Source organism: Marinomonas lutimaris, from assembly GCF_019426345.1.
Taxonomy (GTDB): Bacteria; Pseudomonadota; Gammaproteobacteria; order Pseudomonadales; family Marinomonadaceae; genus Marinomonas; species Marinomonas lutimaris.
On record NZ_JAHLLW010000015.1, the window covers coordinates 1 to 57,671 of the forward strand.

Consider the following 57,671-nt stretch of genomic DNA (forward strand, 5'->3'; position numbering starts at 1 on the left):
CAAGCTTCTACTTACATTTTGTCAGAGTCTGGATGGAGAGGATTTACGACAAACGCGATTGCTGAGCGGGCAGGCGTGAACATTAGTTCGTTGTACCAATTCTTTCCCAATAAAGAATCAATCGTTGCAGAATTGCAAAAACGGCATTCTGACGATATGCGCACAGACTTGTTGGATACCCTTAGTAATTTGGCAGTAGGGCTTACTTTTAGGGAAGTGCTTACGGAGATTATCGACGTGCTTGTTAAAAAGCACCAAATGGAGCCAGAGGTTCACAAAGTCCTTAATAAAGAAATTCCGTTTACGGTGAGATCCGTTTTAGACGAAGCAACCGAATTGCGTGACCAGCTTTTATTTATCCTAGAACCTCACATGGTGGATGTGCCAGATCCGAAACTGTCGATTTATATTATTGGTGTATCTATTGATGCGGTGATAAATGAAGTGATATCCAGTCGACCTCATATGCTCGGTGAAGCAGCCCTAACAACGGAGTTAGTGACTTTATTGGAGCGTTTTTTGGTTCGACCTGTTTAGTTGTAAGCTTGAACTGTAATTGTTTTAGAGAAGGGAGAGGTGGTAGATTTATTCAAGGAGTGATGGATTGAAGTCAAGGTTCTGATGACCCTGACTTCAATGTAATGTACTTTACGCGATAGCTTGAACCACTAGAGTCGCAAGAATCAGCATGAAGGCGCCGCCAATTCGAGAAGATATCTGTGCGAACGGCATCAATTCCATACGTTTACTTGCTGCAAGAACCGCTACGTCGCCTGTACCACCCATGTTAGCCATGCAAAGACCGCCAGTGATAGCCGCTTCGATAGGGTAGAAGCCCATCAACCAGCCAATCAAGCCAGCGCCAAACACTGCGCCAAGTACTGTGATTAAAACTAATAAGAAGTACATAGGAGACAAAGCGTCTAGAATTTGGTTTAGATCGGTATAAGCAACACCGATACCAACCAACAATGCCGGCGTTAGGTTGCCTACAACAAATTTATACCAAGAGAACGCCGCTTGTTCTAATGCTTTTGGCATGATGCCAGACACTTTGATGATCGCAATAGATAGGATCATTAGAGCGTATGTGTGCATGCTGATGTAATTTGATAGCAAAGTGCCAAGGAAATACATGCTTACCGCAAGTAAAGCGCCAATACCTAATGTTGTGATATTGAGAGAGGATGCTGTTTGATCTTCTTCCTCTATTGTTTTTTGACCACGAATTAGCTGGCCATTACCTGTAAGACTAGGTGCTACTTGACCAAGCTTGTGTAGCAAGCCCGCCATAACAATGGCAATAGCGTTACCAATAGCTAGTGCTGGAACCATTTGAGACATTAAAGATTCAGCACTCATGCCTGTTTTCCCAGACATGATTTCAACTAGAGGTACAGCACCTGCACCCATGCCACCGCCCATAATAGGTAGAGCGATCAGCATAACGGAATCGTAGAAGCTTTTGCTAACCAGCATGCCAATTAGACCTGTGAAGATACAAGCAAAGAAAGCCGATCCTAAAATGACAGGAATGTACTTCAACGCTGCTTTTTTAAGGGTCTGAGTATCCATACCGAATATAGAGCCGGTCACTAAACTGGCAACATAAAAAGATAAAAAGCCGCCACTTTTCATGAATGTCGTGACATTACTTTCTGCGCTAGAAGGGAATAGGCCGCTGTGAAATAGGTAAGCAGAACCAAAAATAACCACGATGGCACCGCCACCAAAAAATTGGTTGATAATCGGTGTTCTGTCCCCAATGTAATTAAGAATAAAGCCAACAATAACCATAATCCCTATGGCACCTATCATTCCGCCGGGCATCATGCCTGCAAAGGTGGCTAATAAAATAGTGATAGCGGCAATAGCTAATATGATTTTACTGGTGCGTTGATCTCGCACCGTCATTACATCATTAGTGATCATTGTAGACTCTCTTTTTTTCTGCTTGTTTTGATTATTCGCCGCAGTCTACCAACCTTCGTTCTAAGCGGAAGTTACTTTTCCTTTAATGAAACTAAAAAGCAGTTTTGAAACTTTTGTAAGGGTTTTTTTGGTGGGATTTTGCACAATTGCGAGTTTGTTTTGTCATGATCTGATTTACTGTACATCGTCAAAACACCGTTTTTTAACTATGAAAAAACGGTGTGGCGCATCAGAAAAGTATGTATTGGATAAGGTATTAGTGGATATTATTTTTTGGGCTGTACGATTGAATCCATGCTGTCATTTTATCTGCAGCCATCGGTTTGGCAATAAAGTACCCTTGACCCCGTAGGCAGCCCATGTCAATAAGTGCTTGCACGTGTTCAAGAGACTCAACCCCCTCAGCAATTAGGTGGTAGTTAAACGCTTTACTGAGCGCAACAACACAAGCGACGATAGAGCGATCCTCTTGGTTTGATAAAATGTTCTGAACGAAACTTTTATCGATTTTTAACGTGTTTAGTGGAAGTTGTTTTAAATAGCTAAGTGACGCATAACCTGTCCCGAAATCATCTAGTGCTACATGAACCCCTAATTCACAGCAAGCTTTTACCACTTCAACTGCATTGTTAATATCACAAATTGAAACAGTTTCTAGCACTTCAAGTTCTAATAAACTGGGATTGGTATTGGGAATATTTTTTAATAATTGACCCAGGCGTTGAGCGAAGCCTTTGCTAAGTAAGTGGGCTGGGGCAATATTGACGCTGACAACTAAGTCATTTTTTTGCCATAAGACGTGTTGTCTAAGAGCTTCTTGTAAAACCCATTCACCGATTAAAATTCCTGTATTTGGATGCTCCAATACCTCTGAAAACTCACCCGGATAGAGAAAGCCCATAGTAGGATGGTTCCAACGAATGAGAGCTTCAACTCCTATTAACTTATGATTCAGCATGTCTACTTGAGGTTGATAATGAAGAACAAATTCATTTCGCAAAATACCTCTTTCAGCTGCCTGCAACATTGTTCGCCGAGCATACTGGCGTCGCTCTTCTTCAGGATCAAAAAATATAATATTATTTCTTCCCATATTTTTTGCTTGATACATGGTTTGATCAGCTCTGCGTAAAATAGTATCTGCATCTAGGCTATCGTTGGATACTAGAGCTACACCAATACTTGCTGATACTTGAACTTGGCAGTCAAATTCAGCTAATTCGATGGGAGTGTTGACTAATTCAATAAGGCGGTTGAGAAAACCGTCACATTCTTCTCTACAGTTAACATCACGAAGTAATAAAACAAACTCATCACCACCGATTCGGGCTAAAGTATCGCTTTTTCGAAGTATCTGCTTTAGCCGATTTGCAATGGTAACTAGTACATAGTCGCCTGTATCGTGACCATAATTGTCATTTACAGGTTTAAAATTATCTAAATCAAGAAAGGCGACAGCTGCGGCATTTTGATTGAGGATAACTTGCTGTAACTTTTCGAGTAGCAAAGGGCGGCTTGCCAATCCTGTTAAGTTGTCATAATGAGCCATATCGTGCAGTTTTTTTTCTAACTCGGCCCGATGGATAGAGCTAATAATAGCGCGTATGAGCTGAGGGCTTTGTAATTGGCTCTTTAGCAGATAATCACTGGCACCAAGTCGCATTGCTTCAGCGGCGACTTCTTCATCGCCTAAGCCTGTTACCATGATCACTGCGCAGTGGCTATCCATTTTGGTGCGTATATTATTGAGTAGAGTAAGCCCAGAATTTAGCCCTAAGCGATAGTCAACAATAACGCAGTCGTAGTCATTGTTACTGAGGAAATTCATAGAGTCCTCAACCGATGATGCTTCTGAAATATTGGTTTCTATATCGGATTTAGACAGCATTCTACGCAGGCGTTCGCGATCGACATCATCATCGTCGACAATTAAGAGTTTTAGAACGTGACCTTCATTGGTTTCTAATACTTCCATGATTTCTCCAGACCTAGCGATTGGGCTCAACAGCATTTCTATAGGCATCCATTAAAGCGGCAAGTTTTGCAAATTGTGGTCCCACAGCAGACTTGACCATATAGCCTGCTACATTATTGTCGTAAGCTCGCGAACGATCATTGTCATCATTCGAGGTAGTAAGGATAAAGATGACAGTATCTTGTAGGCTTGGGTCGTCACGTACATACTCTAAAAACTCAAAACCATTCATGACAGGCATATTCAAATCCAGTAACACCACATAAGGCGTTGTCAACGCTCTGCTTGGGTGCCTGTTTTCAAGAATTTCAATAGCAACCTTGCCATGCTCTGCAAAAACAAGGTTTATATCTGGCGCTACTTTTCTTAGGCTGCGTGTTATTGATTCTGCTGCTACATCATCATCTTCAACGATGAGTACACTTAATTCTTTAATCATGAGTGTCTTTCCTTTTAGATATGAGTATCTTTCCTTAAAAATCTAGGCCACCAGACATGGAAAGTGACGCCTCGTTGATGCTTATTTGCTTCAACACTTATACGTCCTCCATGTGTTTCTACCAAACGCCGACTGACTGATAAACCAATTCCTGTGCCGCTGCGCTCATTAGATGTCACAGTTTGAAATAGGCGAAAAATACGTGTGAATGCGGCTTCTGGAATACCAGGTCCATCATCACAAATCGTAAAATGACAAAGGTTGTTTTCAGCAACACAGCCAATGGCAATGGAGCCAGTATCTTGGTCATGATGCTTTATAGCGTTACTAATAAGGTTGCGCATGACGGTTTCGAGAGGTGTCCATACCGAAGTGAAATGTTCAAGTTGGATGTCACGGGATATTGTTATACCTTTTGGGACTTCCAAGAGTTCGAATATATTGTCGAATAGAGTATTTACATTAATATCTTGTGTGTTGGACTCTACTTTTCCTGCTCTAGCATAAGCTAATAAATTATCTATTAGCTGCTCCATGCGCTGAATACGAACGCTGATACGCTCAAGGTTTCGTGTCACATCTGGCAAGGGATCTTCACCAATATCTTCTTTAACCCATTCTAATAAATCTGCAATGCCTCTTAGTGGAGAGCGTAAGTCATGAGAGGCAACGTAAGTAAACTCTTCTAAATTGGTGTTGGTTTCACGTAGCTCCTGTTCTAAACGTTTGCGCTTGGTAATGTCCAATAAAGAAACAAGCACCATTTCGCTGTCTTCTTCGTCTTCAAATGGGCTTAGCCCTATTTCAACAGGAAATTCCCGTCCGTCCTTATGTAAGGCGGTAAGATCTCGACCCACGCCCATCATTCTTGGTGTTGGGCTTTTGTGAAAAGTATGACGTAAATGGTTGTGATGTTTGCGATAGCGTTGTGGCAGAAGCATATCCATCGACTGATTTATTAATTCCTCAGAGGTATAGCCAAAGGACTGGCACAGTGCACTATTTGTTAAATGTATAATGCCGTCAGCATCAATGACCAGTACACCATGAGGCGCATCTTGAATTGAGCGTTGGAACATATTACTTGCTCGTTGTCTTGTCGTGAGGTCAATCAAGGTTGCCAAGACAAAAGTTTGATCTCCCTGTTCTATTGGGTTTAAGCCAATTTCAATTGGAATATGTTTTCCGTCTTTTTTGCGTGCATAGAGAGCCTGTCCAACTCCCATTTGGCGTTTACGAGGTTGACTGAAGAATTGCATCATGAGCTTTTTGTGGTTTGCTTGAAACTCGATAGGGAGTAAAAAATCAATATCTTCCCCTAATAGCTCTTCTGATGAATAACCTAATATTTCGGAAAGTGTTTCATTGATAAATAAGATTTTAGCGTCAGTACTGACCACCATAGCGCCCATAGGTAAGCAGGTAACTAATTGCTGTAAAAAAGCATTTTCTGCCAACTGTTTGTTCTGTATCGGGTTATTGTTATTAGTGGCTTCATTATGATCCATCATGCATTCCAATTGTAAAGAAGACTCTATATATAGATAGACTAGGAATGAAAGAACAGCAATTAACCTAATCATTAGATTTGTTAAAAATAGTATCTATTACAATATGATGGCGTGAAAAATAAAGTGTAATTTTGGTTGTGTTTTTTGGAAACGCTAGTAGATGCAAGTTTGTCTGATTTTGCGGTATGCATCTCTTGGTAAGGTATGAGCAAGTCCTTCAGTCCTAGCTTCTAGACTATGCCTTTCGGGGCTCTCAGAGTAAACGTCACTTATCGTTGCTATATTTCGAAAGGCACCTTTTACGAGATACTTTCTTTACTTGAATATACTGTAATATAGCAAAATTACATCAAACCTAAATTGAGTAACATTTGTTAAAAAAAGTGATGAAAAAGTTACAAAAAAACATGTTGAGTGATCGTAAATAGAGTTTTTGCCAATTGAATACTGCATTAATAAACGCTAGCATGCTTTCGTTTTATGAAATGTTGTTTCTTCGTTTTTTAAATGAAGATGAGTTGCGTTTTGCCAGTAATGTTTTAAAGATTTAAGTCCTAAATCTTATTGGTTAATAGTAGTGGTTTATTAAATGGAGTTATGAAAAATTAATGAAAAACATTAAGTTAAGTGTATTGCTTTTTTCTAGCTATGGATTGATTGTTTTAGGCTTAATCATGATCGTTGTGTTGTCTTTCACTCGAATGAACAACATTAATAATCAGTCGACAGTCATTTCTGAAGACTGGTTGCCATCAGTGCGTTTAGTTGAGCGTATTAACACTCAGACTGCAGATTTGCGTAATGCTGAAGCGGTTCATATTATTTCTCATATGCAAGAAGAGCAGGCGAAAGCTGAGAAAGAGATTGAAGACTTGAAGTCTAAAATTGCTAAGTCTATTGATAGCTATAGAGCGATGTCTTCTAGCCAAGAAGAAACGTCATTATTAAAGCAGTTTGAGCAAGAATACAAAAACTATTTAGGTATTCAAAATCAATTACTTAATTTATCAAGACAGAATGAAGATGAGGCTGCTCGATCTTTATTTATGTCGCAGTCTTTAATGAAATATAATCAGTACTCGGATGTATTGTTAAAACTTTCTGAAGTGAATACGGAAGGCGCCAACCTAGCAAGTAAGAATGGCGACATGGTTTATCAAGAGTCTATTTCTATTCTTGCTATCTCTGCAGCCGTTATTGTAGTGATGGTCTGTATTGTGGCTTTCTATATAACACGAACATTAACTCAGCAGGTCGGGTACATTCAAAATGCCATGACGCGTTTGTCAGGTGGTGATTTAAGTTTTCGTTTAGATAATGTCTCTCGCAGCGAATTAGGTATGTTAGCGAGTCACTTCAATACAACAATCGAACAACTATCTACAACTGTTAACGATATTCAAGATGCGGCGACTCAGTTGGCTTCTACATCAGAAGAGCTTAGTACTGTTACGGAAAAATCGACTCAAGACATGCACCAGCAAAACGAGCAGTTAGAGTTGGCTGTTTCTGCGGTAACTGAAATGACATCAGCTGTTGAAGATGTGGCGCGTAATGCGGTCTCTACTTCGAAAGACTCTGATATTGCTGATGAGCGCGCTGAACTAGGTCGAGATCAGGTTCAGCAAACCATAAAAACTATTCAGTCTTTACTGACAGAATTAAAAACTACGACTCAAGGTGTGAATGATTTAGCAGCGCAAGTTAGCAGTATTGGCTCAGTATTGGATGTCATTCGTGGTATCGCAGATCAAACGAACTTGCTGGCATTAAACGCGGCGATTGAGGCGGCTCGTGCTGGTGAAACTGGTCGAGGTTTTGCGGTTGTTGCAGACGAGGTGCGTGCCTTGGCTCATCGTACTCAAGAGTCGACAAAAGACATTGAGAAAATGATTCAGTCAGTACAAAGTGGAACAGATGTTGCGGTAAGCTCAATGCAACGTAGCCATGACAAGGCCAATGCGACATTGGATATTGCTAACTTGTCAGGTGATGCACTAAAAGCTATTGCCGAGTCTGTTTCTCGTATCAATGATCAGAATATTGCCATTGCCAGCTCGGCAGAAGAGCAAGCTTTAGTTGCACGTGAAGTAGATAAAAACTTACTGGCTATTCGTGATATTGCAAACGAAGCGGTTGCTGGGGCAAATCAATCCAGTGCAGCGAGTTTAGACCTTGCACGACTAGCAGAAAACCTAAATGGATTAACGAAACGTTTCAAACTGCTTAAGTCGTAACGTTATATCTGTTAGATTGTAACTAACATGAAATGATATTAAAAAGACCGAGTAGTTTGCTATTCGGTCTTTTTGTTTTGTCCACGTATTAACGAATTAATGAAAGGCAAGTAGCAATAATGGCTGCCTGTACGCTAGTTTATTCTATGGAATGGACGCTTAGAGTCGAGTCTGGTTGGTCTCTGTAACGTATCTTGGTCATCAGCTCCAGTGTAGAGATTGTCGTTATTGATATAAATGATGTTGTATTCTTCAGGGTAGAAGTGGGCGCCATCATATCGCATAGTGCGACTATCTACTTCGGTGACGATTGTGCCATCACTCAGCATAATGCCGTTCCCCAATGTGAATTTGCTAAATGATGTCGGGTTCGGGGCCCCTGGTAAGGGGCTAGTGCAGCCAGCATCAAGGTAGTTTTTGATATCTGTGGTGAATTCGTTATGACTGAAGGATAACGTAACGATATTATAGTGCGCTTCACCTTCTACATGCCCACATGGCTTTCTCCAAGAGCCTTCAAGGTCACTGGTCGTCACGGTGGCGTTATATACTTTTTCGATATCGTTAGGATTGTTTTCTGTGTCGTTACCTTCGCTCTCGGTATCCTCGACTTCTGTAACAGGGCTTTCGTCGCTGCCTTTGAAATAATTCCCAATTTTGGTGTAGCTTTCATTGCCTACGCAGCCAGCCATTAGTACAGAAACTAGGCTTACCAATACAAGCTTTTCCATAGCACTTCTTCCTTACGAAATTGTCAGTTCAATATATGATTAAAATAGTCTCGCATAAGGCGAGCAGTAGTAACAAGCATTACACCTGCTTGCTTTTTAATCAAATTTCACTCTGTCTGTTTTTAGCAAAGCGGCACTGCTGGAGTTCACCAACTTGTCGCTTTTTCTTTCGATGAAGAAGACTTCTAGGTTTTCATTTTTGGCGATTTTTGCACCTTCAACTGGGCCAAGGCAAAGCATAGTTGTTGCCCATGCATCGCTGATCCTTGGATCAGTACCAAATACCGACGCTGAGACAAGGTCGTGTGTAATCGGCTTTCCTGTACTTGGATTAATGATATGGGAATACTCTACGCCGTTATCGTCGAAGTGGCGGTTATAAGTGCCTGATGTATCAAGAGTGACGCCATCTTCGTTTTTCACTGTGATGACTTTATAGACTTTTGGTGCGCCGTCAGCAGAAGGAATAGGGCTTTGGATCGCGACTCGCCATTTGTCACCATTAGGCTTGCGTCCTTTGATCTTCATATCGCCACCAAATTGCACCATGTAATTCTCGTAGCCTTTGGATTCCAGTACATGGCTTAACTTGCCAATAGTGTAGCCTTCGCCCATGGAAGAAAAATCAAGCTGTAAGAAAGGACGAGTTTTACGTACGCGCATATTTTCTTCGTCGACCTCTATCTTCTCTATCCCAAGCTCAGATTTTAGGGCGGTTAATTCTTCTGGTGTTGGTACGTGAAGTTTGTCGGTTTTAAAGCCCCATAAATCGAACAAAGGCCCAATGGTCGGATCATAACAACCTTCTGATTTGGCGTGTATGTCTTGGGCGATTTGAACAAGCTCTACAAAATCCTGAGAAACGGGCTGCCAAGCCACAGAAGGGCTGCGGTTAAACTCGGAAATGAAGGAATCTGGACGATAAGTGGAAAGCTCTTTATCAATCTTCGCAAGCGTATCGTTAAACGCAGCTTGTACCTCGGCGACTGGAACTTCGTCTTCAGACCAAAAACTGATTTGATACGTCGTGCCTTGGGCATAACCTTCCACCGTTTCAAGTTTTGGTGGTTCACTGCACCCCACTAAAAAAGTCGTCATGAGAAGGGCGCTAAAGCCTGTAACTTTGGTTGCTTTAAAGCCAGATTTTATCGAAATAGACATGAGATTTAAGCCTTATGGATAGTAAGTTCAGTAAGTCTACCAGCCGTTTATGATCAACTCTATCGAAGCGATTAGTATCCACACTAATGTGCATTTTTGCTTGTTCTTGGCTACGTTGTAATCAGCTGTTTTTTTACCCCCTAAAGCTCCGGAAGAAGACCATTCCTTACCGCGCCGGGTGAGATACCTGTCATTCGTTTGAAGGCTCGACTGAAAGACGCTGTTGAGCTATAGCCAAGGCGATCTGCAATTTCGTCAAGATTCAGGTTGTCTTGGCTGATCCATTGGCTTGCGAGTCGCATGCGCAGATTGCCTAGGTATTGCTGTGGTGTGGAGTGGGTTAATTCGGTAAAGCGCTCAGCAAAGACAGACCGTGAAACGCCCATTTCGGAAGCCATATCTGCTACCGACCATTGTCGACCTGGGTCATGGTGCAGGGCGGATAATACCTGTGCCAATTTGGGGTCGCGCATGGCTTCAACCCAGCCGCAGACATCGCATCCAACTTCTACCCAACGACGTAAAATCGCTGCGGCCACGACATCGGCAAGTCTTGTTAAAATAACGCTGTATCCAGGTCGTTTGGCCTTTAGTTCTTTGGTCATGACATCAAGAATGGCCGGGATTTGAGGGTCATAATCGGGCACGGTTTCAATATGCATGACTTCGGGCTTCAAATGGGCTAATGGATGAAGCCAGCCTAAGTTGAACTCCATCGCACAACTGAAAATATAGTTGTCTTTTGATCTACAAATTTCGGTATCACAAGCACGGATTTCAGAGGAGGCATCACACAGTGATACTTTTTCAAAGGCATCGATACTGACTAATGGCACGCCGTCTTCGCTATAAATATCGTGCGCTCCAGCGCAAGGCAACAATACAGCATCGCCACAGGCAAGTTTGTGTACAGCTCCGCTCTTGGTTCGAAGTAATACTGAACCTTGACCAATAAAATGAAAGTACGCCAATTTTGTATCGGCTCCTTCTCCATATTGCAGGCCGAATGGTGCTGAAATTTCGACACGCCGATATTCAAGGCCTTTAAGGCGAACACCGGACAGAAGCTCGTTTACCATGTCGTGTCGGCTTTCATTGAATTGGCTAGTTGGTAAAGAAGGTTGCATAATGCTCCGGACGAAATGGTATAAATTTAAGATATATTGGTATATATCGTCTGGACTGTCCATATTATTCTTCTCTGCATGTTGTTCGATAGGCAATGTACAAACATTTATATCCAGAGGATTTTCAATGACGAATACCGTAAATGAGCCATCCATGCAGACAAAAGAAACGCCTGCTTGGTGGGCTGTGATAGCCATGACGTTAGGGGTTTTTGGGTTAGTTACGGCAGAGTTTTTGCCTGCTAGTCTCCTTACTCCAATGGCATCAGACCTTTCCATTACCGAAGGCATGGCTGGCCAAGCGGTTTCGGCTACTGCTATTTTTGCGGTAATTGCCAGTCTTTTAACAGCCACCGTGACCCGCAGAATAGACCGTCGATACGTTTTGTTAGGCTTCTCTATACTATTAGTTATATCAAGCGCCTTGGTTGCACTTGCTCCGAACTTCTTCTTGCTGCTGGCTGGTCGGGTATTACTTGGTATCGCGCTTGGTGGTTTCTGGACCATGGCGGCCGCTGTCGTTATGCGCTTGGTTCCCGATAAAGACATTCCTCGTGCGCTGGCTATTATGTTTAGTGGTGTGTCAGCTGCGACGATTTTTGCGGCGCCGCTTGGAAGTTACCTTGGTGGTACTATTGGCTGGCGCAATGTCTTTTGGCTTGTCGCTTTACTAGGCGTTCTGGTTCTTTTTGTCCAGTTTGCGACCTTGCCGAAAATGCCGCCACGTGGGCGAGCGACATTGGGTACATTAATAGCAGTAATGAATCGACCGAGAATGAAGTTTGGCCTAATAATGCTGGTGCTTATTTTTACAGGTCACTTCGCATTATTCACCTATGTCCGACCCTTTCTTGAAAACGTAACAGGCGTTGCTACGGCTGGTATTTCTGGCATTTTGTTGGGCTTTGGTGTGGCGAACTTCATTGGGACTCACCTAGCTGGTGCGTTAATTGCGCGATCTCTGCGTCTTACCTTAACTGTTGCACCATTGATCATTGGCTTAGCAGGAATAGGGATGGTTAGCATTCAGGGCGCTGTTGCTCCAACCGCTGTATTGGTAGCGATTTGGGGTATGGCGTTTGGTGGCGTGCCTGTTGGTTGGTCGACTTGGATCACGCGTAGTGTGCCGGACGAAGCCGAAAGCGGTGGTGGACTTTTAGTTGCTGCTATTCAAGTAGGGATTGCTACCGGTGCCGCAGCGGGTGGATTGGTGTTTGATACAAGTGGTGCGTTGGGTGTCTTTAGTATCGCTGCTTTGATACTTCTGGCGGCTTCCTTGTTTGTCTCAATCGGCTTGAGAACTAAACCCACGGCAGTTGCAAAAAGCATTTGATCTAAAAAACGCCTATCTATAAAAATCATTAGCCTAATGATTAAAGCACTCTGATTATATTGTTAATAGTCAGGGTGCTTTTTTATTCATTGGGTATTAGTGTTTAAAGGTCAGTCTATTAATAATCGCAATCCGAGTGATGCCATTAGTAAACCTGTCACCCGCTCGATCCATATCTTAAAAATCAGTACTTTTTGTTGGATTCTGGCTGACGTGAGTAAACATGCGACCAGTGCAAACCAGAGAAAATGCGCTAAAGCGATATAAGCGCCATAACCAAGCTCCATCAATAAAGAGGTATCAGTAGAAATAACTTGGCTAAACAAGGATACGATGAACAACATGGTTTTTGGGTTGAGTGCGTTACAGGCAAAACCAGACCAAAATGCAGAGCTGTGTTTAGATACTTTGTTTTGAGGCGAGTCTTCTTTTTTTGATAGCTCCGATGTTTTCCTCTTCCTGAGTTTTGAGCCCAAAATGATTGCCTTTATATCGGGCCATAAGGCAGAAATGCCTAGCCAAATAAGGTACATGGCGCCGAGATAGCGCAAGGTATTCAGAACCCAAATATTATTTGCAAACACAATCCCCAGTCCCAAGAGTGTATAGGCTAAATGTACACTGATGGCAGCGCTTATTCCGATGGCGCATAAAATGCCATCTCGTCGTCCTTTTAATAGTGAGACTTTTGACACCATTGCAAAATCTGGCCCTGGGCTCATAACAGCCAATAGCGTGATAATGGCAACGGAATATAACTCAAATTGGTCGATATTTAACATGGTAAGATACTCTCATCTGTGAATAATAAGAGCATGGATGAATGGGGAAATTAATAAAATCGATAATTAATGGTGAATATTGTGAGTAATAGTCACATAAAAAGACGACTTCCTCCCTTGGGTGCATTGACTGCGTTCGAAGCAGCAGCGCGCCATCAAAGCTTTTCTCGTGCGGCTCAAGAGCTTCATTTAACTCACGGTGCAATTAGTCGAGCGGTTTCACACATAGAAGACCGTATTGGTGTACAGTTATTTGTTCGGCGCAATCGACGAGTATATCTCACGTCAGCTGGGCAAAGATTGTTAAAAACCACATCTGAAACGTTAGATGCACTGAGTCATACAGTGGAAGAAATCCACCGTCATGATAGCTCATCACCGTTTCTTACCGTGTCGTGCGAACCCAGTTTAGCTATGCGTTGGTTAATGCCACGTTTGGGGACTTTTCGGGAATTATGTCCAGAATTGAATATAGACCTTAGGATGGCGGGTGGTCCGATTGATCTCTTATCGGAAAATTGTGATATTGCGATTCGACGCATGGACTTTGGCTTTCATGAAGATTATCAAGTAACGACACTTTGTGCTGAATCAGCTGGCCCTGTGTGTTCTAAAGTTTATTGGGATGGTGTTCAGAAAGATGTAAACAAGGCTAGTTGGCTACACAGTCGTACTCGGCCTAATGCATGGAATGACTGGAAACAGGTTAATGGAATGGAAAACCTGGCCCCAAAAAATGAGCAGTATTTTGATCATTTCTTTTATGCCTTGCAGGCCGCACAAGAACAATTAGGTATGGCAATTGGTTCTATTCCGCTTGTAGAAGATGACTTAAAGGCGCAGCGGCTTATTGCACCATTAGGTATGCAATCTACAGGATATGATTACGCGATACTAACGTTGGATGACCCGAAGAAAGATCTGAGAATTGAGGCATTTGTTAATTGGTTAATAGGGCAAATTACTCGCTAAAAAGGAGCAAACTAGATGCCTAAAGTGTTTGTATTTGGAACCTTGAAGGAAGGTTTCCCTAATTTTAAAACGAATAAAGGTATTCGCTACCGCGGGGAGTTTGCAACCAAAGCACGTTACCCCTTATATCTTGTAGGCGAGCGGTTTTCGCCTTGGTTGGTGTTGAAGGAAGGTGAAGGGCATACTGTGAAAGGGCAGGTGTTTGATGTGACGGATGACGTTTTAGCCGAGATGGACACATTGGAAAGAATTACGGCTGTAGATGGTTATCGCAAAGTTAGCCTGCCTGTTGTTTGCTTGGAATCAGGCGACGAAATTACGGTTCTCGCATACGGAAAACCACCCGAAATGTTGCAAGATGTTCAGGTGATGCAAGAGTTAGCTGGTGAGTATGGCCTTGAGCATGCTTCCCTATACCGAAGCCGAAGTGCTATTTAATCAAGTTGGACAAGCCCACCAGAGAGCTTGCCCAACAAGGTTGAGCTTTTATTGACTGACAACCGATTCAGGTTTGCCTTTGGGCTTGTAAATAGACAGTCCTGATTGGTCGTTGAACATGTGAAGACGTGACTCATCAATATAAAAGTTGGCCTCATCATCTTCATTGACTATATGACTGGATGGGGCTTCAACGGTTATTTGGCTCTCACCCAAGCGACTTGTCAGCTGGATCGTTGAGCCAAGCAATTCTAAATTCTCCACCTTGCCTTTTATAACCAACGGATTACTGAGTAAATCTGGCGTGATATGAATATCACACGGACGAATACCGAGGGTTGCTTTAGTGTTGGTTTGATTGTCGTCAACGTCACCAAGTAAGTTGAGATTTTGTCCAGCAAGATCCACGTGCCAGCCTTCTTGTTTGCTTAAGGCCACTGGAATGAAGTTCATTGCTGGGCTGCCAATAAAGCCTGCAACAAACTTATTGGCAGGGGAGTGATAAATTTCTCTAGGCGTGCCCACCTGCTCAACTTTGCCATCACGCAATATCACGATACGATCTGCCAACGTCATGGCTTCCACTTGATCGTGTGTCACATAAATGGTGGTTTTCTTCATTTTCTTATGCAGTGCTTTAATTTCCGCTCGCATGGAGTTTCGTAGTTTTGCATCTAAGTTAGAAAGCGGTTCGTCGAATAAAAACACTTCTGGTGTTCTTACCATCGCACGTCCCATTGCCACACGTTGACGTTGGCCGCCAGAAAGCGCTTTAGGTTTGCGGTCCAGTAAAGGGGTTAATTGCAACATGTCAGCAACTGGACGAACTTTTTCATCTATTTCTGCTTTACTCATTCCAGCCAGTTTTAAGGCAAACGCAATATTTTGATAAACGGACATATGCGGGTAAAGTGCGTAACTTTGGAATACCATTGCGATGTCACGTTCTATGGGTTCTAACTCGTTCATAACTTTATTATTGATAAGAATTTCACCGCCAGAGATGTCTTCTAGGCCAGCCAGCATTCTTAAGGTGGTCGACTTGCCACAGCCCGATGGGCCTAGGAACACAATAAACTCACCGTCATTAATTTTCAGATTAAAGTCTTTAACGGTATGTACATTACCTGAATAGACTTTTTCAACATGTTTAAATTCAACAGAAGCCACGAGATTCTTCCTTATTATATTTAATTAGATTTAGCCTTTTACCGCACCGCCAGTTAAGCCTTCGACAATGTATTTTTGAGCAAACAAGAAAAATATGATGGCAGGGCTAATGGTCACGGTGACATAGGCCAATATACGGTTCCATTCGATGCCATATTCGCCACGATATTGCATGATACCTAGCGTCCACGGATATTGTTGTTCTGTGTTCAGCACCAACAAAGGCAGCAAGTAATTGTTCCAGCTTGCTACCAAGACAAAGACGCCAACGGTGGCAAGAATGGGCGTAGAAAGCGGTAGAATGACATGCCAATAGAATTTGATGTAACTACAGCCATCGACACGAGCGGCATCAAACAGTTCAGCAGGCAGCTGTTCGAAAAAGGTGCGGAACAACAAAATACTGAAACCTAACCCGAATGCCACTTGAGGAATAACGACGCCAGATAAACTATCCAATAGACCAAGATCACGAATCTTCAGAAACAAGGGAAGTATCGCCGCGGCCGCTGGAAACATCATGCCAATTAAGAAGTAGTTATAAATGTATTTGTAGCCCGCAAACTTAATATGAGAAAAGGTAAACGCGGTCATTGTGCCGATGATAATGGTCAGTAGTACCGAGAAAAACGCAATAATCAGTGAGTTTTTCATTAGCAACCAAATAGAGCCATCGGCAAAAACTTGTGCGTAATATTCAAACTCCCAAACATCTGGTAAGCCAAATGGGTTGGTGCGTAATTCGCCTAAGCTTTTGAACCCACCGAGCACAGTGGCAAACATAGGGACTAATACAAAGCCAGCGACCAAGATTAGGAAGATGTATTTTCCCCAAGATATTCTTCGCATTGCTAACATAGGGCGTTCCTTTTATTTTTTGTCTTTCATAATGGTGCTTTGATAGGTGAAGGCAAAAATCACACAGCAAATAAACAACACCACACCCACCGCACTACCAAAGCCAACATTCATTCTGGTAATACCAAATGTATATAGGTAAGAAACCAAGGTATGAGTGCTATTAGATGGTCCACCACCGGTGAGAGGCATAATGAGATCGAAGGTTTGTAGTGCCCCCAGAATACTGAAAAAGATGGATATTGTGATGCCCGACATAATGAGCGGGATTTTCACATACCAAATCGCCTGAAAACGGCTTGCGCCATCTAACTTGCTCGCTTCGATAAGGTCTTTAGGAACGCCTTGCAATGCCGCAATGTAAATCATCATGTGGAAGCCGAAATACTTCCAAACAAGCACCACAAGAATAGCCACAAACGCCCAGTTTTTATCCGCCAATATGTACCAAGTATCGGTATTAAGCGCCTCGGTAAATTTCGCCATCACGCCGTAATCGCCATCAAAAACAAAACGCCAAATAAGACCAGCAGCCACTTCTGCTAAAATATAGGGCAAAAAGAAAATCAGGCGGAATAGGCTGTTGGCCCAGCTTTTTTTATAAATAGACAAAGCAATAATCAGTGCCAAAGGTAACTGAATAACCAAAGAAATAAGAATGATCTTAAAGGTATTCCATACGGCAGTGTCAAAAGCACCGTGCTTAAACAGACGAACATAATTGCTGAATTCTACCCACTGACTTGGTTCACCATAGCCATTCCAGCGGAATAGGCTGTAATAGCCCGCTTCACCAATGGGCAAAATAACAAAAATAGTAAACAGCAATAAAGCTGGTGGTAAAAACAATACCAATGTCAGTAAGCGGTTACCGTGATTGTTTTTTTTAAACCAACGTGAGACATTTTGGTTTGAAGAAGTACTGGAGCGCTTTCCAATAGTGGTTACATCATTACTCATAGCAAGCCTCGTGAAAGTGAGAACAGCCAACCTAAGTTGGCTGTATGGATCGATTAATGCTTATTCAGCGTTATTCAAACTCCCACGCTTCTTGTACTTGCTCTGCTGCTTCTTCAGGAGTGAGCGAGTTACCAACAATACCAACGGAAATGTCGTTCACGACACTACCTACGTTTGCACCAAATGCTTGATCATAAAACAATTGATGCCAAGTAGAGTTGGCGATGTTTTGTGCAATACGCTTTTTAAATGGGTTTTCAATGGCAGCATCTGCACCTTTCACTACGGGAATAATCATATTGATTTTGGCTAGGTGCTTTTGCATGTCGATATTAGAAAAATACTTTAACCATTGAACGGATTCAGGGCTTGCTTCAGAGGTAAGTACCCAACCAGCAATGCCTCCCAGCGTGTCGGTTGCTTTGCCTTTACCATCTTTTAAGGCGGGGAAGTTCATCCAGCCTAAATTGTTATCGCCCACGCCTTTGCCTGTAATAGACTGTTGAGCTTGGAATAAGTAGTTCCAATCTCCCATTAGCTGCATAGCGGCTTTGCCATCACCAAAGTTACCAGAGGAATCACCAAAAGAAGCGGCTAAAAAACCTGGTTGGAAAGGTTTTAAATCGGCTAAACGTTTTAGCTCTTCCCCCGCTTTGACGAAGTCTTCGCCTGCAAAGCCATCGCCTTTTTTGTCGATGGCATCTTGAATGCCTTGTTGGCCAGCTTGGCGCATAGTCAGCAGTGCCCAATAAAACTGCACGGGCCATTTATCACCACCTGCTGTTGTGATCGCTGTAATGCCTGCCGCTTGGAATTTTTTGATTGCGCCTAGGAAGTCATCCCAAGTAACGATTTTATCGGCATCGACACCTGCTTTTTGGAATAAGCTTTTGTTGTACCAAAAGCCGACTTGGCTAACCATGTAAGGAAGGCCGTACTGTTTTCCTTTGTAATTAAACGCATTAAAGCTGGCTTCTGAGAACCTAGGTTTAATGTCTTTCATTTCTTTGGTGACATCTTTCAATAATCCCGCATCAACGCGAGTTTGAAAGTTTCCGCCACCCCAACTGTAGAAAATGTCAGGACGCTGATCGGATTGAAGAAGTGTTGGCAGCTTCTGTTTGAAGGCCTCGTTTTCTAAATATTCCAATTTGACATGTTGACCTGGATTGGCTTTTTCATAGTCATTTGCCACTTGCTGCCAAATGGCGACGACTTTCGGATCAGCTTCAAGGTGAAGCATACGGATCGTGGTGTCAGCCCAAGAGAATGAAGAGGTTAAAGATGCCGCGATGGCGACTGGGTAAAAGATTTTTTTCCAGTTACTTTTAAGATCATGAGTCTTGTTGTTATTTTGGTAACACATAAAGAACGTCCTTTTTTATTATAAATGTGATCGTGCTTTTCTTATATTTTAAAACAAATTGTTAGTAATGTTTTGGTTGAATAATCAATGATCTTATATTCATCTTAAAATATTTTTAAATTCAGTTTATTAAGTCGTTTTTAAACGATTTGATCATGACATTCATTCCGCACAAGATTTTAATGGCTTGATCATTGCTGTATATCCTTCTTTGCTCAATTATGAAATTTGATAATCAAGTTCATTTATTTGCTTGTTGAGCTTTATATCTTATAAAAACTCGTTTTAGATAATGATCTATTTTTATTTAAGTTTATGATTTTTATCGTTTTTATTTTTCTTGGTTACGATGGTGGCTTGCTGTAGAAGCTTGATTTGAGGATCGTTTTAAAGCGATGACGTTTGAAGACCTAGCCTGACGTGTTCATGTGAAATATCGTAGCGGATTTGAGATATTACATAATATTAATTTGGATGGTCTTGTGGGAAAAAGTCTAATTAACCTAGTAATTAACTGCTAGCTATAGAGTACCATCTATAGAATGAGAAAGAGCAGCGCTTGGCTCTATAAAGTAGCGTTATGATTATAAATATAAATAGATTTCATGTTTTGCTTATTAAGGTATTCGTTATATGGAAGTTTATAAAAACTCAAGTTTCACCGTGCAGCAGCGAATGGATGATTTGCTAGCGCGCATGACGTTAGAAGAAAAAATTGCTCAGCTTGGCGCACAATGGTTGATCCTAGCGCCAGATGGAAACCATCAAGACCGCGATTTTGAGATGGGTGCTCAAGGGGAGCGTAAACCCATTCAAGATCGTCTAAAACATGGTTTAGGCCAAATTACTCGTCCGTTGGGTACACAAGTCATTAACCCCAATGATGGCGTCAAAGCGTTAAATCAATTGCAAAAGTATCTCGTCGAAGAAACACGCTTGGGTATTCCCGCTATGTCACACGAAGAGTGTTTAGTGGGGCTGATGGCGAAAGGCTCGACTCTGTTTCCTTCCTCCCTTAACTATGGCCACACTTGGAATCCACAACTTATTTATCAGGTAGCGCAAGTGATTGGTGAGCAGACTCGTCTGGTCGGAGCTCATCACGGGTTAGCGCCAGTTCTCGATGTATCTCGAGATGTGCGCTGGGGCAGAACAGAGGAAACGCTTGGTGAAGATCCTTATCATGTTGGTGTGTTAGCGACAGAGTACGTTAAAGGTCTACAAGGCGAAAAGCGCGACCTTCTTGCTACGTTAAAACATTATGTCGGTCATTCTTTTAGCGAAGGCGCACGTAACCATGCTCCTGTACATTTGGGTTTTAAAGAACTAAACGACACCTTTCTGCTGCCTTTTGAAATGGCGGTAAAACTTGGCAAAGCAGGTTCGTTGATGCCGGCATATCACGATATAGATAATGAGGCTTGCCATGCCTCATACCATTTATTAACCGAAGTGCTGCGTAATCAATGGGGCTTTGATGGCTTGATTGTGGCGGATTATGGTGGTGTTGAGTTATTGGCGAGTCATCATGGCATTGCGGCGGATAACGCGGAAGCGGCGGCATTGGCGTTCAATGCAGGATTAGACATTGAATTGCCAGATGATGCTTGTTCCAGTCAGTTAACCTCAGCACTGCAAAGAGGGCTGATTGATGAGCATAAAATCGATGAGATAGTCGCTCGAATCTTGAAAGTAAAATTTGAAATGGGTTTGTTTGAGCATCCATATTGCGATGAGTCTCCCATTGAACTGCAAAGTGAAAAAGCCACAGAGCTTGCCTATCAAGTCGCTTTACAATCGGTCGTCATGTTAGAAAACAACGCTGGCTTACCTTTAAATAGCCAACAAAAAATTGCCGTCATCGGCCCAACAGCGAATGACCAATTAGCCTTGCTTGGTGGTTATAGTTTTCCGGTGCATCTCATTTTGAGCAGCGTAGATGACAGTAGTAAGGTGTGCTCGACTATTTTAGAAGCGCTGCAGAATGAATTTCCGCAAGTTCTATACAGCAAAGGTTGCGATATTTTAACGGAGCGTCATAGCAACGCTCCGGTGTTTCCTGGTGATGTCGATTTGGCGATGAATCAAACCATGACATCGCCCGTGTCTAAAGATACCAGCCAAATCCAACAAGCGATTGAAATGATCGAGCAGGCGGATGCGGCGATTGTTTGTGTGGGGGATCTTGCTGGTTTGTTCCAGACAGGAACTGTGGGCGAAGGCTCTGATACCGACAGTTTAGATTTGCCGGGCGTGCAACAGCAGTTAATTGACGAAGCGATTGCCACAGGTAAACCAGTGATTATTTTAGTGACTGGTGGAAGGCCATACAACTTAAATGGTGCAGAAGAAAAAGCCGCTGCGGTGTTATTCGGTTGGGCTCCGGGACAAGAGGGTGCAAGGGCGATTGCGGATATTATTGTCGGTAAACAGTCGCCATCTGGACGATTAACATTATCGATTCCTAAAAATGCTGGCGCAGTACCTTATTTTTATAACCATAAACTTAAAAGTGGTGGAACGCCCATCGCCTATCATTTTGGATCGAAATATAACTTTGGCTACGGCCTGACGTATACGGAGTTTGCCTATAAAAATATGCAGATTGAAAACCAGCAAGTATCGATTGAAAATGGCGTGATCAGGGTGACAGTTGAGCTTGAAAATATTGGCAATCGATCTGGCTGTGAGGTAGTTCAACTTTATGTGAAAGATAAGTTGTGTTCTTTGGTTCGGCCGATTCGTGAATTAAAAGGCTTTCAACGGGTTGATTTGCCTGCTGGCGCTTCCACTACTGTCGTATTTGAGCTACCTGTCGATATGCTGAACTTTACCAATTCAGCTCATCAAAGGATGGTTGAATCAGGTGAGTTCGATATTATGATAGGTAAATCTGCCACCAATATCTTATTCACAAAAACAGTAGACGTGATTGGAACTAATAAAGTGTTGCCGCAATACTGGAATATGATTTGTCATTCCTACTATAAGCGACATTAATTACTTCATAAAAACCTATGTAAGGCACACAGTGTGCGTGCCTTACATAGGTAACTGTTTATCGTTCTCTCTATAGTTTTCAGCTGCTTACGCCAATATATCATTTTGAAAAAGGGCAAATTTTTTGCTTTTTCTCTATCCTTTATAACGCCATATCCAAAGCCGTCATCCTCTCTGTCGTAAATTGTCATTCGCTGGACGCTTCCAAGCATTAGGGTAGAAATCTTTATCTCTATTATCACGGTGAACGCTTAATCTACGGCGTCTTGGCAGACTAAGACGCTGCAACCTTTTTTAAACACACCACGATAATCGTTGAAGCGATTATTTATCTAAGGAGCTGATCTGATGCAGCATTATTCCGGCTTTGGGTTGTTAAAGCACAGTTTTAGCCATCACGAGAATTGGCAGCGGGTGTGGCGTAATCCAACCCCGAAAAAGAAATACGATGTGATCATCGTCGGTGGCGGCGGCCACGGTTTGGCGACGGCGTATTACTTGGCGAAAGAGTTTGGTGTCACCAATGTCGCAGTGATTGAAAAAGGCTTTCTTGGTGGTGGTAACACAGCTCGAAATACCACAATCGTTCGTTCTAATTATCTGTGGGACGAAGCGGCTCATTTGTATGAACACGCGATGAAGTTATGGGAAGGTCTGTCACAGGATTTGAACTACAACGTGATGTTTTCTCAGCGTGGCTGTTTGAACCTTGGTCATACTTTGCAAGACATGCGCGATATTGAACGTCGCGTGAATGCCAATCGATTAAACGGTATTGATGGCGAAGTATTAGACGCGAAACAAGTGCAAGAAATTGTGCCTGTATTGGATTGTTCTGATCGTGCGCGTTATCCCGTTATGGGGGCGTCTTGGCAACCACGTGCAGGTGTTGCTCGTCACGATGCCGTTGCTTGGGGGTTTGCCCGTGGCGCTGATGCTCATGGTGTGGATCTGATCCAACAAACAGAAGTTGAAGATTTGATCATTGAAGATGGAACTGTTGTTGGTGTGCGTACTGCCCGTTACGGCGAGATTCGTGCCGATCGTGTAGGTTGCGTGGTGGCTGGTAATTCCAGTGTATTGGCGAAGATGGGTGGCTTCGAGCTGCCATTAGAGTCTCATCCTTTACAAGCTCTAGTATCCGAACCAATTAAACCAATTCTAGATACGGTTGTTATGTCTAACCAAGTACACGGTTACGCGTCGCAATCTGACAAAGGGGATTTGGTAATCGGCGCTGGTATAGATGGCTACAACGGCTACGGTCAGCGTGGTTCTTATTCCACTATCGAGCATACGATTCAGGCAATTGTGGAAATGTTCCCAGTCTTTAGCCGTGTGCGTATGAATCGTCAGTGGGGCGGTATTGTTGATACCTGTCCAGATGCTTGTCCGATTATCAGTGAAACACCAGTGAAGAATTTGTATTTTAACTGTGGTTGGGGAACGGGCGGTTTTAAAGCGACACCAGGCTCAGGTCATGTGTTTGCTGCGTCTTTGGCGAAGGGTGAAATGCATCCGTTGGCAAAACCTTTTTCTATGTTCCGTTTCCATAACGGCGCCCTTGTAGATGAACACGGCGCGGCTGGCGTAGCACACTAAACGGGCTAATACCGAATAAGGAGAGAGTTACCATGTTTCATATTTATTGCCCGCATTGTTGCGAATACCGTGAGGAAGAAGAGTTCCACGCGGCAGGACAGTCGCATATAGCACGACCACTAGATCCAGATGCCTGCACGGATAAGGAATGGGGTGAATACATGTATTTCCGTGCTAACCCGCGAGGAATACATCACGAGCTTTGGGTGCATGCGGCAGGTTGTCGTAAATTTTTTAACATCACTCGTAATACCCAAACTTACGAAATCAAAGAAGTCTACAAGGTGGGCGAAAAACCATCAGTTGTAGCCGACGAAGCGAAATAGAGGCGGGATAACATGACACAAGATTTGAGTAAGCAGTCTAATCGTCTTCAAGAAGGCGGACGTATTGATCGCTCTAAGCCGCTAACTTTCACCTACAATGGCAAACAATATAAAGGCTTTGACGGTGATACGCTGGCGTCCGCTTTGTTGGCGAATGGTGTTGATATTATCGGCCGGAGTTTTAAATACAGCCGTCCGCGTGGCATTGTTGCCGCTGGTGCTGAAGAGCCAAATGCGATCATGCAAATTGGTTCTACTGAGGCGACGCAAATTCCAAACGTGCGAGCGACTCAACAGTCTTTGTATGCTGGTCTGGTGGCTAGCAGCACCAATGGTTGGCCGAATGTTGAAATGGATTTGATGGGGTTAGTGGGGAAAATTGGTGGGAAAATGATGCCGCCAGGTTTTTACTACAAAACCTTCATGTACCCAAAATCCATGTGGGAAACGTACGAGTCTTATATTCGTAAAGCAGCAGGTCTTGGTCGCGCACCAAAAGAAAATGATCCAGACATCTACGACAAGATGAACCAACATTGTGATCTCTTAATCGTGGGTGCTGGTCCAGCTGGTTTAATGGCCGCATTGACAGCGGCTCGCTCTGGCGCTCGAGTGATTATTGCTGATGAGCAAAGTGAGTTTGGTGGTAGCTTGTTAAGCAGCAAAGAAATGCTTAACGGTAAGCCTGCGGCAGAATGGGTCAAGGACGTGGTTCAAGAGTTGTCTGGTTTTGATGATGTATTGATGCTGCCTAATTCTCAGGTGAATGGTTATCACGATCATAACTTCTTAACCATTCAGCAGCATTGTACGGACCAGTTTGCAGACCGTGCGCCGAATGGTCAAATTGCTCAGCGTTTGCATCGTGTACGAGCGAAATGGGTTGTGTTAGCGACCGGTGCTCATGAGCGTCCTTTGGTTTATGGTAACAATGATGTGCCTGGTTGCATGGTCGCTAATGCTGTGTCGACTTACATCAATCGTTACGGCGTGGCTCCTGGTAAAGATCTAGTACTAATGACCTCCAATGACAACGCTTACCGCGCAGCGTTAGATTGGCATGATGCTGGTCGCAATGTGGTGGCGATTGTTGATTCTCGTAAGAATCCTCAAGGTACCTTTGTGGATGCAGCACGTGACCGTGGTATCAGTATCATTGTTGGTTCTGGTGTCATTGAAGCACATGGCAGCAAGCGCGTATCGGGTGTATCTATTGCACCATTGAACGATGCAGGCGATGCGGTTGTCGGTCCTATCATTAAGATGGCGGCTGATACTGTTGCAACCTCTGGAGGATGGAGTCCAGTGATTCATTTGTCTTGCCATACTGGTGCCCGTCCAGTGTGGAATGATGAAATTTTAGGTTTTACGCCAGGTGCTACCTATCAGAAGCAATTAACTGCAGGTGCGATTAATGGTGCGTTTTCTACCGCACAAGCTTTGTCTGAAGGTGTGAAAGTTGCATCTGATGCCTTGTCTCAGTTGGGATTAGCTAAATCAGACGTGGCATTGCCAGAAACTGAAGTCGTCGAAGAGGGCAAAGCCATGGCTTTGTTCCATATTCCACATACAAAACCAACATCAAAAGCGCCTAAGCAGTTTGTCGATTATCAAAATGATGTCACAGCAGCAGGTATTGAATTAGCGTGTCGTGAAGGTTTTGAGTCTATCGAGCACGTTAAGCGTTATACCGCCATGGGCTTTGGTACGGATCAAGGTAAGTTGGGTAACATCAATGGTATGGCGATTGCGGCAAAAATGCTCAATCAAACGATACCTCAAACAGGTACGACTATTTTCCGTCCTAACTACACACCAGTTACTTTCGGTGCGATTGCAGGACGCGATTGCGGTGAGTTGTTCGACCCAGAACGCTATACGGCAATGCATGCTTGGCATGTTGAGCACGGCGCGAAGTTTGAAGATGTGGGTCAATGGAAGCGTGCTTGGTATTACCCTAAAGGCAACGAGACGATGCAACAAGCATTGGATCGTGAATGTTTAGCGACTCGTAAGTCTGTAGGGATATTGGATGCCTCTACACTGGGTAAAATTGATATCCAAGGTAAAGATGCTCGTGAATTCCTTGGTCGTGTTTACACCAATGCGTGGGCGAAATTACCAGTAGGTAAATGTCGTTATGGCTTGATGTGTGGCGAAGACGGCATGGTATTTGATGACGGTGTGACATCTTGTTTGGCGGAAAATCATTTCTTAATGACTACCACGTCTGGCGGTGCTGCACGCGTTCTGTCTTGGTTAGAAATTTATCATCAAACTGAATGGCCTGAATTGGAAGTGTATTTCAATAGTGTGACGGACCATTGGTCAACCATGACAATTTCTGGCCCGAATAGCCGTAAGTTGTTAGAAAAACTGACGGATTATGATGTGTCAAAAGAAAATATGGCCTTCATGGATTGGAAGCCTATGACGGTTGCTGGCGTACCAGCCCGTGTGTTCCGTATTTCCTTTACTGGTGAGTTATCTTTTGAGATTAACGTACAAGCCAACTATGGCTTACATGTTTGGAAGGCACTATTTGAACATGGTGAAGAATTTAATTTAACACCATATGGCACGGAAACTATGCACATCTTACGTGCAGAAAAAGGCTTTATCATTGCAGGTCAAGACACTGATGGTTCCGTACATCCTTTTGATCTAGGCATGTCATGGGCTGTCTCTATGCAAAAACCATTTAGCTTTATCGGTAAGCGCGGTATGCAGCGTGAAGACTGTGTTCGTGAGAATCGAAAACAGCTTGTTGGCTTGAAAACGATAGACCCTAAAGCAGTATTACCAGAAGGTGCGCAAGGTGTACTTGATCCGAAGGCGCCAGTTCCAATGCCAATGGTTGGTCATGTGACATCAAGTTACTGGAGCGCGAACTTGAATCGTTCTGTGGCAATGGGTTTTGTAAAAGGTGGCTTAAATAAAATGGGTGAGAGAGTCTTTTATCCATTGGCAGATGGCCGTGTTATTGAAGCTGAAATTTGCAGTCCAGTATTTTTAGATCCAAAAGGGGAGCGTCAAAATGTCTGATGTCACAGTAGAAGCAATGGAAGGGAAGTTGGTGACAGATCAACTTCCAACAGGCGCTATTGTAGGTGAAAGCCCTCTGCATCACTCTGATCTTGCTAGTATTGCTAAGAAAGGGCCGCAGCAAGGTGGCGTGCACTTTCATGAGCGTAAATTGAAGGGGCTGTTAACTCTGCGTTGCGCACCTTCAGCAGAGCAACTAGCAGTGATTGAATCTTTATTGGGTGTGGCTTTGCCAATGCAGCCGTTGACTTCAGTAACGACTGACGCGATTTCAGTGCGTTGGATGTCTCCCGATGAGTGGCTCATTATTGTGGCGGGTGAGCAGGCTTTTGAAATAGAAACTCAATTCCAAGAAAAGCTTACTGGGCATTATGCATTAGTGAATATTAGTGGCGGCACAACCATTCTCGATGTATCTGGCAGTCATGTTGTTGATATGTTGAAAAAGTCTACACCGGTGGATTTACATGCGAGTGAATTCCCTGTTGGTAAAGTTGTGTCTACGGTATTTGCTAAAAGTGGGGCGACTATTTGTCGTCTGGCTGACGACAAATTTGAATTGGTCGTACGTCGTAGCTTTGCAGACTATCTCTGGTTATGGATTCAGGACGCGAGTCGAGAATATGGCCTAGTGGTAAAAGCGTAACTTTTTCTCATTCACTTGTGTTAATTCACGGTTTTGGTTGGCCACTTTCTAGTGGTCAGCCGTTTTCGTGACGTAAAAAACTTAAGATAATAAGAGACTATTTTATGAAATCAAAAACCGCGCCTTGGATTTTTACTGCTAGCTGCCCAAGCATAATAGGAACGGTCGACGTAGTAACTCGATACATGGCGCAAGCCGGTAACTATGTTGATGAAATTCACTCTTTTGATGACCGCGAATCAGGTCGTTTTTTTATCCGCATAGAATTTTTGCCACAACATGCTGATTTCCATGAAGACGTGTTTAAAACTGAGTTCGCAGAACGCGCTGCTGAATTTAATATGGATTGGTCGTTAACCGCACCAAACCACAAACCAAAAGTCGCGATCATGGTGTCGAAATACGATCATTGCTTGAATGACTTATTATACCGTTTTCGTACTGGGCAATTGAATATTGATGTTACTGTCATTGTTTCCAACCATCCTGATTTAGAAGACCTTGCTAAATGGCATGGTATTCCTTACTACCATTTGCCTATTACCGCTGAAACTAAGCTAGAGCAAGAAGCGCAAGTTCGTGACTTGATTGAAAAATATGACACTGAATTGGTGGTATTAGCACGTTACATGCAGGTGCTTTCTCCAAGCATGTGCGAATACCTAGATGGCCGCGCAATCAATATTCATCACTCGTTATTGCCAGGGTTTAAAGGCGCTCGCCCTTATCATCAAGCATGGGAGAAGGGGGTGAAAATGGTCGGTGCAACCGCTCACTATGTGAACAACGACCTCGACGAAGGCCCAATTATTTCCCAAGGTATTCAGGTAGTAAACCATGCGCATTACGCAGAAGACTTGATCGCGAAAGGGCAAGACATCGAACGTGTTACCTTGTTTAACGCTGTGAAATGTCACGTTGAAAAGCGTGTTTTCTTGAATGGTAAACGCACCGTGGTATTTGGCGGCTAATCTGCTTATCGAGCAGCAGATTACTGAAAGTAAAAGCCGCTCCAAAGAGCGGCTTTTTTACACACTTACATGCAAGCCGTGTTGAACGCCACCAAAATAATCAAACTTATTTTCAATCATTTCAAAGAATTGATTATCTTGTTTTTCATATTTTCTGAATATGGCGTAAGCGACTAAGTCTGCGAGTTGAATTAACCTAGTTGCATAGCTATCTATAAAAACGGGAACATCAGCCATATTGCGTAATTTCCCCCATTCGTGTCCATCTATTTTGAATTCTGTAGCGAGTGCTTGAATAGGGGCTTCTTTGCTACTTTTGTCAAAGAGAATTAGCCCTCTCTGGGGATTTTTGAAATGGGTATGTTCCCTTGCTAAGAAATGATCAAAACGAGTAATGAGTTGCTGAAAGGTACTGTAAACCCGATCTTGTGGGGATATTGCCCCTTTTTTAACAACGGAAGCAATCACTCGATAGTATTTGCCATCAATTAAACGTAAGGCATCTTTAATTGCGTTGAGCCGATCTTCTTTATCAAATTTTCGCCAAAACTTTCTGCCAGACAGCATTGGCGCTCCATGAAGCTCAACAGAATTGGGATCTTGATTATTAAACCGAGCTGCTATTTTATCTAGCTCTAGAGATAGCCAATGTGATTTTCGTTCAAATACTGTTATTCCAGCAAGAACAAAATGTTCTTGCTCAGCTCCACCGGGGGTTCCGGATTCATCCGCATAGAGTAAAAACATTCTTAATCCTTAAGAAGTTGATTGTCTAAGGGAGTATATTGGAATTATGAAGAACAAAAAAGAAGGCGGGGGAAAGAGCTAGCGCTCAGCGCACCGCATTAAGGCAGCCCGCCAATCTTAGTTGTTTCCAACCGCATATAACATCTTAGGTAATATACTTTGATAGTTCAATCATTTGATGATTTCTGGGTGAAAATTAGAGTGTAAAAATTCTAGTCTATTTTTCTCTTCGCTGCGTATCACTAGAATTGAGTTCATTTTAAGAGAAGCAAGAGGTCAATTTTGAGGATAGCAAAAGTGTGTGTGGCACTGAGTTCTTTATTACTCGTTGCCTGTACTAAGGTTGGGTTAGGCGTTGCCAATTTGCCTAATGCATTCAGTGATACTGAAACGACAAAAGATATCGCTTATGGCACTGAGCCTTGGCAGAAGTTAGATGTTTATGTCCCGCCTCATTCTTCGGGTCAATCTCTTCCTGTTGTTGTCTTCTTCTATGGTGGCAGCTGGAAGGATGGTTCAAAAGACATGTATCCCTTTGTAGGCGAAGCCTTTGCAAAACAGGGTTATATCACGGTCATTGCCGATTACAGCAAATATCCACAGGTAAAATTTCCGACCTTTGTTGAGGATGGTGCCAAAGCAGTTGCTTGGACCTATCGTCATATTGCCGAATATCAGGGCGACCCTAAACGCTTGTTTATAGCGGGACATTCCGCTGGTGCGCACATTGGCGCCATGGTGGTTGCGGATAAGCAATATTTGCAAGCCGAAGGCTTAACGCCATCTATTATCAATGCCTTTGCTGGCTTATCTGGTCCGTATGATTTTGTACCTTATGAAGAAGATTATATGGACATGTTTGGCCCACCGGAAAACTACCCAAATATGCAGGTAACGACGTTTATTGATGGTAAAGAGCCGCCAATGCTATTGCTTTGGGGCGCGGACGACACCATTGTGGGCAAAAGTAATATGGACAAATTGATTGCAAAAATACACGCCGAGCAGGGTGCTGTAGAAAGCAAAGTCTATGAAGGAGTCGGTCATGCCGATATGGTATCTAGCCTTGTGTGGTTTTTGAAAAGCAAAGCGCTCATCCTATATGATGTAAACAACTTTTTTCAGCGCTATGGGGCGAATGCTATAAAAGTGGAAGATTAAAGTGTACTGACATTTTGCTTGGTCAGGATAGCGTTGAAATCTTTTAACGGTCTTATCGTAAACTCTTGCGGCAAAATGTCTGCCTTCTTGATGCGATCATAGCGAAAAATACGTACGTCGTTACGAAGGTGGTCCCATGCCAACAGATACCATACGGGAAACCCAAGGTACAAATAATGGGCTTCAATGTCGCGCTGTGTTTCTTGGTCATGAAAGTCTTGGTAAACAATAGACAAACGTTGATTAAACAGAAAGGCGCTATGTAGGGTTTCAATCGTTGCTTTTGTTTCCTGTTTTTTCATACTGAAAGACTGTAAAACGTATGGTGATGCTTGCTCGCCAATGTGAATTCGCTGGCGTAGCTGGTGGATTTTTTCTTTTTGCCTAGGTGAAAAAGAAGCCATCAGCTTATGACGAACTGTATTTATATTCCCCATGAATAAGGTTGGTCCCATACTTTCAGCAATGGCCAGACTGATGAGCACATCGATAATTTCTTGGCTTTCTAACGATAGTCGCCCGACACCCCAATTACGATGAAGTTTGATACCGCCGCCACGTCCTTTATCCGCTTCAATAGGCAATCCTCGCTCCCGTAGAATTCCAATATCCCGAAATAAGGTGCGCTCGCTGACATTCAGCTCCGCCGCGATAATTTTGGTCGTGAGAGCTTCTTCTGATTTTAGAATGGCGGTTAATTGTTCTAATCTATCTAGGCGATCTTTGGCGTTGGCTCTATTCATGATTTTAATGTGACATAAAGTGTCATAGATGTCGATATAGTGGATCTATTCCTAAACAAGTCGATTTTTGGAGATAAAAATGAAGCAATTAACGCTAGATGAAAAACGCATAGTGGGTTTAAGCGTACGAACGAATAACGTTAGCGAAATGCAGTCAGAAACCGCAAAGATAGGCGCCTTACATCAAATCTTTGCACAAAAAACCACAGTAAATTATGAAAAGGGCGCTTGTTTATATGGCGTGTATTATCAGTATGAGTCAGATTATACGGGCGATTTCAGCGTATTAGTGGGAGCAGAACCAGACTATGTTTCGTCAAAGGCAGAACTAGAACATGTTGACCTTTCTGCTGGTGAATATCTTGTCTTCTCCGGCGAAGGGGAAATGCCGCAAGTGGTGATTGATGTGTGGGGAGAAATTTGGCGTTATTTTAGCAGTTCCGATTGTGTTTATTATCGCGCTTATACGGCAGATTTCGAATGTTATACCAGTGAAAACAGCGTCGATGTTTATATTGCTGTTAAGCCTTAAAAAAATAGAGAAGCAGGTGGAATTAAATTAGATAAAAAACGTATACAAAAATTACTTAAATCCACATTACTTTTGTATAGAAAAACGATAGCCTCAATTTAAATGGTTTATATATTTATTCGATATAAAAAGGGCTTAATGTGGATTTAGTTCGACTTATTTATACTAGCACCATTACCGAGCAATTTGAGGTGGAAGACATTGCCCGCATTCTTAAAGTGGCACGAGTCAATAATAAAGCCCTCAATGTGACTGGCTTGCTGTCTTTTAACAGGCAGTTCTTTCTTCAATGTTTAGAAGGAACACGCCAAGACGTGAATCAGATCTATCATAAAATCGCGACGGATTCCCGCCATAGAAAGCCTGAAATAATAGATTATCAAGAAATCTCCCACAGGGAGTTCGATAGCTGGAATATGGGCTATTTACAAAATACAGAAAGCCTTCGTGAGCTATTTTATCAGCATACAAAAAGCATCAGTTTCGACCCATATAACATGAATGGTGAGCGTGCTTTGTCTCTATTGCTGGATATCAGAGATGAGATAAAACGGGCAGAATCACAATGATAATCTAGGGAATATGCTCTTCGAAGTTTATGTAACTCTCTCCTTACATAAGCATTCTTTATGAAGTTGATACCCAATTGTGTGGTTGGAGTGTTTTTTACAGTGTGTTCAGTTTAGTATACTGGCCTCTTTTCCCGACACGTTGTGAAGTAGCCTCTATGACAGAAAACAGTATGACGGACACCAATTCCAGCTTCGATTTGGCCGCTGAGCTAAAAGCCATAGTTGGCAGCCAATATACGCTAACCGATGAAGACAAGACCAAACCTTACAGCCAAGGTTTTCGTCTTGGTGGTGGTAAGGCGTATGCGGTTGTTCGTCCTGGTAGCTTGGTCGAAATTTGGAAATGTCTGCAAGCCTGTGTGAAAGCGGACGTTATCGTCATTATGCAAGCGGCTAATACTGGCTTAACGGGTGGTTCAACACCTAATGGCGCGGACTATGATCGTCCTATCGTGATCATCAGCACCATGCGCATTGACGACATTCAGTTGCTTGATCAAGGTAAACAGATTGTGGGTTTTGCGGGGAGTACCTTGTTCGGCTTAGAAGACACGCTGAAACCTTACGGCCGTGAGCCGCATTCTGTTATTGGCTCTTCTTGTATTGGTGCCTCTATCGTGGGTGGTGTCTGTAACAACTCTGGTGGTGCCTTGGTGCAACGTGGCCCTGCGTACACAGAAATGTCCTTGTTTGCCCAAGTCACACAAGACGGCGAACTGCAATTGGTGAACAACTTAGGCATTGAGTTGGGAAGTGATCCAGAAGAAATTCTGACCAATCTGCAAAACAAAACCTACCAAGAAAAAGACGTTCAGTTCCCAGAAAAACGCGGTTCTGACAACGAATACCACGAGCGTATTCGTGACGTAGACGCAGACACCCCATCACGTTTTAATAACGATCCTCGTCGCTTGTACGAAGCATCTGGTTGTGCGGGTAAATTGGCGGTCTTTGCCGTGCGTATTGATACCTTCCCGATTCCAGAAAAGTACCAAGTCTTCTACATTGGCACCAATGATCCTGCCGTTATGGAACAGATGCGCCGTGATATGTTATCTACCTTTAAAAACCTGCCTGTGTCTGGCGAATATATGCATAACAGCAGCTATGACATCAGTAAAAAATACGGCAAAGACAGCTATTTAGTGATCGATAAATTGGGCACTAAATACATCCCCAAAATGTTTGCGCTAAAACGTACAGTGGACAGATGGGCTGGAAAACTGAAATTCATGCCGTCTAAATTCTCTGACATCATGATGCAATACGCGAGTCAGCTGTTCCCAAATCATCTACCAAAGCGCATGGAAGATTTCCGTGAAAAGTACGAACATCATTGGATAGTGGAAACCAGCAACGATGGTGTGGCGGAAGCGCAAGCCTATTTAGAAAACTTCTTTAAAGACAACGAAGGTGACTTCTTTGCTTGTACCAAACGTGAAGCTGACCAAGCCATCTTGCATCGCTTTGTGACCGGCGGAGCATTGACTCGTCTTCATATAATGAATAAGAAAAAACTGGGTTCCATCATGACCATCGACGTGGCCTTCCCACGAAATGAGCGCGATTGGTTTGAAGAACTACCAAAAGACATCGAAGAAAAAGTCGCGGTGAAAATGTACTACGGTCATTTCTTCTGTCACGTCATGCACCAAAACTACATCATGAAAAAAGGCGTTGACGGCAAAGCGGTGAAGAAGCAGATTCTATCCAGCTATGACGCTCGCGGTGCAGAATACCCAGCAGAGCATAACGTGGGCCATGAATATGTTGCGAAACCAGCATTGCGTGAGTTTTACCAAAAAACCGACCCAACCAACAGCTTCAACTCCGGCATTGGCGGCACCAGTAAATTGAAAAACTGGCAAGAGCTGAGTGGCGAACACACAGGCTGTGGTTGTCATAAATAAGCGTTAGAACAAGAGTAAATGCAAAAAGCCGAGACGTTTCTTTAAAGATGTCTCGGCTTTTTTGTTTGAGGTGTTTCAATTTCTTTCAATGTAATAAGATAACTGAAATGGATACCGTTCTGGTTAATCAACACCACATAGGATGAAAACGACCATGTCCAACTACGACAAGTTAACGTCACACTACCAAACACTCAGCCATTTTAACCATGCTCAAGCCATGCTTGGCTGGGATGCAGCGGCAAATATGCCATCGGGTGGCAGCGAAGCACGTTCCAACGCCATGGCGGAATTATCGGTTCACATTCATCGACTATCGACACAACCCCAGCTAGAAGAATGGTTTGGTAACGCCGAACAAGAAACCTTAAACACAGAGCAAAAAGCCAGCCTACGTGAGATGAAACGCCAATGGCAGCAAGCCACTGTGGTTCCAGAAGACATAGTGCAGGCGCAATCCATCGCGGGTTCGAAATGTGAGCATGCTTGGCGTTCACAACGTCAAGAAAACGATTGGACAGGATTCGAAAAGAACTGGAAAGACGTCGTTGCCTTGTCTCGGGAAGAAGCAAAAATCCGTGGCGCTGCATTAGGTCTTACGCCTTATGACGCCATGCTCGACAAATACGAACCGGGCACCACAACTGCGTCGCTTAATACTTTGTTTACCGATGTGAAAACTTGGTTGCCAGAACTGATTGAAAAGGTTTTGGAAAAACAGAAATCTGAATCCATCCTATTGCCATCGGGTACTTTCTCTACCGCAACGCAAAAAGCCCTTGGTTTAGAAGTCATGAAGCTGCTGCAATTCGACTTTGATCGTGGTCGACTTGACCAGAGTGTGCATCCATTTTGTGGCGGTGTACCAAGCGATGTGCGCATTACCACGCGCTACGATGAAAAAGACTTTGTACAAGCCTTAATGGGCATCGTTCACGAAACGGGCCACGCCCGTTATGAACAAGGTTTACCCAAAGCCTTTGCTGGATTGCCTGTTGGCGAAGCCCGCTCCATAGGCATTCATGAATCTCAGTCGCTCTTCTTTGAAATGCAAATAGGGCGCAGCAAGCCGTTTATTTCCCACTTATCACGACTCTCTGCCGAAGCCTTCAACGCACACAACAACCCCGTCTTTGCCGAAGACAACCTCTACAAAATCTACACCCAAGTGGAAAAAGGCTTCATTCGTGTTGACGCCGATGAACTCACGTATCCCGCCCACGTCATCATGCGTTACGAGATCGAGCGAGACCTGATCAACGGCGTGATAGAACACACAGACGTACCGGCATTGTGGGATGAGAAAATGAAAGCCGCCCTTGGTATCTCCACCAAAGACAATTACAAAAACGGCTGCATGCAAGACATCCACTGGACAGACGGCGCATTTGGATATTTCCCAAGCTACACACTAGGTGCCATGTACGCCGCACAATACAAAGCCACCATGACGAACACCGTAGACTTCGGCTGTGATTTCGATATGGCCATCAAAAGTGGCGACCTAAACCCAATCTTCCAATGGCTAAGCGACAACATCTGGTCACAAGCTTCGCTTCACACCACAGATGAACTCGTCAAACGCGCCACAGGCGAAACCCTAAACGCCGCACATTTTAGAAAACACCTAGAAGGGCGGTATTTGTAGTCGGACTGTGCCTTCCCCTTTTACTTGAACTAAAGAGCCAAGGGGAAGGCTTTGACCCTGACTACCACCGCGGCGCTTGGAGCAAACTAAACACCACCGCTCGACACTGTCGTTTGACCTCGCTCTTGGCGTTCGCTTTGCTCCTCGCTACTGAACATAAACACCCCAAAATGTAGGGCACGNAACTCTTCCTTCCCTTTCTTCAAGGGGAGGAGCGCAAACTGTAGGCATCGTCATCCCCGCGAAGGCGGGGATCTATTTAAACAAGCCTCCGTAGTTATGGAAGTAAAGCAGACACCACCGCCTAGGCATTTGTGCTGCTCTATTAAAGCATATCTCAATTTGTAGTTCTCCATGAGCAGAGCGACTCTCAATATTTAAGAAACGCCTTGAAAGTGAAGCATTTTCAGACCTGTTAAGGTTTTAAAGATATCTTTCTTGTCGTTAAATTTCGCTATAAAAATACCTAGCAGATAATCATCACCCGTTTAATTATTGAATCGAGTATCGTTCTTTCTGTGTTGGTTATTGTTGAGAGTAAAGTATTACTTTATAGTGAAGCTTTAATATGCGCATAAAAGTTTTGTACATGGAGTGTTAGAATGAACAAGGGTTTAACTGTTTTTTTAGGTGGTGCAGGAATGAATGGGGGCTATCAATTAGATATGGTTGATAGTCTTAGGCAATCAGGGATTAAGGATTCGGTTTATGGTAATTATTCCGGCTGGTTTAAGGGAGTCGATCAAAAAATTCCAGCATCACTCGATACTCTAGGTGATGCCTCCGCAGTTGTTTTTTATAATCAAGATGAGAATGATCCTATTGCACTACAGCTCGTAAATACAAATGGTTGTAAAGTAGAGAGTAATAAAAGCGCATTAGGTTTAGTGCTGAGAAAGTATTCTGGTAAAAATACACAAGGTGAAGACTGTAATAAGTATATCATTAGATATGAATTGGAAAATAATAAAAAAATTAAGTTTTCTCTAGCTGAGTTAGAAATAAAACAGCTGCCACCTAAAGAGGGACAGTTTAACTTTATCGGTTATTCTTGGGGGGCTGTAATCGCAGCTCGAAGCGCTTTATATTATGCTAGAAGTCAGGTTAAAATTGATAACTTAGTACTTATTGGAGCACCGATAAATGCTAGTTTATTAATGGCAGTTAAAACTAATCCCCACATTAAAAATGTTCTTGTGATTAATCTTGATAAATACGGTGATCCTATTTATGCTGGTATGAGTGATGTTGAGCTAATAAGATCTGTTCCTGATCTTGCGTCCCAAATGAATAGAGGGAAAGGTGAAGGGCATTTTTATTACGCTTTAGAAGGTGGTGAAGGTGCTATTCGTCGTAAAATACTGGCGAAAAAGCTTTTTCAAGAGGGATTGAGATGATGTTTTTAATTCGAGCTTTATTCTTCTTAGAGTTTTTTTTATGTCTTGTTTTGTTTGTTTCAAAAAAAAATGATTGGATGGCCTTAAATGATCTAGCTATTATGAACTGGTTCTTTATTTTTTCTTATCCTATGGTTTTTGTTGTATTGGTTTTGATGGTGTTTGTGTTCTTTTTCGATATTTTAAAATTAATAAAAAATAAAGATAAAAAGTATATTTTTCTTGCCATGATAGATCTTTTTGTTCCTTTAGTAAGCTATCTTATTTTTGAAAGCTATTATAAATTGATTGGTAGTGTATAGAAATTTTGAAGAGTTATACTGTGGAATATGTTATTTGATGTTTTTGGGTGGGTGAAAAATAGGGCGGTTTTTCATCCGACCTTAAATTTAAGGAGGATTTTCGGAAAAGCCTTTGCTGGATTGCCTGTTGGCGAAGCCCGCTCCATGGGCATTCATGAATCTCAGTCGCTCTTCTTTGAAATGCAAATAGGGCGCAGCAAGCCGTTTATTTCCCACTTATCACGACTCTCTGCCGAAGCCTTCAACGCACACAACAACCCCGTCTTTGCCGAAGACAACCTCTACAAAATCTACACCCAAGTGGAAAAAGGCTTCATTCGTGTTGACGCCGATGAACTCACGTATCCCGCCCACGTCATCATGCGTTACGAGATCGAGCGAGACCTGATCAACGGCGTGATAGAACACACAGACGTACCGGCATTGTGGGATGAGAAAATGAAAGCCGCCCTTGGTATCTCCACCAAAGACAATTACAAAAACGGCTGCATGCAAGACATCCACTGGACAGACGGCGCATTTGGATATTTCCCAAGCTACACACTAGGTGCCATGTACGCCGCACAATACAAAGCCACCATGACGAACACCGTAGACTTCGGCTGTGATTTCGATATGGCCATCAAAAGTGGCGACCTAAACCCAATCTTCCAATGGCTAAGCGACAACATCTGGTCACAAGCTTCGCTTCACACCACAGATGAACTCGTCAAACGCGCCACAGGCGAAACCCTAAACGCCGCACATTTTAGAAAACACCTAGAAGGGCGGTATTTGTAGTCGGACTGTGCCTTCCCCTTTTACTTGAACTAAAGAGCCAAGGGGAAGGCTTTGACCCTGACTACCACCGCGGCGCTTGGAGCAAACTAAACACCACCGCTCGACACTGTCGTTTGACCTCGCTCTTGGCGTTCGCTTTGCTCCTCGCTACTGAACATAAACACCCCAAAATGTAGGGCACGATGCGAAGCGTGATCTGCCGTTGTTCGTAAACGCATAACTTTTAAATACTGCTGCCAAGTCTCTTCCCCTTTCTTCAAGGGGAAGACGGAAGATGGGGTTCAGAGCCTCCAACCTCATCAAGCATTAGGCAAACCAAACATCGCCGTAAACCGTCATGCCCGCGAAGACGAACAGTCATCCCGCTAGTATACATCGTCATCCCCGCGAAGGCGGGGATCAATCGCTCTGGCGTTTATATTGCTCGTGAAATCCCCCTAAAGTCTTATGGTCTTTCTGTATTTTTAATTGTATTGTCAGTTTATCGTAATGGATTAATTGGCTGATACAGGAACAAGATCAAAAATATCACGCTCAAACGATCAGAATTTAAAAGAGTGACACACCAAGTTTTTCTTAGTAAAAAAGAGTGATGGCAATATGGCGGAATACATCAGGGGTAAAAGCTAAAAAGCTTTACTAAAAATCCGACTAGATGGCTGCAAAACTGTTTTTGTTAGATCTTGATTTGGCTTGCGAAATCGGTGTGTCTATAGATGTTATGTTTTCCTCATAGGTGGCCGAAATGATAAAAAATGTCGCAGAATTATTGCAAGGCTTTATGAAAGAAGAGACAGCCAAGCTAAATGCGTACGAATTGAAACATGGTCCAACGATTGGAGATATGTATGAAGGTTTATCAGCAGACCTATTAAATCGAGCTATCCCACCACAGCTAAAATTACAAATCGTAGATGGGTTCATAACCGATGGAGATGAATTCCTATCTGGTCAAATGGATTGTATGTTAGTTCGCGGTGAAGGTGAGAAAATACCGTACACTAAATCGTTTAAATGGCACGTTAAAGATGTGCTAGTTGTATTTGAAGTAAAGAAGAGTCTGTACTCAAAAGATTTAATTAATTCATTTTATAAATTAAGGCAAGTTTCTGAAAGTTATTCTAAGTACCTATTTGAAGGAAAGCATAAGGAAAATAAAGCAATAGACTTATCCCCTTCCTATAGAACATTCTCTCAACTTACAGGGATTACAGCACCAAATTACCATAATAGAGAAACTCTCTCTAAAGAGAATGAATTAATTTATACCACCATTTTCATGGAGCAATTAATGCCCGTTAAAATTGTTCTTGGCTATAATGGTTTCTCTTCTGAATTTGGTTTGAGAGAAGGTCTTATAAAATTTTTAGAGGAAGAAGGTACTGGTGCAGGTTATGGTATCCCTGCATTTCCACAATTAATTATCTGTGGGGAACATTCATTGGTGAAGGGAAATGGAAGACCGTACTTATCACCTTTAAGGGATGGTTATTGGGATTTCATGTTTTCTAGCAAGGCAAACCCAGTACTGCTTATGCTTGAATTTATTTGGACAAAGATCTCGCTTGAGTTTGATGTAGGAATGCCATGGGGTGATGCTCTTGAAATGGAGGGACTAAATGAGTTTCTAAGAGCGAAAGCTGTTATTAAAGAAGATCAAGGTGGCTGGATGTTTAAGTATGATGAATTATCAAAAGATACTCTGGAATCCAGAACATCTTCTATCGAGTGGAATCCAGTCGAAGTTACTTCTTCTGTATACGCAATATTCCATCAACTAACTCAAAGTGATGTTTACACAAAAGAGCCTGATTTTATAGCGTTTGCAGAAAAAGAAGCGGGAAGTGTTAGTGAGTTTATAGACCAAATTACTTCTACTAATTTTGCAGCTTACGATGGTGAATGTTTGTCGTTAAACTCTGAAAATCTTATTGCCGCAGCATTACGGGATGGTCGTTTTGTCCTTGCTGAAAACAACTCGGGACGGTTTGACGTTTGGTTGGCGAGCAATTACTAGAAAATATAACAAGCGCATCAAGTCTGAAGCTACACATTGTCCGCAGCTTATGCGGGCGTTAGGTGAAATAATGATTTCGGCATCATAGTATGAACAAAGTTGATCGAGAAATTCTCGAAATCCTCAAAGATGTCTTTCAGCTAAGGCGAGTGCGCCCAATCGAATCTGATCACAATATTAGGATGTGGATGATACGAATGGCATTCACCGTATCTGTTTTCGGAATCCTTGGAAGGGTGGTAATGGGTTTTACTGGTCGCGAAATTCCAACTGAATATTCCGCAATGGTAAATACTCCGATTGCAATATTCTTTACGCTATTATTTCTTCACATTAACAATGAAGTTGAAGAAAGTAGTTTAATTATATTTGTACTTACTTGGGGGGCACTCATGCTTGGCCTGTATGTCTAGCGGTGGCTCACCTTCCGTTTCCGCGCTTCGCGTTACTACTCTGTCCGCATACACAAGCTTTATGCGCACAAGGAGTGAAGGTTGAGCCTTCTAGAAGAATTAGAATAGTTTCAACGAGAAAGAACGGAAGGGCTACCTTTTGAAAATCTTATTGAGTTTGAGTTGTGGGCAGAATTAGTCTCACCTCTACTTCAGTTTGATAAGAAATACTCCCATGAACTTGGCCGAAGAGTGACCGCAGTAACTGTAGCATTTTGTATTAGCAATGCCATAGATTCTGCTACCAACATGAACAATGTGATAATTAGGGTCAGATGAAAAATAGAGCACTTTTTCATCTTGTATCTGACCCTAAATTTAAAATTTACAATTAATTTTATGGAAAAAAATGAGCGACTTTATCTATCAAGGTAGTACTACGATTTCTGAGGAAGACTTTAAAAGTCACTTAGTCTCATTATGCCAATTAGAAAATATTGGTGTCCTTCTTGGTGCTGGTGCATCCGTAGGAAGTGGCGGTATGACAATGGAAGGTGTATGGCTTGATGCAATAGACTGTTCGCCTAATCTAACTGATGAATTACTTGCTTTTAATCTCATAACTCAAGAAAACATTAATAATAAAGATGTAAATGTCGAGCGACTTTTAGATCAAGTAACTCAATATTTATCTGTTTATAAAAAAACATCACTACCAAATAAAGATAGTTCTGAAGATCAACAGCCAGTCGATAGACTTCAAAAAATTCTGCTTTGTTTATATCAATCTGTAACTAAAGCCGCATTGTTGGTAGGGCGAGATGCTTTTGGAAATGAAAACATAGGATCACAAGAGAAGTTTCAATATCATCGAGAATTACTTGAAAAATTAATCTCGAATCGCCAACCTGGTCAAGCCGCTCCGATGCTTTTTACTACTAACTATGATCTTTCATTAGAGTGGGCAGCCGAAGAAATAGGTATCCAACTTGTCAATGGTTTTTCTGGACTTCATACGAGAACTTTCCAGCCCCAAAATTTTGATTTGAGCTTCAGAAATGTTAATGCAAAAGGTGAAGCCAGATTTGGACACTATCATGCTTACTTGCATAAATTACATGGCTCACTGTCATGGATTCAAGAGCATAACAGTGATATTAAAGAAATCCCCTCTGCTCTGGCTAAAAGTCGCTATATTGATCCATTGTTAAATGGAGAGCCTGTTTATGATAAGCAGTTCTTAATTTATCCAGGTGCGAATAAGTACCACCATACAATCGGCTTTGTATATGGCGAGATGTTTCGTCGGTTTAGTGAGTTCTTATCAAAGCCTCAAACAGCTATCATCATCAACGGATATGGTTTTGGTGACTACCATATCAATCGGATAATTCTAGGAGCACTACTAAACCCATCTTTACATATTGTTATTTTTTATCCTGAACTTGATAAAATCTCGGTAGATGCCGAAGGTTTAAGCGAATCTCAAAAGTGTATAAAAAAGCTTAAATCACTATCATTGAATCAAATTACAATTGTTGGTGGAGGTTCATCTGCTTACTTCGATTCATTTGTTAAATACATCCCGAAACCAGTCTTATTCCCTCGAGATACTTCAACGCAAGATCTCGTAGATGCGATCAATGATTTAGTTCAAAGTGGAAATCAAATATGAGCATTGAGACTATTGATTCTATTGGGTATGTGGTTGCTCTTGAAGGAACGAAAATTCGCGTTAACTTACTAGAAGGACATAAAGGTCAGTTAGCATCTCATAGACGCGGTATAAGTTCTGTTTCTCAGCCAGGTGATTTAATTGGATTAGATGCAGGTACTAATCTTGTGATTGCCAGAGTTACTGACATGGCATTTGTTGATCCTGATAAAGCCCACTCTTCGAATGTGGGGACGATGAATGTAATTGACACCCCTTTGAGGCAACTCATAGCGTATTCCATCGGCTATGTATGTCAGGATGGTGATAATCGAAAGTTTATTTCTGAGAGTTGGAAGCTACCAACGTTAGGAGCAAAAGCTATTCCACTATCGAGCGACTACCTAGTAACTATCTATGGTGTGAATGAAGATGAAAAGAATTCCACAGTTGAGCTAGGTCGAGATTCTAGGACAAAAACAACTAAAATTAATGCAGGCATCAACTCGCTTCTTTCTAGACATCTTGCCGTGCTAGGCAGTACAGGTTATGGAAAATCAAATTTCAATGCTTTGTTGTCACAAAGAATTCGTGGAAAATTCAAAAATTCTAGAATCGTTATATTCGATATAAATGGCGAATATGCTGATGCTTTTATTGGGCAAACGCGAGTTAAGGAGACAATCTTAGGAAGTGTTCCATTTTCTCCCGCTAAATTATTCCCGCCTTTAGCCGTACCACCTCCGCCTTCCGAAATTTTTGACGGTAAACACCCTGTTTATCATCGAATCCCCTATCAAGCATTTGGCTATGCTGGATTAATCAAGTTACTAAGACCAAGCGATAAAACGCAACTACCTGCACTACGAAATGCATTGAAATCACTCCATATGGTTTGTGCAGGCCCCAATAGCTCCATATGGACTGGAGAAACAATACCACCTTCTACAACTGCAAATTGGTTCGAGTTAGTTGATGACTGTCGACAAGATGGACAAGATCACTTAAGTCAGTGGTTGAAAAAGTTGAGAAGCAATGCACTTGGACATTTCCCAACTTGGCCTCCTTTTAAAGCGCTAGCTAACCTTGTTGCTGAGTTCGGATGTCAAGCATTCACACCTCAAGGCAAAAGCAAAAGAGATGCTTTTAGTTATGGTAATGTATTGCCATTAGTTAAGATTATCCAGCAACTCGTAGATGACCCTAGATTCAACAATGTAGTTAACTTATCTGGAGGACAAGTAATTACCAACCCAGTGACTATGTGGAATAAAGAAGTTGAAGAAGAAGTCGATTATATTTTTGGTAATAAATCGGGGGAACTGCAAGATTGGGATGTCCATATCATTAATTTAAAAAATATTGCAGACGATCATGCCCCAATGATTTTAGGCTCGCTTTTAGAAATGTACTCGGATGTATTATTTAAAAGAGGTCAAGATAAGAATTATCCAACTATGCTTCTTCTAGAGGAAGCACATCATTACCTTAGAGATCCTTTTGCAGAAGAAGGAACTCAACTTAAAGCATACGAAAGGCTTGCAAAAGAAGGGCGTAAATTTAATTGCTCATTACTTGTTAGTACACAGAGGCCATCAGAGTTATCTTCAACGGTTCTTGCCATGTGCTCGAACTGGATCTCACTGCGTTTAACTAACGAGCGGGACATAAATGCATTAAGGCATGCCATAGAAAACGGCAATGAACATACTCTTAGTGAAATTTCAGGTTTGCCTAGAGGTGACGCTATCGGTTTTGGTTCTGCATTCAACATCCCAATTCGTTTTTCCATAGATGAAGCTAAGCCGAAGCCTAAATCATCTGATGCTGCGTTTGCTACTATATGGTCTGAATGAAGAGCTTTGACTGGTTTGATAATCAGCACTAATCAAGCCCAGAGTAAACTAATACTCAAAAAATGCGCTATAGCCAAAGAACGCCGCAAAATACCGAGTAAGAACAGAACCGTTTTTTCGTTATACTCTGATTTCTTTCTGGAAGTTAAGCGCTAAGTATAAGGAGGTTTTATGTATCTTGAATCCGAAGAGCAGCTTAGAGAACTCTATGGTTATGCAAAAGGGCGCGCCAAAGATAAGCAGTTGCCTTCCTTAGAGCGCCACTCCAGTAACTTTCTCGCGCATTCTCCGTTCGTGACAATTTCTACCTACGCTAAATCCGGTTCTGTTGATTGTTCTCCTCGTGGAGGAAATCCGGGATTCGTGAAAATAATCAATGACAACTGCATTATTTTGCCCGATGGGAAAGGAAACAATCGGCTTGATAGCCTTGTTAATATCATTGAAACGGGGCAAATCGGGTGTTTGTTTTTGATTCCTGGTGTTGATGAAACGCTTCGAATTAACGGGCTTGCTCGTATTTCAACCTCTCCCGAATATTTAAACCTGTTTTCTGATGACAGAAACCCACCCAAAACCTGTATTGAGATCACCATCAAAGAAGTATTTTTACATTGCGCTAAAGCGTTAATGCGCTCTGAACTTTGGTCTTTAAAGGCGTAAATAGATAGGGCGGATTTTCCTACGATGGGAGCGATGATTAATGATCAGCTATCAATAAAGGATGATCCTGAAGCACAAGAAGATATGATTGCTCGATACAAACGAGATTTATGATTTTTATTTTTAGTCCTGTGTATTATTCTGTGCGGCACTTTGGTTTTTTACAGGAGTTCTAGTGGCAAAAGTACTGGTTAGTTCGTGTTTGGTTGGCAATAAAGTGAGATACAACGCCAGCTGTTTATCCATCCCTGAGTCTGATTTTTCTTGGCTTAGGTCGAATGCAGAACTGGTGGTTTTTTGCCCTGAAGTGTCTGCTGGTCTACCGACTCCAAGAGCACCCGCTGAAATAATCAAAGGAAGAGGTATTGATGTACTCGACGGCTCTGCAAAGGTTGTTGGGAACGATGGTGTTGATGTAACGGCTCAATTTGTGAGTGGTGCAAAGAAGGCTTTGGATCTCTGCCAAAAGCAACACATAGACTATGCCGTGCTTGCAGAAGGAAGCCCTTCATGTGGCAGTTCAAAAATATACGACGGTTCATTTAAGGGAAATAAAATCGATGGCGCAGGTGTAACCGCTACCTTGTTAGAGCGTAATGGCATCAAAGTATATAGCCAGCATACGATAGCGGAACTGCGAAGCCTACTAGAGATAGATAGATGAAGTTTAGCGATCAAGTCATTGAATGGATTGAATCTGATAGTGACCGAATGGAAGCGCTTGAGCTTGCTTCAACACTTGGTCTGAATGATTGGTGCTTGGCTGCTGGATTTGTTAGAAACTTGATCTGGGATAAGCTTCATGACAAAGAGGTTTTAACGCCATTAAACGACATCGATCTCATTTACTTTGATTCTGCTGTCATTGATGAAAATGCCGATCTTGATTATGAAGCAAGGCTTAAGGCGGTAAGTCGTTTTCCTTGGTCAGTTAAAAATCAGGCAAGGATGCATGTTCGTAACAATGATCAGCCTTATGTGTCGACTGCGGATTCCATGAGCTATTGGGTGGAAGTGGAGACAGCCGTCGGTGCTATTTTTGTTAAGGGAAAAGGGGTGAGGTTGGTTGCTCCTTTTGGTTTAGAAGCAAATTTTAATCATACGATTACGCTAAACAGTAAACGCCCGAAACCTAAAGATTTTAAGGAGAGGGTATTAGAAAAAGAGTGGTGTGATTTGTGGCCGAACCTCAAAGTGATTTCCTAGCCGCTAAGAAATATTATCTTCTCTATCTTTGCTGAGCTAAAATAGCGGCCTAATTCATACTTCAATACAAGAGATTTATAAATGACCGCATTTGATACCAAAGTGGAAGAGTTGATCGCTAAGCATCCCCATTTAACCAAGGATGAAGCCATCAAGATCGTCACTGAGAAAAATAACCGCAAGAAACAGAAGAGAAACGAAAGATCAAATAAAGGCAGTGAGAACAAGGGCTAGAAATACGCTCGGGTTTGATGGGTAGGATCAGATGAAGAATAGGGTGGTTTTTCATCTAAATCCAAAGCGGCCAGTAAGGTTTATGTTAATAACGCTAACTAAGGGAAGCTAATGAACAAGGCTGTCCAAATCCGCTTCGATGAATATCCAGAAAATGCTCGTATTCGCCTTGAAGAATTGCGAAGCCTTGTTTTTCGAATTGCTGCTGAGTTGGAGCTGGGTGACGTTCAAGAGTCTCTTAAATGGGGCGAGCCAAGTTATAGCGTCAAAGTTGGCAGCCCGCTGAGAATGGACTGGAAGCCGAGCTCACCAGATCATTATTATTTGTTCTTTCATTGCCAGACTAAGTTAGTCGATACCTTTAGAGAGTTGTATGGCGACGTGCTCGAGTTTCAAGGCAATAGAGCCATAGTGTTATCGTTATTTTCGCCTCTACCAGAAGCTACTATTAAGCACTGTTTAGAGCTGGCTTTAACCTATCACCAACGTAAACATTTGCCACTTCTCGGGGCGTGAAAGCTTCACATAACAAGTGCCTCCTTATCTTGCTTACAGCTATTTTTTCCACACATTAGACGCTATGTTTAATGTGTTTTTTCAAAAACTATAGCCATTTTCATCAGCCTCAAAAGTTTTTATGCGTATACTAGCGGCTCATTTACCCGTTTAGGATCATATATGTCGCTTCTGTTTGAAGAGCTGGACAGCCAAGAATCACCATTGGGTGAGATTTCCCTTCGTAAACGCCGCATTCCAGCCTTGGGTTATCGTGATATTTATGAAGTAAAACTCGGCGATGAGTTTTTGATGTCGAGTATGTTTGTCGCAGCGGAAGAGGCTCTGTCTACACTGGGCTTGGCGAAGGTGCAAGGCGAGCAGCTTAACGTCGTCGTGGGCGGCTTGGGTCTGGGTTATACTGCGGTTGCAGCGTTGGCCGACGAGCGTATTACCGAGCTATTGGTTGTGGATGCGTTAGAGACGGTGATTCATTGGCATCAACAAGAAATGGTGCCATTGGGGAAAGTGTTAAACGCTGACCCTCGTAATCGTTATGTATTAGGCAGTTTTTTTGATTTGGCAACAGCGCCTGAAACCGGTTTTGATCCGCAGCATGCGGGTAAGAAGTTTGATGCGATTTTGTTAGACATTGACCATTCGCCAACCGAATATCTGAATCCTTCCAATGCTGGGTTTTATAGCACGGCGAACTTGTCTTTAATGGCGCAGCAGTTGGTTGATGGAGGCGTCTTTGCGATGTGGTCACAGAATCCACCGGAAGACGATTTTATAGCTTTGTTGGGCACTGTATTTGAAACAGTGGAATCCCACTTAGTGAAGTTTGAAAACCCTTTTCAGGGTGGCTTCGCTACCAACTCTGTTTACGTGTGCGAACGTCCGATTCGAAAAGCCTAATGGTTTTCAGTTGACTCTAAGGTCTTAGCAGACAAAAAAGCTGATGGATTTGTACAAAAGTGGGCCCATGTCAGTTTTGCAATTTTGGTAGTTAGATTGGCATGCGGCGGGATTTCTGGTCGTTTGCACGCATTGAACAAACTGATCACGACAGGCATCAGCATAGACACTTATCGAACACAGTAGAACACTGAAACCGAGTAAATATCTCACTGGTAAATCTCCGAAGCACAAGCACTGTAATAAGCGCTCTGTGCCGCTTCGAGATCATCTATCAAATTACAACTAGCGGCTTTAGCATAACGTTTCATGGCATTAGCGCAGGCTTGGCTATTGGTTTTAATTGGCGCATTAATTTTAGTACTGCTTGGCGAAGGGCAAGAGTCGCGATAAACAAAGTCGATGGAAAAGCTTTGCGTTTGCCCACTGCCGTTTGTTTGTCCACTAGATAGGCTGTTTTGACTAGCTGATGCTTGCTTCATTTGGGAATTGAGGCCATTCACCGTTGCTTGTAAATTATTCATTGAGGAGTCGTTAGAGTAGCTATCTTGAATAATGCTACTGATGATTTCCGTTTGCGAATTAATATCTAGCTCGCCTAAACCACCTGCTAGTGCCCCAACGCCCATCGCCATAGCTTTACCCCAATCAAACCCTGAGTCTTCTTCTTGCTGGGCAATAGCCGCTTCTATTTGGCGGTTTTGTTTTGTCAGTTTTTGTGCAGTCTCTTGGCTGGCTTTTTCTACCTCATTAAGAAGGCTCTTATAGCGTTTGATCACCACTACTTGTTGTTGCATAGCTTGAGGATCATCTGAGGCAAAATTTTTCGCGTTATTCCAGCTCTGGCAAATAGTTTTTGATTGATTGGTAAGAATTTGGTTGGCCTCATTGGCGGCACTGATGACATTTTTCTGAGTCAATCCCAATGAGCGAGCGTTAAAATCGTAGCAAGCATTAGATGAGCTTAATGAGCAAGAGCAATCGCTTCTAAGCTGATTGTTAAGGGAAACTAGCTCTTGCTTCGCGGTCATCAGCTGATGTTGCGACCTTCCTTGATAAATGTTTTCCAGAGAAAGCTCCCCTTGCTTTGTTGGGGTTTTATCCATCATAGCCCCTATGGAAATGCTTAACTCTGGTTTTGTTTCTGCTTTTGCTGCTTCTGTTTTAATAGCCTCTTCAAAAGCCGCGGTGGACGATGCTTGAGAACCATTAGCTTGAAAACCATTAGCTTGAGAGCCCCTAGAGCTACTTTCCTGATCTTCGTTCATTAGTGATTCAAGTGATAGGGCATTCGCCTTCACACCAAACAAAAATACGACGCTAACAAACGTTATCGATACAAAATAAATTAAGCGCTGGTTTATCTTCATTAGATTCTCTTCGCACAGCCCAATATGCTAGTTAAATACTATGGTATATAGCAAAAAATTGTATTATGGTCTTAACTATTTCTAAAGCTAAACTATAGTACAAGTAGAGACTTTATGAACATATCCTTTTCTAAAATCACAAAGCCCTGTGCATTAATACTTCTTCTGATCCTTACAGGATGTTCTTCACAACCCGCATTAATTTCTGCCACTAGGAATAATGATGTGGCAGAAGTAGAAAGCCTACTGAGTTATGGTTATAACCCAAATGTCCGTAACTATACTGAGAGCTATGACCATGGGCGCACTCCCGTTTACTACGCCGCAGAAGGCGGTTACAACTCTCTGGTAAAAAAACTGATTGCGGCTGGAGCAGATGTAAACCAAGCTTCAGATGAACAATGGACTCCTCTCTTAGTTGCCGTGCGATACAGTGGCAACCTTGAAACCATACGTATTTTGGTCGAAGCTGATGCAGATATCCATTTCACCAATAACTATGGCACAAACGCTTTAATGCTCGCTACTTATATGGGCAAGGCTGATATAGTGCAATATCTGCTCGGCCTGGGAATGGACCCTGAAATTAAAAACAATGATGGAAAAGATACTTACGGCTACGCCAAAGATAATAAAGACGTTTCCTCAGATATGATCCACCAATACAGAGAAGCCTATTTACTAAAGCAAAAAATGGCTGGAATTGAAAATCGCATAAAAGAAATTGAAGCTCGTGACGAAGGGCTCCCTGAGTCGCTAAAACACGACAAATACCTTATCGCTTATACCGATGCCTTAAAACAAGAAGAGTATTTAGATGCGGTTATATACGCCAATTTACTTGATAAGCTTAATACTCCAATGGAAGATGCGTTTTATTATTTCTGGGGAGAAGCTTTGCTAAAATTGGAAGATCCAGAGCAAGCTAAAAGTAAACTTAATGAATACCTAAAGCGTACAGGTTCTGGCGGAAAATACTATACACAAGCCTTAAGGCTGATCATTCAAGCGGAAGCTTAGCTCGCGACTAGCAGATATAATACCTACAGGAAAAACAAAAAAGACCGATGCTTCACTCATCGGTCTTTTTTCATTTCGAATTTCTAATAATCCAAGGCCATTTCTGCCATTTTCATGGTGTTTTCAAATGACGCGCAGCCTGCGATAAACAAGCCGTTATGGCAGAACATAGCATCGTCTAAACCGGTGACGTCTTGTAGTTCTTTGTCGGACAATCCGGCCCATGGCGCAGGAAGTTTTTTGCGATCTTCAAAGGAGCCAAGCTCGACTGGCACGGTTTGTATGCGCCATTGCCCTGTTTGCGAAGGGTAAACCATAAACAAGGCGTCTTGCGACAACCTAAGAACCGTAGTTTTCCATGGCGTGTATTGTTCTAACACGATGACTCTTGGGTCTTCGGCTTTTTCGATGGCATTGGCGACGATGGCTTTTGCATTTACGCCACCGCTTGCCGCGGCGATGAATCGAGTTAAGATGCGTGAAGCAAAGGCTACCGCTTCATCGAAACAAGCGTCAAAGTCGCTTTCTTCTTGCCATGTTGGGTTAAACATGGAGATGGTTTGGCTCAGGCTAATGCCTGTTTGTACGCCTTCTACGTGTCCGCAGTCTATGGCGTCGATGGTGGATACTAAATTTTTATCCAATGAGTTAGCGACTTCTTGGTTACCTGCACATATTTCTAGACCGTATTTTTGCCAAATTAAGCCAAAAGATGAGAATGGGATGCCGTTTTCTCGTGCGCCGGCGCCACCTTTTTGGTGGTGATCAAAACGGCCTTGTTCTGCGTCGTAAATACCGCCTACGTCTAGCACTATATCGGCTTTCGCCATGACGTTTAAGTCACGTGTGCGTATTATTTTTGCAGACGGAAAAAGGTGTTTAAGTGCCGCTACGGCAAATACGTCGTCTGCGTGAAAGTTGCCATTGTGCGTCGCGATTACTTGAACTTGTTCGGTCATTCTACAGTCTCTTTTATTGATATCATTTCACTTAACAGCACACACGTCACTTCACAGTACATACGTACTAAAGGTCGGCATTTTACGGGGTTTTAATGGTGGGTGACACCTTTCGTTTCAACTGTATCTAAGACAAGCTTGTGTAAAAGCCAATAAGAATAGTGTGGAATCACTGAATTTGTCGGGAAAGGGTAAAGATAGTCTAGGCGTTGTTTTGCTCGCTCTGCGCTTATTGTTAAGCTGAAAAAATAGGAATATGATTCCTAAAACCTTAGGGGAGTAGTCTCTCAGCTTTGTCTGAGATAACCGTCAACAGTCTCCGAACAGTCGTTCGTGGCGGTTATATCCAGTTTGTTTGGATTGACAAGACTTAAGGCAAGCGTTGTTCTCGGGGTGGAGGGCAATTCTTGTCTTCTGTCATTTCCACCCCGAGGGTAAGACTGTGTTTCCTATCATTGCTTTTCTAACTTTCGTGTTTTGTTTGTCGAGATCATTACGATTTCTGTCCACTGCTTTTTATACATCGCGTTTTTTCTTTATTCGTGAGGTGATGCTATGACGCTCGCTATTTTAGCCTTGTTAGGCGGTTTTGTTTTGTTGGTGTGGAGCGCGGATCGTTTTGTGGAAGGGGCGGCGGTTACGGCGAAATACGCAGGTATGCCGCCTTTATTGATCGGTATGGTGATTGTGGGGTTTGGAACCTCGGCACCTGAAATGGTGGTCTCTGCCATGGCGGCGTTGGACGGTAATCCTGATTTGGCATTGGGGAATGCGTTGGGTTCCAATATTGTGAATACAGGGCTGATTCTGGGTGTGACGGCTTTGATTGCGCCGATCATGGTGCAATCCAATATCGTCCGAAAAGAGCTGCCCTTGTTGTTGCTAATAGGTTTGTTATTTGGCTATTTTATTTGGGATGGATCGTTAACTCGTGTTGAAGCTGTGCTCTTGCTGGTCGGCTTTTTTGCCTTGATTGGTTGGAGTATCTTTTCTGCTATGAGAGGCAAAGGTGATGCGCTGGAAGGCGATATGGAGGAAGACCTAGTCGCACATTCTATGTCGATGAAAAAAGCCATTTTTTGGTTGGTTTTTGGACTGGTTCTTTTGATAATCAGTTCTCGTGTACTTGTATGGGGAGCTGTTAATATCGCTCACGCATTTGGTGTTAGTGATTTGATTATTGGCCTCACGATTGTCGCATTGGGAACCTCTTTACCAGAATTGGCAGCTTCTATTATTGCCGTTAGAAAAGGTGAGCATGATATTGCCATTGGCAATGTGGTTGGTTCTAACATGTTTAACATATTGGCCGTGATAGGGATTGCGGGAGTAATATCGCCAATGCAAAATTTGTCGGCCGATGTGCTGTCCCGTGATTGGTCGGTGATGATGGCAATGACGGTTGTTTTGTTGATGATGGCATATGGCTTTCGTCGAGCGGGTCGTATCAATCGCTATGAAGGTTTAGGCTTGTTGCTTGCTTTTGCTGCTTATAATGTCTGGTTGGTTTCATCAGTCATTGCATAATATGAAATTTTATTGATTAAGATAGAAACTAAGAAGAGAAGTATATGGAAGAGTTATTCGCTCAATTTTGGCAAAATCATTCAAATACCATTATTACGCTTGGATATAGAGTTGTATTGGCAATTGTTATATACACAGCCAGTTCATTTATAGCAAAGGCAGTACGTAAGGCCATTCTGAATACAAATTCTAAGCTTAATAAGCTGGATGCAACCTTGACTCCTATATTTTCAACCGTCGCCAGTTATGCTGTTTATGTTATCGGCGGTGTGTTCATTTTAGATATATTTGGTGTCAACACGGCCAGTCTTATTGCTTTGGTTGGTGCGGCAGGTTTGGCTGTTGGCTTAGCTCTGAAAGACACGCTAAGTAACATTGCTGCGGGGATTATGTTGCTGATATTACGGCCTTTTCGAGCCGGCGACTTTATTGAGTTTGGTTCAACACAAGGTACGGTAAAAGAAATCAATTTATTTACCTGCGTGTTTGAAACGGTTGATGGCTTATATATTGCTTCACCTAATAGTGTTTTGTGGGGCGATAATATTAAGAACTTTACTCGTAATGGAAAGAGACGAATGGATATTATTGTCGGAATATCTTATTCGGATTCGATTGATGTCGGTTTGTCTGTATTGCGAAAAATCATTGAAAGCGAATCTCGATTGTTGTCTGATCCCGTTCCTCAGACAATGGTGGTTTCTATGTTGGACAGTTCGGTAAATATTCAGCTTAGGGCGTGGGCAAAAAACGATGACTATTGGCCAACTTACTGGGATTTAAATAAGCGAGTGAAAGAGTCGATTGAAGCGGCTGGCTTGACGATTCCGTTCCCACAACGAACCTTGCATGTGGTTAGTGAGCAGGGTGCACAGGCTTTGAAAGAGAAGCTATAAAGGCTTTTGATCTAAGTAACTGAAAGCAAGATAAAGTCTAAATTTACTGGTTTAGCCGCCTCTGGAATAGCATTATTCAGGGCGGCTAAGCATTATTTTGGCTTTTGTTTTGTTTTCTATTTTATTCGTTGAGCGTGCTTATTGCCAAATTTCAACTCGGTTACGGCCTTGTTCTTTGGCTTTGTATAAAGCTTGGTCGGCAAGTCGAAGTAGATCAGAATAATTTTCAACTTGATGAGAAAACGCCACGCCCATACTGACTGTCATGGTTAAATCGGCCGCTATGTCACTATAGTCGTAGGTTTCAATACAGTGACGTATATTTTCGCAATAAGCCGCCACATCAGTATCATCCATGCCTTTGATCATCAGTGTAAACTCTTCACCACCCCAGCGAGCAGCATGTACTTTATTATCGACAAGCTGCTGAAGCTGATTGGCGAGCGCTTTTATTGCTTTATCTCCGATCAGGTGCGAGTAGTGGTCATTGATTTTTTTGAAGTGATCAATGTCCATAATAACCAAGGCGAGTGTGACCTTCTTATGTTTGGCCTGAATAAATTTATCGCTAAGCCATTTGTCAAAAGCACGTCGATTTGGTAGCCCTGTCAATTTATCCTCGTTAGCTTGGCGTTTAAAATCTTCTGATTGTTGGCGTAAAGCATAGGTTTGTTTTTCGACTAAGGCCTTTAGTTTTAATTCGCTCTTTTGCAATCGATGTATGCGCCATTTTATGCTGCCAGCTAAAAAGATTAATACTAAGAATGCTAAGCTTATTTGTACCTCTAATCGTTGCCAGAAGTGAGGTAAAATAGTGAACTCATAAACCTGATCTGCATTATTCCAATCACTATAAGGGTAGCGTGCGCTGACAAGGAATTGGTATTTACCTGGTGCTAAATTGGTGTACTCGGCAATAGTGTTCTTGCCTCTTGAGGCCCAGTTCTCTTCAAAACCGACTAGCCTTGTTCTATATTCAATACGGGATGACATAATATATCCCAAGCCCGCATAGTTAAATGCTACCCGATTGGTACCGGGGGGTAATATGTTTTCTTGATTGGCTGACAGCTCGACGCCATCCGCTATTATGGATTCTATAGAAATCGGTAAACGCGTCGTATTTTTCTGCGAGATAGACGAACTGTCTATCATGGCAACGCCTTTCGCGGTGGCAAACCATAGTTTGCCATTATCCATGGCCACAGCAGCGGGGTTAGATCCACCATTAGCTTGAGCGCTTGCTAAACCATCGCTTTCAGAGAAGTGTTCAAATGCTATTTTGCTTTGACGGCCATCAGCCACAGCATGAGCTGCATGGTAATCTATTCGCCAAATACCGCGATTACTGGTCAGCCAGAGGCCATTGGTACCGTCGTAAACGACTTGGAATAGCTTGTCAATCGGCAATCCTGAGCGCCGACCCACTAAGCCCAATTGATCATTTTGCTGGTTATAACGAATTAAACCGCGATCTGTGGCAATCCACACATAACCTGCTTCTATCCAGAAGCCAAAGGCATATTCAGCATCTTCAAGATCGTGAATTGGAACAATTTCAAAACCGCTCGCTGTTAATTTGGCAACGCCAATAGCTGTTCCTACCCAAAGCTGACCTCGATCATCTTCCGCTAAGGCCATAATATAATTATCAGGCAAGCCATTATTACGAGTGAAAATAGTTTGTTGTCCTGAAGTGTCCTGTTTAACAAGGCCGTTCGTGGTGCCAATCCATAAATTACCGCGACTGTCTTCCAAGATGGATCTCACTTCATCACTGGGTAATCCATTATTATGATCAAATTGAGGCGATAGCTGTTGGTCTTTCCACAGCATGAGACCTTTGAGATAAGTACCCACCCAAATACCGCCATCGTGGCGCTTGGCAAAACTAAGAACAGAAATAGGATTGTTATTATTCGTTTGGGCATTCTGGGCAATATTATTGCTTATCAGACTAAGCCCTTCACTTGAACCCACCAAAACGGACTTATTATCAATGTTGATAACGCTGCGAACATAATCGCCGACGAGCCTGCGTTTTTTTGTCCAAGTGGTAAAAGGGGCTTTGCGAAGTCGCATCAAACCGCCATTGGTGCCAATCCAAACGCTGCCTTCAAAATCCTGTAATATCGACAACACCCGATTATTTGGCAAACCTGACTCTGTGTTTAGTCTTTCAATTTGATGGTTACTTACTCTTATCACGCCATTTTTAATCGTGCCTAACCACAGGTTGTATTCATCGTCTTCCATTAAGGTGGTAATGGCTTCGCCAGCCAAACTTGGGTGCAATAATGTGGCTCGTTGATCATCTATGACATAAGCACCTCTTTCTGTTGCTACCAACATTTTTCCATCGTGTGTTTCTAGCATGGAATAAATATGTAGTCCGGGAAGGTTGTATTGCGCTAATACCTCTAGTTTGTTTTGCCCATTAACCTGAAATAAACCTTTGTTTGTTGCTGCCCAAACTCGACCTTTACTGTCTTCAAGCAATCGATATGCACTAATATTCTGTAATGCCCAAGCTTCTTCTGTAACACCTTCTGCATTACTTGGCTTTGCTCGATGAAACACACCCAAGCCTTCAACAGCTATCCAAAGGTCACCAGAACTGTCTTTGATTAAGTGGTTAACCATACTGGGAGCGGCAAAGTGAGGTTGCCAATTATCGCCATGACGATAGGTGATTCCGCCTCGAACACCAGCAATCCATAAACCATTATTAGCGTCAGACACTAGCGTGCGAATACCTGAGTCAAGAATCCCTTTTTCGGTTGAGCGCTCATAAAAACGGAAATCGCGACCATTGTAACGGGCAACACCTTCCCATGTGGCGAACCATAAATAGCCATCAGAAGTCTGCGCTATGGCATTAATACTGTTGTGTGGCAGGCCTTCGTGAGTAGACCAATTGTCTTTGAAATAATCTGAAAGAGGGATAGATGTGTTTGCATGAGCTAAATTAAAAGCGCATAGCAGCACAACCCCAATTATCACTTGTGACGAATGGATAAGCGTCATATTTCCCTCATACTTATACAGATTAGTAACATCGAGTTTGGCTGTGCTTTTCGATAAAGACGGTTCTTAAATCGTGATATATATTTCTTAGATCTAGGTTTTCTATATTTTTTATTGCTTCTTAATATGAAACGAATACTAAAAGTGGATAGTAAAAACATTATTAAATTAGCCGGATACTACCACAAAGAATTTTAATGAAATGTTTCCAAATGTTACTGAAATGCCGACTTCAGCCTAGAAAATTGTGAAATTTAGGTCTAATTCACAAATGATGACAGAGTTTCGAGAGTGATTTTTACCATCTATAAATTCTGCTTATAGTTTATGCCTGAATTTAGATAGCAAAAAGGGGGCGTTAAAATATTGTTGTAACGTGACGGTAGGAAAAGTAGAACGAGATATTTGTGAATAAGAAAGTAAAAGACAGGTTTTAATAGCTAACCTGTCTTTACTGTCAGGATTAAAATATCAGTAGCACTTAGCGCCTTTATTTTGCGCGATTAAAGCTTCATAAACTGGAAGGTTTTTTGGCAAATTTGCTTGTAAGTTTTTAATACGATTAGAATTTGATGGGTGAGTCGACAACAACTCAGGTGTTTTGCTTTCACCACCAGCACTCATATTGCGCCATAGTTGAACACTTTCTCGTGGGTCAAAGCCCGCTTTTGCCATGTATTCTAAGCCCAATAAATCAGCCTCAGACTCATGGGAACGACTGAAAGGCAAAATAATACCGACTTGAGCACCAAGCCCCAATGCTTGGAAAATCGCGATTTTCTCCGGCGATTCCTCACCACTCAACTGATAACCTAATGACAAAGCCTGGCTCGTCGCTAACTGAGTCGAAACTCGTTCGTTACCGTGTCGTGCAATCACGTGCGCCAACTCGTGACCAACCACTGCGGCTAATTGGGATTGATTATCTGCCACAGTCAATAAGCCAGTGTAAACGCCCACCTTATAACCTGGTAGAGCAAAGGCATTAACCTGTTCATCATTAAACAACACCACTTCCCATTCTTGGTTATGGTATTTATCTGGCAATACCGCAATCAGAGTA

At 42.6% G+C, this 57,671-nt stretch carries 50 protein-coding genes (1 of these 50 running past the window's edge); 32 read left to right on the forward strand and 18 right to left on the reverse strand.

The features are described 5' to 3' along the window. Positions 1-537: TetR/AcrR family transcriptional regulator (locus KPL72_RS15505; RefSeq protein ID WP_219703590.1), on the forward strand; the 537-nt coding region annotated here is incomplete at its 5' end. A 111-nt stretch (positions 538-648) separates the two neighbouring features. Here the strand turns inward: KPL72_RS15505 and KPL72_RS15510 are convergent. From KPL72_RS15510 to KPL72_RS15525, 4 genes are all read right to left on the reverse strand, one after another. Further along, positions 649-1,932 carry a 2-hydroxycarboxylate transporter family protein gene (locus KPL72_RS15510; protein ID WP_219703591.1) on the reverse strand — a complete coding sequence of 428 codons (1,284 nt, stop codon included), beginning with the start codon at positions 1,930-1,932 and terminating at the stop codon, positions 649-651. Between the two features lie 256 nt (positions 1,933-2,188). Beyond that, positions 2,189-3,907, reverse strand: a complete 1,719-nt coding sequence (locus KPL72_RS15515; RefSeq protein WP_219703592.1) for a GGDEF domain-containing response regulator — start codon at positions 3,905-3,907, stop codon at positions 2,189-2,191. Positions 3,908-3,920: 13 nt separating this feature from the next. Beyond that, positions 3,921-4,346, reverse strand: coding sequence for a response regulator (locus KPL72_RS15520; RefSeq protein WP_212915703.1), 426 nt, complete (start codon positions 4,344-4,346; stop codon positions 3,921-3,923). Between the two features lie 14 nt (positions 4,347-4,360). Beyond that, positions 4,361-5,854: a sensor histidine kinase gene (locus KPL72_RS15525; protein ID WP_249422292.1), complete on the reverse strand. Its 1,494-nt coding sequence runs from the start codon at positions 5,852-5,854 to the stop codon at positions 4,361-4,363. A 611-nt stretch (positions 5,855-6,465) separates the two neighbouring features. Between KPL72_RS15525 and KPL72_RS15530 the strand changes: the two genes are divergently transcribed. Beyond that, positions 6,466-8,094 carry a methyl-accepting chemotaxis protein gene (locus KPL72_RS15530; RefSeq protein WP_219703593.1) on the forward strand — a complete coding sequence of 543 codons (1,629 nt, stop codon included), beginning with the start codon at positions 6,466-6,468 and terminating at the stop codon, positions 8,092-8,094. Positions 8,095-8,228: 134 nt separating this feature from the next. Here the strand turns inward: KPL72_RS15530 and KPL72_RS15535 are convergent, their stop codons facing one another. The 3 genes from KPL72_RS15535 to KPL72_RS15545 form a co-directional block, all read right to left on the reverse strand. Then, the gene (locus KPL72_RS15535) at positions 8,229-8,825 is read right to left on the reverse strand and encodes a hypothetical protein (protein WP_219703594.1); all 597 of its coding nucleotides are present in this window, start codon (positions 8,823-8,825) and stop codon (positions 8,229-8,231) included. Between the two features lie 96 nt (positions 8,826-8,921). Further along, positions 8,922-9,986 carry an FAD:protein FMN transferase gene (locus KPL72_RS15540; protein WP_219703595.1) on the reverse strand — a complete coding sequence of 355 codons (1,065 nt, stop codon included), beginning with the start codon at positions 9,984-9,986 and terminating at the stop codon, positions 8,922-8,924. Between the two features lie 140 nt (positions 9,987-10,126). Then, positions 10,127-11,113, reverse strand: coding sequence for an AraC family transcriptional regulator (locus tag KPL72_RS15545; protein ID WP_212915699.1), 987 nt, complete (start codon positions 11,111-11,113; stop codon positions 10,127-10,129). A 127-nt stretch (positions 11,114-11,240) separates the two neighbouring features. Between KPL72_RS15545 and KPL72_RS15550 the strand changes: the two genes are divergently transcribed. Further along, entirely contained in the window at positions 11,241-12,446 is a 1,206-nt protein-coding gene (locus tag KPL72_RS15550; RefSeq protein ID WP_219703596.1) for an MFS transporter, read from the forward strand. A 110-nt stretch (positions 12,447-12,556) separates the two neighbouring features. Here KPL72_RS15550 and KPL72_RS15555 read toward each other — a convergent pair whose 3' ends face one another. Continuing rightward, complete coding sequence (locus KPL72_RS15555) at positions 12,557-13,228, reverse strand: LysE family translocator (RefSeq protein WP_212915697.1); 672 nt, start codon at positions 13,226-13,228, stop codon at positions 12,557-12,559. 81 nt (positions 13,229-13,309) lie between these two features. Between KPL72_RS15555 and KPL72_RS15560 the strand changes: the two genes are divergently transcribed. Continuing rightward, positions 13,310-14,200, forward strand: a complete 891-nt coding sequence (locus tag KPL72_RS15560) for a LysR substrate-binding domain-containing protein (RefSeq protein WP_219703597.1) — start codon at positions 13,310-13,312, stop codon at positions 14,198-14,200. 15 nt (positions 14,201-14,215) lie between these two features. Next, on the forward strand, positions 14,216-14,638 hold the full coding sequence (locus KPL72_RS15565; RefSeq protein WP_219703598.1) for a gamma-glutamylcyclotransferase family protein: 423 nt from the start codon (positions 14,216-14,218) through the stop codon (positions 14,636-14,638). A gap of 48 nt (positions 14,639-14,686) precedes the next feature. On the opposite strand, the gene KPL72_RS15570 is transcribed toward KPL72_RS15565, so the two are convergent. The 4 genes from KPL72_RS15570 to KPL72_RS15585 all read right to left on the reverse strand — a co-directional run bounded on the left by KPL72_RS15570 (position 14,687) and on the right by KPL72_RS15585 (position 18,992). Then, positions 14,687-15,808 (reverse strand): ABC transporter ATP-binding protein, encoded by a 1,122-nt coding sequence (locus KPL72_RS15570; RefSeq protein ID WP_219703599.1) that lies wholly within the window; start codon positions 15,806-15,808, stop codon positions 14,687-14,689. A gap of 30 nt (positions 15,809-15,838) precedes the next feature. Further along, complete coding sequence (locus KPL72_RS15575) at positions 15,839-16,666, reverse strand: carbohydrate ABC transporter permease (protein ID WP_219703600.1); 828 nt, start codon at positions 16,664-16,666, stop codon at positions 15,839-15,841. A 12-nt stretch (positions 16,667-16,678) separates the two neighbouring features. Further along, positions 16,679-17,626, reverse strand: a complete 948-nt coding sequence (locus KPL72_RS15580; RefSeq protein ID WP_012070452.1) for a carbohydrate ABC transporter permease — start codon at positions 17,624-17,626, stop codon at positions 16,679-16,681. A 70-nt stretch (positions 17,627-17,696) separates the two neighbouring features. Further along, complete coding sequence (locus tag KPL72_RS15585; RefSeq protein ID WP_219703601.1) at positions 17,697-18,992, reverse strand: ABC transporter substrate-binding protein; 1,296 nt, start codon at positions 18,990-18,992, stop codon at positions 17,697-17,699. A 633-nt stretch (positions 18,993-19,625) separates the two neighbouring features. Here KPL72_RS15585 and KPL72_RS15590 point away from each other — a divergent pair. The 6 genes from KPL72_RS15590 (at position 19,626) to purU (ending at position 28,582) form a co-directional block, all read left to right on the forward strand. Further along, positions 19,626-21,992, forward strand: a complete 2,367-nt coding sequence (locus KPL72_RS15590; RefSeq protein ID WP_219703602.1) for a glycoside hydrolase family 3 N-terminal domain-containing protein — start codon at positions 19,626-19,628, stop codon at positions 21,990-21,992. 348 nt (positions 21,993-22,340) lie between these two features. Beyond that, positions 22,341-23,594 (forward strand): sarcosine oxidase subunit beta family protein, encoded by a 1,254-nt coding sequence (locus KPL72_RS15595; RefSeq protein ID WP_212915694.1) that lies wholly within the window; start codon positions 22,341-22,343, stop codon positions 23,592-23,594. A 32-nt stretch (positions 23,595-23,626) separates the two neighbouring features. Next, positions 23,627-23,920: a sarcosine oxidase subunit delta gene (locus tag KPL72_RS15600; protein ID WP_212915693.1), complete on the forward strand. Its 294-nt coding sequence runs from the start codon at positions 23,627-23,629 to the stop codon at positions 23,918-23,920. A 12-nt stretch (positions 23,921-23,932) separates the two neighbouring features. Then, positions 23,933-26,965, forward strand: a complete 3,033-nt coding sequence (locus KPL72_RS15605; protein ID WP_219703603.1) for a sarcosine oxidase subunit alpha — start codon at positions 23,933-23,935, stop codon at positions 26,963-26,965. Next, a complete protein-coding gene (locus KPL72_RS15610) occupies positions 26,958-27,611 on the forward strand; it encodes a sarcosine oxidase subunit gamma (RefSeq protein WP_219703604.1) in 654 nt (217 codons plus the stop codon). The genes KPL72_RS15605 and KPL72_RS15610 overlap by 8 nt, the downstream gene beginning before the upstream one ends. 104 nt (positions 27,612-27,715) lie before the next feature. Further along, the gene (gene purU / locus KPL72_RS15615) at positions 27,716-28,582 is read left to right on the forward strand and encodes a formyltetrahydrofolate deformylase (protein ID WP_219703605.1); all 867 of its coding nucleotides are present in this window, start codon (positions 27,716-27,718) and stop codon (positions 28,580-28,582) included. 57 nt (positions 28,583-28,639) lie between these two features. Here the strand turns inward: purU and KPL72_RS15620 are convergent, their stop codons facing one another. Beyond that, positions 28,640-29,329, reverse strand: coding sequence for a DUF3800 domain-containing protein (locus tag KPL72_RS15620; RefSeq protein ID WP_219703606.1), 690 nt, complete (start codon positions 29,327-29,329; stop codon positions 28,640-28,642). A gap of 282 nt (positions 29,330-29,611) precedes the next feature. Here KPL72_RS15620 and KPL72_RS15625 point away from each other — a divergent pair, with 282 nt between their 5' ends. Beyond that, positions 29,612-30,490: an alpha/beta hydrolase gene (locus tag KPL72_RS15625; RefSeq protein ID WP_249422294.1), complete on the forward strand. Its 879-nt coding sequence runs from the start codon at positions 29,612-29,614 to the stop codon at positions 30,488-30,490. Here the strand turns inward: KPL72_RS15625 and KPL72_RS15630 are convergent. Further along, entirely contained in the window at positions 30,487-31,233 is a 747-nt protein-coding gene (locus KPL72_RS15630) for a helix-turn-helix transcriptional regulator (RefSeq protein ID WP_219703607.1), read from the reverse strand. The genes KPL72_RS15625 and KPL72_RS15630 overlap by 4 nt on opposite strands. Before the next feature lie 79 nt (positions 31,234-31,312). On the opposite strand from KPL72_RS15630, the gene KPL72_RS15635 reads away from it, so the two are divergent. The 17 genes from KPL72_RS15635 to KPL72_RS15715 all read left to right on the forward strand — a co-directional run bounded on the left by KPL72_RS15635 (position 31,313) and on the right by KPL72_RS15715 (position 47,809). After that, positions 31,313-31,765, forward strand: coding sequence for a GyrI-like domain-containing protein (locus KPL72_RS15635; protein ID WP_219703608.1), 453 nt, complete (start codon positions 31,313-31,315; stop codon positions 31,763-31,765). Positions 31,766-31,905: 140 nt separating this feature from the next. Next, a complete protein-coding gene (locus KPL72_RS15640) occupies positions 31,906-32,334 on the forward strand; it encodes a BLUF domain-containing protein (protein ID WP_219703609.1) in 429 nt (142 codons plus the stop codon). A gap of 173 nt (positions 32,335-32,507) precedes the next feature. Continuing rightward, positions 32,508-34,247 (forward strand): D-lactate dehydrogenase, encoded by a 1,740-nt coding sequence (gene dld, locus KPL72_RS15645; RefSeq protein WP_219703665.1) that lies wholly within the window; start codon positions 32,508-32,510, stop codon positions 34,245-34,247. Positions 34,248-34,401: 154 nt separating this feature from the next. Beyond that, positions 34,402-35,895, forward strand: coding sequence for a carboxypeptidase M32 (locus KPL72_RS15650; protein ID WP_219703610.1), 1,494 nt, complete (start codon positions 34,402-34,404; stop codon positions 35,893-35,895). 602 nt (positions 35,896-36,497) lie between these two features. Continuing rightward, a complete protein-coding gene (locus KPL72_RS15655; RefSeq protein WP_219703611.1) occupies positions 36,498-37,292 on the forward strand; it encodes an alpha/beta hydrolase in 795 nt (264 codons plus the stop codon). Then, positions 37,289-37,594, forward strand: a complete 306-nt coding sequence (locus tag KPL72_RS15660) for a hypothetical protein (RefSeq protein ID WP_219703612.1) — start codon at positions 37,289-37,291, stop codon at positions 37,592-37,594. Before KPL72_RS15655 ends, KPL72_RS15660 begins: the two co-directional genes overlap by 4 nt. Positions 37,595-37,621: 27 nt before the next feature. Continuing rightward, positions 37,622-38,374 carry a gluzincin family metallopeptidase gene (locus KPL72_RS15665; RefSeq protein ID WP_249422295.1) on the forward strand — a complete coding sequence of 251 codons (753 nt, stop codon included), beginning with the start codon at positions 37,622-37,624 and terminating at the stop codon, positions 38,372-38,374. Positions 38,375-39,119: 745 nt separating this feature from the next. Further along, a complete protein-coding gene (locus KPL72_RS15670; protein ID WP_219703613.1) occupies positions 39,120-40,391 on the forward strand; it encodes a DUF6602 domain-containing protein in 1,272 nt (423 codons plus the stop codon). 89 nt (positions 40,392-40,480) lie between these two features. Beyond that, entirely contained in the window at positions 40,481-40,804 is a 324-nt protein-coding gene (locus KPL72_RS15675) for a hypothetical protein (protein WP_219703614.1), read from the forward strand. A gap of 388 nt (positions 40,805-41,192) precedes the next feature. Continuing rightward, complete coding sequence (locus tag KPL72_RS15680) at positions 41,193-42,458, forward strand: SIR2 family anti-phage-associated protein (protein WP_219703615.1); 1,266 nt, start codon at positions 41,193-41,195, stop codon at positions 42,456-42,458. After that, complete coding sequence (gene herA, locus KPL72_RS15685) at positions 42,455-44,293, forward strand: anti-phage-associated helicase HerA (RefSeq protein WP_219703616.1); 1,839 nt, start codon at positions 42,455-42,457, stop codon at positions 44,291-44,293. Before KPL72_RS15680 ends, herA begins: the two co-directional genes overlap by 4 nt. Before the next feature lie 171 nt (positions 44,294-44,464). Continuing rightward, the gene (locus KPL72_RS15690; protein ID WP_249422296.1) at positions 44,465-44,956 is read left to right on the forward strand and encodes an MSMEG_1061 family FMN-dependent PPOX-type flavoprotein; all 492 of its coding nucleotides are present in this window, start codon (positions 44,465-44,467) and stop codon (positions 44,954-44,956) included. Positions 44,957-45,131: 175 nt separating this feature from the next. Further along, the gene (locus KPL72_RS15695) at positions 45,132-45,620 is read left to right on the forward strand and encodes a 2-thiouracil desulfurase family protein (RefSeq protein ID WP_219703617.1); all 489 of its coding nucleotides are present in this window, start codon (positions 45,132-45,134) and stop codon (positions 45,618-45,620) included. Next, on the forward strand, positions 45,617-46,162 hold the full coding sequence (locus KPL72_RS15700) for a nucleotidyltransferase family protein (RefSeq protein WP_219703618.1): 546 nt from the start codon (positions 45,617-45,619) through the stop codon (positions 46,160-46,162). The genes KPL72_RS15695 and KPL72_RS15700 overlap by 4 nt, the downstream gene beginning before the upstream one ends. An 81-nt stretch (positions 46,163-46,243) precedes the next feature. Continuing rightward, the gene (locus tag KPL72_RS15705; RefSeq protein WP_219703619.1) at positions 46,244-46,396 is read left to right on the forward strand and encodes a hypothetical protein; all 153 of its coding nucleotides are present in this window, start codon (positions 46,244-46,246) and stop codon (positions 46,394-46,396) included. A 111-nt stretch (positions 46,397-46,507) separates the two neighbouring features. Further along, positions 46,508-46,912, forward strand: a complete 405-nt coding sequence (locus KPL72_RS15710; protein WP_219703620.1) for a DUF1801 domain-containing protein — start codon at positions 46,508-46,510, stop codon at positions 46,910-46,912. A 162-nt stretch (positions 46,913-47,074) separates the two neighbouring features. After that, on the forward strand, positions 47,075-47,809 hold the full coding sequence (locus tag KPL72_RS15715; protein WP_219703621.1) for a spermidine synthase: 735 nt from the start codon (positions 47,075-47,077) through the stop codon (positions 47,807-47,809). A gap of 209 nt (positions 47,810-48,018) precedes the next feature. Here the strand turns inward: KPL72_RS15715 and KPL72_RS15720 are convergent, their stop codons facing one another. After that, positions 48,019-49,179, reverse strand: coding sequence for a hypothetical protein (locus KPL72_RS15720; RefSeq protein ID WP_219703622.1), 1,161 nt, complete (start codon positions 49,177-49,179; stop codon positions 48,019-48,021). A gap of 114 nt (positions 49,180-49,293) precedes the next feature. Here KPL72_RS15720 and KPL72_RS15725 point away from each other — a divergent pair, with 114 nt between their 5' ends. Continuing rightward, on the forward strand, positions 49,294-50,199 hold the full coding sequence (locus KPL72_RS15725) for an ankyrin repeat domain-containing protein (protein ID WP_249422297.1): 906 nt from the start codon (positions 49,294-49,296) through the stop codon (positions 50,197-50,199). Between the two features lie 83 nt (positions 50,200-50,282). Here KPL72_RS15725 and KPL72_RS15730 read toward each other — a convergent pair whose 3' ends face one another. Further along, the gene (locus tag KPL72_RS15730; RefSeq protein WP_219703624.1) at positions 50,283-51,158 is read right to left on the reverse strand and encodes an MYG1 family protein; all 876 of its coding nucleotides are present in this window, start codon (positions 51,156-51,158) and stop codon (positions 50,283-50,285) included. 555 nt (positions 51,159-51,713) lie between these two features. Between KPL72_RS15730 and KPL72_RS15735 the strand changes: the two genes are divergently transcribed. After that, on the forward strand, positions 51,714-52,685 hold the full coding sequence (locus KPL72_RS15735) for a calcium/sodium antiporter (protein WP_212915667.1): 972 nt from the start codon (positions 51,714-51,716) through the stop codon (positions 52,683-52,685). A 44-nt stretch (positions 52,686-52,729) separates the two neighbouring features. Continuing rightward, positions 52,730-53,581 (forward strand): mechanosensitive ion channel family protein, encoded by an 852-nt coding sequence (locus KPL72_RS15740; protein ID WP_212915666.1) that lies wholly within the window; start codon positions 52,730-52,732, stop codon positions 53,579-53,581. A 138-nt stretch (positions 53,582-53,719) separates the two neighbouring features. On the opposite strand, the gene KPL72_RS15745 is transcribed toward KPL72_RS15740, so the two are convergent. Continuing rightward, a complete protein-coding gene (locus tag KPL72_RS15745) occupies positions 53,720-56,608 on the reverse strand; it encodes a ligand-binding sensor domain-containing diguanylate cyclase (protein ID WP_219703625.1) in 2,889 nt (962 codons plus the stop codon). 471 nt (positions 56,609-57,079) lie between these two features. Next, positions 57,080-57,671: the 3' portion of a M48 family metallopeptidase gene (locus tag KPL72_RS15750; protein WP_219703626.1), read on the reverse strand. Its footprint extends 206 nt past the window's final position; the window shows 592 of its 798 coding nt (coding positions 207-798); its start codon lies off the right edge, out of view — the gene reads right to left on this strand; its stop codon occupies positions 57,080-57,082.

Bases quoted from the DNA above. Each gene is read 5' to 3' on its own strand.
- KPL72_RS15510 (WP_219703591.1), bottom strand. From the start codon at position 1,932: ATGATCACTAATGATGTAATGACGGTGCGAGATCAACGCACCAGTAAA.
- KPL72_RS15515 (WP_219703592.1), bottom strand. From the start codon at position 3,907: ATGGAAGTATTAGAAACCAATGAAGGTCACGTTCTAAAACTCTTAATT.
- KPL72_RS15520 (WP_212915703.1), bottom strand. From the start codon at position 4,346: ATGATTAAAGAATTAAGTGTACTCATCGTTGAAGATGATGATGTAGCA.
- KPL72_RS15525 (WP_249422292.1), bottom strand. From the start codon at position 5,854: ATGGATCATAATGAAGCCACTAATAACAATAACCCGATACAGAACAAA.
- KPL72_RS15530 (WP_219703593.1), top strand. From the start codon at position 6,466: ATGAAAAACATTAAGTTAAGTGTATTGCTTTTTTCTAGCTATGGATTG.
- KPL72_RS15535 (WP_219703594.1), bottom strand. From the start codon at position 8,825: ATGGAAAAGCTTGTATTGGTAAGCCTAGTTTCTGTACTAATGGCTGGC.
- KPL72_RS15540 (WP_219703595.1), bottom strand. From the start codon at position 9,986: ATGTCTATTTCGATAAAATCTGGCTTTAAAGCAACCAAAGTTACAGGC.
- KPL72_RS15545 (WP_212915699.1), bottom strand. From the start codon at position 11,113: ATGCAACCTTCTTTACCAACTAGCCAATTCAATGAAAGCCGACACGAC.
- KPL72_RS15550 (WP_219703596.1), top strand. From the start codon at position 11,241: ATGACGAATACCGTAAATGAGCCATCCATGCAGACAAAAGAAACGCCT.
- KPL72_RS15555 (WP_212915697.1), bottom strand. From the start codon at position 13,228: ATGTTAAATATCGACCAATTTGAGTTATATTCCGTTGCCATTATCACG.
- KPL72_RS15565 (WP_219703598.1), top strand. From the start codon at position 14,216: ATGCCTAAAGTGTTTGTATTTGGAACCTTGAAGGAAGGTTTCCCTAAT.
- KPL72_RS15575 (WP_219703600.1), bottom strand. From the start codon at position 16,666: ATGTTAGCAATGCGAAGAATATCTTGGGGAAAATACATCTTCCTAATC.
- KPL72_RS15580 (WP_012070452.1), bottom strand. From the start codon at position 17,626: ATGAGTAATGATGTAACCACTATTGGAAAGCGCTCCAGTACTTCTTCA.
- KPL72_RS15585 (WP_219703601.1), bottom strand. From the start codon at position 18,992: ATGTGTTACCAAAATAACAACAAGACTCATGATCTTAAAAGTAACTGG.
- KPL72_RS15590 (WP_219703602.1), top strand. From the start codon at position 19,626: ATGGAAGTTTATAAAAACTCAAGTTTCACCGTGCAGCAGCGAATGGAT.
- KPL72_RS15595 (WP_212915694.1), top strand. From the start codon at position 22,341: ATGCAGCATTATTCCGGCTTTGGGTTGTTAAAGCACAGTTTTAGCCAT.
- KPL72_RS15600 (WP_212915693.1), top strand. From the start codon at position 23,627: ATGTTTCATATTTATTGCCCGCATTGTTGCGAATACCGTGAGGAAGAA.
- KPL72_RS15605 (WP_219703603.1), top strand. From the start codon at position 23,933: ATGACACAAGATTTGAGTAAGCAGTCTAATCGTCTTCAAGAAGGCGGA.
- KPL72_RS15610 (WP_219703604.1), top strand. From the start codon at position 26,958: ATGTCTGATGTCACAGTAGAAGCAATGGAAGGGAAGTTGGTGACAGAT.
- purU (WP_219703605.1), top strand. From the start codon at position 27,716: ATGAAATCAAAAACCGCGCCTTGGATTTTTACTGCTAGCTGCCCAAGC.
- KPL72_RS15620 (WP_219703606.1), bottom strand. From the start codon at position 29,329: ATGTTTTTACTCTATGCGGATGAATCCGGAACCCCCGGTGGAGCTGAG.
- KPL72_RS15630 (WP_219703607.1), bottom strand. From the start codon at position 31,233: ATGAATAGAGCCAACGCCAAAGATCGCCTAGATAGATTAGAACAATTA.
- KPL72_RS15635 (WP_219703608.1), top strand. From the start codon at position 31,313: ATGAAGCAATTAACGCTAGATGAAAAACGCATAGTGGGTTTAAGCGTA.
- dld (WP_219703665.1), top strand. From the start codon at position 32,508: ATGACGGACACCAATTCCAGCTTCGATTTGGCCGCTGAGCTAAAAGCC.
- KPL72_RS15650 (WP_219703610.1), top strand. From the start codon at position 34,402: ATGTCCAACTACGACAAGTTAACGTCACACTACCAAACACTCAGCCAT.
- KPL72_RS15655 (WP_219703611.1), top strand. From the start codon at position 36,498: ATGAACAAGGGTTTAACTGTTTTTTTAGGTGGTGCAGGAATGAATGGG.
- KPL72_RS15660 (WP_219703612.1), top strand. From the start codon at position 37,289: ATGATGTTTTTAATTCGAGCTTTATTCTTCTTAGAGTTTTTTTTATGT.
- KPL72_RS15665 (WP_249422295.1), top strand. From the start codon at position 37,622: ATGTTATTTGATGTTTTTGGGTGGGTGAAAAATAGGGCGGTTTTTCAT.
- KPL72_RS15670 (WP_219703613.1), top strand. From the start codon at position 39,120: ATGATAAAAAATGTCGCAGAATTATTGCAAGGCTTTATGAAAGAAGAG.
- KPL72_RS15675 (WP_219703614.1), top strand. From the start codon at position 40,481: ATGAACAAAGTTGATCGAGAAATTCTCGAAATCCTCAAAGATGTCTTT.
- KPL72_RS15680 (WP_219703615.1), top strand. From the start codon at position 41,193: ATGAGCGACTTTATCTATCAAGGTAGTACTACGATTTCTGAGGAAGAC.
- herA (WP_219703616.1), top strand. From the start codon at position 42,455: ATGAGCATTGAGACTATTGATTCTATTGGGTATGTGGTTGCTCTTGAA.
- KPL72_RS15690 (WP_249422296.1), top strand. From the start codon at position 44,465: ATGTATCTTGAATCCGAAGAGCAGCTTAGAGAACTCTATGGTTATGCA.
- KPL72_RS15700 (WP_219703618.1), top strand. From the start codon at position 45,617: ATGAAGTTTAGCGATCAAGTCATTGAATGGATTGAATCTGATAGTGAC.
- KPL72_RS15705 (WP_219703619.1), top strand. From the start codon at position 46,244: ATGACCGCATTTGATACCAAAGTGGAAGAGTTGATCGCTAAGCATCCC.
- KPL72_RS15710 (WP_219703620.1), top strand. From the start codon at position 46,508: ATGAACAAGGCTGTCCAAATCCGCTTCGATGAATATCCAGAAAATGCT.
- KPL72_RS15715 (WP_219703621.1), top strand. From the start codon at position 47,075: ATGTCGCTTCTGTTTGAAGAGCTGGACAGCCAAGAATCACCATTGGGT.
- KPL72_RS15720 (WP_219703622.1), bottom strand. From the start codon at position 49,179: ATGAAGATAAACCAGCGCTTAATTTATTTTGTATCGATAACGTTTGTT.
- KPL72_RS15725 (WP_249422297.1), top strand. From the start codon at position 49,294: ATGAACATATCCTTTTCTAAAATCACAAAGCCCTGTGCATTAATACTT.
- KPL72_RS15730 (WP_219703624.1), bottom strand. From the start codon at position 51,158: ATGACCGAACAAGTTCAAGTAATCGCGACGCACAATGGCAACTTTCAC.
- KPL72_RS15735 (WP_212915667.1), top strand. From the start codon at position 51,714: ATGACGCTCGCTATTTTAGCCTTGTTAGGCGGTTTTGTTTTGTTGGTG.
- KPL72_RS15740 (WP_212915666.1), top strand. From the start codon at position 52,730: ATGGAAGAGTTATTCGCTCAATTTTGGCAAAATCATTCAAATACCATT.
- KPL72_RS15745 (WP_219703625.1), bottom strand. From the start codon at position 56,608: ATGACGCTTATCCATTCGTCACAAGTGATAATTGGGGTTGTGCTGCTA.